Origin of the sequence: Hoylesella buccalis ATCC 35310 (genome assembly GCF_025151385.1) — a bacterium.
Taxonomy (GTDB): Bacteria; Bacteroidota; Bacteroidia; order Bacteroidales; family Bacteroidaceae; genus Prevotella; species Prevotella buccalis.
This window is the reverse complement of the sequence record NZ_CP102287.1, coordinates 1,729,813-1,787,483: the sequence shown is the minus strand read 5'-3', so window position 1 is coordinate 1,787,483 and position 57,671 is coordinate 1,729,813. Positions and strand designations below refer to the sequence as shown.

Annotated in this window: 38 protein-coding genes, 2 tRNA genes, 3 rRNA genes and 4 pseudogenes (2 of these 47 only partly in view); 25 read left to right on the top strand and 22 right to left on the bottom strand. The window is 44.9% G+C overall.

Annotated features, from left to right (window positions below; translation table 11 throughout):
- Window positions 1-213: the final stretch of an acyltransferase gene (locus NQ518_RS07525; protein ID WP_227205915.1), read on the top strand. Its footprint begins 906 nt before the window's first position; only the last 213 of its 1,119 coding nucleotides appear in the window; the start codon falls outside the window, past its left edge; its stop codon occupies window positions 211-213.
- A 422-nt stretch (window positions 214-635) separates the two neighbouring features.
- On the opposite strand, the gene NQ518_RS07520 is transcribed toward NQ518_RS07525, so the two are convergent.
- Entirely contained in the window at window positions 636-1,976 is a 1,341-nt protein-coding gene (locus NQ518_RS07520; RefSeq protein ID WP_227205917.1) for a UDP-N-acetylmuramoyl-tripeptide--D-alanyl-D-alanine ligase, read from the bottom strand.
- A gap of 276 nt (window positions 1,977-2,252) precedes the next feature.
- Between NQ518_RS07520 and NQ518_RS07515 the strand changes: the two genes are divergently transcribed.
- From NQ518_RS07515 to NQ518_RS07500, 4 genes are all read left to right on the top strand, one after another.
- Window positions 2,253-3,554: a hypothetical protein gene (locus tag NQ518_RS07515; RefSeq protein ID WP_374211082.1), complete on the top strand. Its 1,302-nt coding sequence runs from the start codon at window positions 2,253-2,255 to the stop codon at window positions 3,552-3,554.
- Between the two features lie 38 nt (window positions 3,555-3,592).
- The gene (locus NQ518_RS07510) at window positions 3,593-4,786 is read left to right on the top strand and encodes an imelysin family protein (protein WP_227205919.1); all 1,194 of its coding nucleotides are present in this window, start codon (window positions 3,593-3,595) and stop codon (window positions 4,784-4,786) included.
- Between the two features lie 105 nt (window positions 4,787-4,891).
- The gene (locus NQ518_RS07505; protein WP_227205921.1) at window positions 4,892-6,490 is read left to right on the top strand and encodes a di-heme oxidoredictase family protein; all 1,599 of its coding nucleotides are present in this window, start codon (window positions 4,892-4,894) and stop codon (window positions 6,488-6,490) included.
- Window positions 6,490-8,730, top strand: a complete 2,241-nt coding sequence (locus NQ518_RS07500; RefSeq protein WP_227205923.1) for a cytochrome c biogenesis protein CcsA — start codon at window positions 6,490-6,492, stop codon at window positions 8,728-8,730. Before NQ518_RS07505 ends, NQ518_RS07500 begins: the two co-directional genes overlap by 1 nt.
- 322 nt (window positions 8,731-9,052) lie before the next feature.
- Here NQ518_RS07500 and NQ518_RS07495 read toward each other — a convergent pair whose 3' ends face one another.
- Window positions 9,053-11,029 carry a KUP/HAK/KT family potassium transporter gene (locus NQ518_RS07495; protein ID WP_004349028.1) on the bottom strand — a complete coding sequence of 659 codons (1,977 nt, stop codon included), beginning with the start codon at window positions 11,027-11,029 and terminating at the stop codon, window positions 9,053-9,055.
- Between the two features lie 980 nt (window positions 11,030-12,009).
- Between NQ518_RS07495 and hemN the strand changes: the two genes are divergently transcribed.
- Together hemN and hemG are read left to right on the top strand one after the other, a co-directional pair.
- Entirely contained in the window at window positions 12,010-13,380 is a 1,371-nt protein-coding gene (hemN, locus tag NQ518_RS07490; RefSeq protein ID WP_227205926.1) for an oxygen-independent coproporphyrinogen III oxidase, read from the top strand.
- Between the two features lie 56 nt (window positions 13,381-13,436).
- Window positions 13,437-14,843: a protoporphyrinogen oxidase gene (hemG, locus tag NQ518_RS07485; RefSeq protein ID WP_050774845.1), complete on the top strand. Its 1,407-nt coding sequence runs from the start codon at window positions 13,437-13,439 to the stop codon at window positions 14,841-14,843.
- Window positions 14,844-15,429: 586 nt separating this feature from the next.
- Here hemG and NQ518_RS07480 read toward each other — a convergent pair.
- Together NQ518_RS07480 and NQ518_RS07475 are read right to left on the bottom strand one after the other, a co-directional pair.
- A complete protein-coding gene (locus NQ518_RS07480) occupies window positions 15,430-15,840 on the bottom strand; it encodes a hypothetical protein (RefSeq protein ID WP_155813553.1) in 411 nt (136 codons plus the stop codon).
- Between the two features lie 26 nt (window positions 15,841-15,866).
- Window positions 15,867-16,526 carry a hypothetical protein gene (locus tag NQ518_RS07475; protein WP_004348021.1) on the bottom strand — a complete coding sequence of 220 codons (660 nt, stop codon included), beginning with the start codon at window positions 16,524-16,526 and terminating at the stop codon, window positions 15,867-15,869.
- 440 nt (window positions 16,527-16,966) lie between these two features.
- Between NQ518_RS07475 and NQ518_RS07470 the strand changes: the two are divergent.
- A pseudogene (locus tag NQ518_RS07470) lies at window positions 16,967-17,182 on the top strand (IS1380 family transposase); the annotation flags it as partial.
- Here NQ518_RS07470 and NQ518_RS07465 read toward each other — a convergent pair.
- From NQ518_RS07465 to NQ518_RS07455, 3 genes are all read right to left on the bottom strand, one after another.
- Window positions 17,100-17,360 (bottom strand): hypothetical protein, encoded by a 261-nt coding sequence (locus NQ518_RS07465; RefSeq protein ID WP_227205945.1) that lies wholly within the window; start codon window positions 17,358-17,360, stop codon window positions 17,100-17,102. The pseudogene NQ518_RS07470 and the gene NQ518_RS07465 overlap by 83 nt on opposite strands.
- Window positions 17,361-17,365: 5 nt before the next feature.
- Entirely contained in the window at window positions 17,366-18,316 is a 951-nt protein-coding gene (locus NQ518_RS07460) for a hypothetical protein (RefSeq protein ID WP_227205928.1), read from the bottom strand.
- 361 nt (window positions 18,317-18,677) lie between these two features.
- Window positions 18,678-19,742 (bottom strand): hypothetical protein, encoded by a 1,065-nt coding sequence (locus tag NQ518_RS07455; protein WP_227205930.1) that lies wholly within the window; start codon window positions 19,740-19,742, stop codon window positions 18,678-18,680.
- A gap of 412 nt (window positions 19,743-20,154) precedes the next feature.
- Here NQ518_RS07455 and NQ518_RS07450 point away from each other — a divergent pair, with 412 nt between their 5' ends.
- The gene (locus NQ518_RS07450; protein WP_227205932.1) at window positions 20,155-20,490 is read left to right on the top strand and encodes a hypothetical protein; all 336 of its coding nucleotides are present in this window, start codon (window positions 20,155-20,157) and stop codon (window positions 20,488-20,490) included.
- 511 nt (window positions 20,491-21,001) lie between these two features.
- Here the strand turns inward: NQ518_RS07450 and NQ518_RS07445 are convergent.
- The gene (locus tag NQ518_RS07445; protein WP_227205943.1) at window positions 21,002-22,129 is read right to left on the bottom strand and encodes a nucleoside recognition domain-containing protein; all 1,128 of its coding nucleotides are present in this window, start codon (window positions 22,127-22,129) and stop codon (window positions 21,002-21,004) included.
- Between the two features lie 501 nt (window positions 22,130-22,630).
- Here NQ518_RS07445 and NQ518_RS07440 point away from each other — a divergent pair.
- The 3 genes and pseudogenes from NQ518_RS07440 to NQ518_RS13610 all read left to right on the top strand — a co-directional run bounded on the left by NQ518_RS07440 (window position 22,631) and on the right by NQ518_RS13610 (window position 24,441).
- Window positions 22,631-23,236: a hypothetical protein gene (locus NQ518_RS07440; protein WP_227205934.1), complete on the top strand. Its 606-nt coding sequence runs from the start codon at window positions 22,631-22,633 to the stop codon at window positions 23,234-23,236.
- Window positions 23,237-23,722: 486 nt separating this feature from the next.
- The gene (locus NQ518_RS07435) at window positions 23,723-24,124 is read left to right on the top strand and encodes a hypothetical protein (RefSeq protein ID WP_227960238.1); all 402 of its coding nucleotides are present in this window, start codon (window positions 23,723-23,725) and stop codon (window positions 24,122-24,124) included.
- A 137-nt stretch (window positions 24,125-24,261) separates the two neighbouring features.
- Window positions 24,262-24,441: pseudogene (locus tag NQ518_RS13610) on the top strand (hypothetical protein).
- A 2-nt stretch (window positions 24,442-24,443) separates the two neighbouring features.
- On the opposite strand, the gene NQ518_RS07425 reads toward NQ518_RS13610, so the two are convergent.
- The 4 genes from NQ518_RS07425 to NQ518_RS07410 form a co-directional block, all read right to left on the bottom strand.
- Window positions 24,444-25,484: a hypothetical protein gene (locus NQ518_RS07425; RefSeq protein WP_227208610.1), complete on the bottom strand. Its 1,041-nt coding sequence runs from the start codon at window positions 25,482-25,484 to the stop codon at window positions 24,444-24,446.
- A gap of 31 nt (window positions 25,485-25,515) precedes the next feature.
- Entirely contained in the window at window positions 25,516-25,647 is a 132-nt protein-coding gene (locus NQ518_RS07420) for a hypothetical protein (protein WP_260107721.1), read from the bottom strand.
- A gap of 100 nt (window positions 25,648-25,747) precedes the next feature.
- Window positions 25,748-26,209 carry a hypothetical protein gene (locus NQ518_RS07415; RefSeq protein ID WP_227208608.1) on the bottom strand — a complete coding sequence of 154 codons (462 nt, stop codon included), beginning with the start codon at window positions 26,207-26,209 and terminating at the stop codon, window positions 25,748-25,750.
- Window positions 26,191-26,970: a hypothetical protein gene (locus NQ518_RS07410; RefSeq protein WP_227960239.1), complete on the bottom strand. Its 780-nt coding sequence runs from the start codon at window positions 26,968-26,970 to the stop codon at window positions 26,191-26,193. The genes NQ518_RS07415 and NQ518_RS07410 overlap by 19 nt, the downstream gene beginning before the upstream one ends.
- A gap of 309 nt (window positions 26,971-27,279) precedes the next feature.
- Here NQ518_RS07410 and NQ518_RS07405 point away from each other — a divergent pair, with 309 nt between their 5' ends.
- On the top strand, window positions 27,280-28,236 hold the full coding sequence (locus NQ518_RS07405) for an IS256 family transposase, variant Zn-binding type (RefSeq protein WP_227960240.1): 957 nt from the start codon (window positions 27,280-27,282) through the stop codon (window positions 28,234-28,236).
- 348 nt (window positions 28,237-28,584) lie between these two features.
- Window positions 28,585-28,722 (top strand): annotated as a pseudogene (locus tag NQ518_RS07400) (IS1380 family transposase); the annotation flags it as partial.
- A gap of 121 nt (window positions 28,723-28,843) precedes the next feature.
- Here NQ518_RS07400 and NQ518_RS07395 read toward each other — a convergent pair.
- The 3 genes from NQ518_RS07395 to NQ518_RS07385 all read right to left on the bottom strand — a co-directional run bounded on the left by NQ518_RS07395 (window position 28,844) and on the right by NQ518_RS07385 (window position 33,052).
- Window positions 28,844-29,638, bottom strand: a complete 795-nt coding sequence (locus NQ518_RS07395; protein WP_227960241.1) for a uroporphyrinogen-III synthase — start codon at window positions 29,636-29,638, stop codon at window positions 28,844-28,846.
- The gene (locus NQ518_RS07390) at window positions 29,635-30,870 is read right to left on the bottom strand and encodes an MFS transporter (protein WP_227960242.1); all 1,236 of its coding nucleotides are present in this window, start codon (window positions 30,868-30,870) and stop codon (window positions 29,635-29,637) included. The genes NQ518_RS07395 and NQ518_RS07390 overlap by 4 nt, the downstream gene beginning before the upstream one ends.
- Before the next feature lie 97 nt (window positions 30,871-30,967).
- The gene (locus tag NQ518_RS07385) at window positions 30,968-33,052 is read right to left on the bottom strand and encodes a TonB-dependent receptor (RefSeq protein WP_227960243.1); all 2,085 of its coding nucleotides are present in this window, start codon (window positions 33,050-33,052) and stop codon (window positions 30,968-30,970) included.
- Window positions 33,053-33,144: 92 nt separating this feature from the next.
- Here NQ518_RS07385 and NQ518_RS07380 point away from each other — a divergent pair.
- The 11 genes and pseudogenes from NQ518_RS07380 to rrf all read left to right on the top strand — a co-directional run.
- Window positions 33,145-33,759 (top strand): annotated as a pseudogene (locus tag NQ518_RS07380) (cytochrome c biogenesis protein); the annotation flags it as partial.
- Between the two features lie 782 nt (window positions 33,760-34,541).
- A complete protein-coding gene (locus NQ518_RS07375; protein ID WP_227960244.1) occupies window positions 34,542-37,403 on the top strand; it encodes a hybrid sensor histidine kinase/response regulator transcription factor in 2,862 nt (953 codons plus the stop codon).
- A gap of 496 nt (window positions 37,404-37,899) precedes the next feature.
- On the top strand, window positions 37,900-41,160 hold the full coding sequence (locus tag NQ518_RS07370) for a hypothetical protein (RefSeq protein WP_227960245.1): 3,261 nt from the start codon (window positions 37,900-37,902) through the stop codon (window positions 41,158-41,160).
- 17 nt (window positions 41,161-41,177) lie between these two features.
- Complete coding sequence (locus NQ518_RS07365) at window positions 41,178-41,372, top strand: hypothetical protein (protein WP_102696566.1); 195 nt, start codon at window positions 41,178-41,180, stop codon at window positions 41,370-41,372.
- Window positions 41,373-41,599: 227 nt separating this feature from the next.
- The gene (gene folP, locus NQ518_RS07360; protein WP_227960246.1) at window positions 41,600-42,448 is read left to right on the top strand and encodes a dihydropteroate synthase; all 849 of its coding nucleotides are present in this window, start codon (window positions 41,600-41,602) and stop codon (window positions 42,446-42,448) included.
- Between the two features lie 155 nt (window positions 42,449-42,603).
- Window positions 42,604-43,380, top strand: a complete 777-nt coding sequence (cdaA, locus tag NQ518_RS07355; protein WP_227960248.1) for a diadenylate cyclase CdaA — start codon at window positions 42,604-42,606, stop codon at window positions 43,378-43,380.
- A 490-nt stretch (window positions 43,381-43,870) separates the two neighbouring features.
- Window positions 43,871-45,402 (top strand): 16S ribosomal RNA (locus NQ518_RS07350).
- 276 nt (window positions 45,403-45,678) lie between these two features.
- Window positions 45,679-45,752: transfer RNA gene (locus NQ518_RS07345), tRNA-Ile, on the top strand.
- Window positions 45,753-45,909: 157 nt separating this feature from the next.
- Window positions 45,910-45,983: transfer RNA gene (locus tag NQ518_RS07340), tRNA-Ala, on the top strand.
- Window positions 45,984-46,223: 240 nt separating this feature from the next.
- Window positions 46,224-49,126 (top strand): 23S ribosomal RNA (locus NQ518_RS07335).
- 95 nt (window positions 49,127-49,221) lie between these two features.
- A 5S ribosomal RNA gene (gene rrf / locus NQ518_RS07330) occupies window positions 49,222-49,334 on the top strand.
- Together the 16S, 23S and 5S rRNA genes with 2 tRNA genes alongside form the textbook arrangement of a ribosomal RNA operon.
- 279 nt (window positions 49,335-49,613) lie before the next feature.
- Here rrf and NQ518_RS07325 read toward each other — a convergent pair.
- The 7 genes from NQ518_RS07325 to NQ518_RS07295 all read right to left on the bottom strand — a co-directional run.
- Window positions 49,614-50,597 (bottom strand): ISAon1 family transposase, encoded by a 984-nt coding sequence (locus NQ518_RS07325; protein ID WP_419471400.1) that lies wholly within the window; start codon window positions 50,595-50,597, stop codon window positions 49,614-49,616.
- Window position 50,598: 1 nt separating this feature from the next.
- Window positions 50,599-50,943, bottom strand: a complete 345-nt coding sequence (locus NQ518_RS07320) for an ISAon1 family transposase N-terminal region protein (protein WP_227960252.1) — start codon at window positions 50,941-50,943, stop codon at window positions 50,599-50,601.
- Between the two features lie 239 nt (window positions 50,944-51,182).
- Window positions 51,183-52,067 (bottom strand): carbohydrate kinase family protein, encoded by an 885-nt coding sequence (locus NQ518_RS07315; protein ID WP_227208130.1) that lies wholly within the window; start codon window positions 52,065-52,067, stop codon window positions 51,183-51,185.
- A gap of 10 nt (window positions 52,068-52,077) precedes the next feature.
- On the bottom strand, window positions 52,078-53,253 hold the full coding sequence (locus tag NQ518_RS07310; protein ID WP_227208132.1) for an MFS transporter: 1,176 nt from the start codon (window positions 53,251-53,253) through the stop codon (window positions 52,078-52,080).
- Between the two features lie 50 nt (window positions 53,254-53,303).
- On the bottom strand, window positions 53,304-55,004 hold the full coding sequence (locus NQ518_RS07305; protein ID WP_227208134.1) for a DUF4980 domain-containing protein: 1,701 nt from the start codon (window positions 55,002-55,004) through the stop codon (window positions 53,304-53,306).
- Window positions 55,005-55,061: 57 nt separating this feature from the next.
- On the bottom strand, window positions 55,062-57,347 hold the full coding sequence (locus tag NQ518_RS07300) for a LamG-like jellyroll fold domain-containing protein (RefSeq protein ID WP_227208136.1): 2,286 nt from the start codon (window positions 57,345-57,347) through the stop codon (window positions 55,062-55,064).
- Between the two features lie 174 nt (window positions 57,348-57,521).
- A protein-coding gene (locus tag NQ518_RS07295) for a DUF4960 domain-containing protein (protein WP_227960253.1) crosses the window boundary here: on the bottom strand, window positions 57,522-57,671 show its 3' end. The gene runs 1,026 nt beyond the window's last position; only the last 150 of its 1,176 coding nucleotides appear in the window; the start codon falls outside the window, past its right edge — the gene reads right to left on this strand; it ends in the stop codon at window positions 57,522-57,524.

Genomic DNA, 57,671 nt, shown 5'->3' with positions numbered 1-57,671 from the left:
AAGATGTTCGTATGGCAAGGAATGCTGGATGATAGTTTGTTTATGTTCAAAATGTTAACGAGCTGCTTGATCATTTTCACAATATGTATAGGTATCGATTGGTGCAGAAAACAAATATTTGAATTAGTAGGAATAAATCACATCGTACGGTTGACATCTGAAAAGATAGAGAGCGTGATAAAACGTGCCGTTGTTACATTTGCTTCATCATAGTATGAAGACTTTAAACATGTGTGCATTTCTGAATGGTATTGTGTGGCGATGTATGAGTTAACTACGCGAATTGTTTACCATAGGGAAATGGTAAGAAATTCGCCAATTCGTATTTTTTGTTTATTTCGTTGTTGACTTCATCTATCCATGCCCATGAGAGGGCCGTTCCAATAGCATTGACTTTGACTGGCAAACGCAATGGGTTTGGGCGCCAATCTCAATGGGTTTGATGCCCAAAGTCAATGACTTTCCGACTCCGTGCGTGGCAAGGTGAAATGGGACATGATTATCATCACCTTTTTTGTCAAAATAAGTTGAGAGAAAAGAAAAACAAGGACGTGCGGTCGCAACGGTGGGACAGGGAATGTTTCGGAACGGTAAGTCCTTGCACATTCGTGTCCATTCGTTGCAAACGAATGCTTTTACAACAACTCGGGAAGCTGGAACAACTTGATGCCGTTGCTGCCTTTGATGAGGATGTAATAGTCTTGTGGTGGCTCTTGCCGCAGGGCTTCCTTCACGGCCTCTATGTCCTTGAACTTGCCAAGCGACGTGTTTGTGTGGCCAAATTCCTCGCCCACGAGCCACACCTTATCGAAGTTAAGTGTGGAGATGAGGTCAACAATCTTCTGGTGTTCAGCCATACTCACATCTCCCAGCTCGCGCATGTCGCCGAGGATGGCCATTTTTTTCGGCACGTCCATGCGTTGGAAGTTGGTCAGCGCGGCCTCCATGCTCGTTGGGTTGGCGTTGTAGGCATCTACGATGAGCTTGTTGTGGGCCGTTATCTGCAGCTGACTGCGGTTGTTGCTCGGCACATATCCGGCCAAGGCATGGTTAATTTGTTCGTCGGACACGCCGAAATGCAACCCAATGGTGATGGCGGCGAGCATGTTGTCGAGGTTGTAGGCGCCGATGAGCTGTGTCTGCACCTCGTGCCATCGTGTGTCCTCGCAGGACGAGGGGACAGCCGCTGTCTTGCGCCATCTAAACTTCAGGTAGGGCGCACAGCTCACTACCTCGCCTCGGATGCTGATGTCCGAGCGGTCGGTTTGTGCGTATCCCATGGCTTTGACGTTGGGGCAGTGGGTACGGAACATCTCTTTAAGGTACTCGTTGTCTTGGTTGATGAACACGAGGCCCTGCGGTTTGTGCTGCTGCATGTAATCGTAGAGTTCGGCCTTGGTGCGCATCACGCCCTCAAACGAGCCGAAGCCCTGCAGATGTGCACGCCCCACGTTGGTGATGAGGGCGTAGTCGGGTTCAGCCACTGTTACCAGTGATTGGATGTCACCGGGATGACTTGCACCCATTTCCACGACGGCTATCTCATGTTCGGGCTTCAAGCGCAAGAGCGTCTTGGGCACACCAATCTCGTTGTTGAAGTTGCCTTGTGTGTACCACACGTTGAACCGTTCGGCCAGCACCGTTGCCAACAGTTCTTTAGTGGTGGTCTTGCCATTGGTTCCGGTGATGCCAATGATGGGCGTAGCCAGTGTGCGGCGGTGATAGTTGGCCAACTGTTTCAACGTTTGCAGACAGTCTTCTACCAAGATATAGCGCTCGTCTTCTTGTATTTGGTATTCCTTTTGGTCAATCACAGCGTACGCGCATCCCTTTTCTAAGGCACTTTGTGCAAACTCATTTCCATTAAAGGAAGTTCCTTTCAAGGCAAAAAACATACTGCCTTTGGGGCAGTCGCGACTGTCGGTGGTTACCACTGGATGCTTTAAAAACAGTTTGTATAGTTCAGAAATATCCATACCTTCTTTTTTATGAGCGATCAATGATCGTTCTGTTTCAATTGCAAAGGTAATTGAAATCACATTGTTGACAAAATATTTTCTTTCGTCTTAGAAATCTCCTCATCATTTATGAGGATGAAATTAAATGGGGATTGAGCTTCGTGGGGTGATGAGATAATGCAAAATCACTATTTTTGGGTATTGTATAAAGTTCAGATTTAGGATAATTTTGCAATCGCCAAAGAATATTTTATAATACGGCTGAATAATTAGTTAAAATTATATATTGTTAATATGGAAAAGCGAATAGCCTATATTTTTACATTGGTATGCACCCTGTTATGCTTCTCGGGTATGGCAAAAGCACAGGGATGTGCAAAAGATAGTACGAGATGCTGCAAAAAAAGCAGACTGTCATTAGGTGGCTACGGAGAAGCCGTGATGAGCAGAATGTTTTATTCCGACAATATCAACCGCTACAGCAAGGCAGAAAAGTACAAGAATGCTAAAAGCCGTGGACAAGCAGACTTGCCTCACGTTGTGGTGATGTTGGGATACGACTTTGGCAAGGGCTGGACTATGAACTCAGAGATTGAGTTTGAACATGGCGGCACCGAGAGTGCCATGGAAATGGAAGATGAAGAGTTTGGCGAATGGGAAGGCGAGATTGAACGCGGTGGCGAAGTGGCACTGGAACAGTTTTGGATTCAGAAATCGTTCTGTCCCGAATTGAACATACGCGCTGGTCACGATGTGGTTCCCGTTGGATATACCAATGCACATCATCTACCAACCGAGTTTTTCACTGTTTATAGACCAGAAGGAGAAAACCAAATTTTACCCTGCACTTGGCATCAAACGGGCGTTTCGGTTTGGGGACGTTGGAAGTTTCTGCGTTATCAAGCCATGTTCCTGCCAGGTCTGAACTCACTCTTGTTCAGCAAAGACCAGTGGATTAAGAATGGATCGGCAAGTGCTTTTGAATTCACACCAGCCAACAAATATGCCACAGCGGTTCGCCTTGACTTTTATCCGTTGAAAGGACTGCGCATAGGCCTTAGCGGATATTATGGCGAATCGTTCAACAATACCTTGCAGAGCGATGAGCGCGGTAAATATAAAGATGTGAAAGGTGCTGTCACTATTGGAACGATTGACATGAGTTACACAGGTCATGGTTGGCGCATTCTCGGAGGTTTTGATTATGGACATCTGGGTGATGCCGACATTATCTCAACCTACAATCGCTCACAGAGCTCAACCTCTCCATACAAACGTACGCTCGTTGGCAACCGCGCACATGCCGCAAGTATTCAGGCAGGGTACGATGTGTTGCGCTTCTTCCCGTGCATGAGAAGTGAGAAACAACAGCTGTTCGTCTTCGGAGCATACGAGAACTACGATGCCTATCATCCCGTAGCTGGAAACAGCGACTATGAATGGACCGACAGAAACCGCATCGCCTTTGGCTTCAATTACCATCCAACGAAGCAAATTGTTGTGAAAGGAGAATATAGCAACCGCTTCCTGAAAAGCAAGTTTAATAACGAGCCGAGCATTTCGCTGGGTATAGCCTATGCGGGATTTTTCCTATAGTCTTTACAATATAACACTAACAATAAAAAACAAAAAGAATGAAAAAATTATCGAACTTCTGTTTCGTTGCAATTCTCAGTCTGTTTTTCTCAATGTCATTTACGGCATGCTCTGACGACAACGGGGATGATACGAAAAAAGATGAGCTGAAAAAACAGGAAGAACGCGACAAGGCGTACGCTGAAATCGTAGACGCCTTCATCCACAAAACTGTTGTGCCAACTTATGAGAAGATGGCCTTAAAATCGTCTGAATTGGTAAAAGACCTGCGAGAATACCGCAAGAACCAGACTCAGGCAAACCTTGACAAGGCATGTGAAGACTTCCTCGCATCGCGTATGTGGTGGGAACGCAGTGAAGCTTTCTTGTTTGGCGCTGCCTCCGACTTCGGTATCGACCCACACATTGACTCTTGGCCGCTCGACCTTCCTGCACTGGAGAAGTATCTTGCAACGGCAACCAACATTGAAGACCTTGATGGCGACGATTATGACATCGCCGCACGCACAAAACTTGGTCAGGAGTTGTTGGGCTATCATGGAGTGGAGTACATTCTTTTCGAAAACGGAAAACCACGCGAGGCAGGTAAGATAAAAGACGAATATCTCGTGTATGCCATTGCTGTGGCTGGCGATCTCCGCAACAGTTGCTGGCAGCTCCTCACTTCATGGGCTGGAGAGAAATATGCTTCCAAACTGGATGCTGCACAAGTGAAACACATCACAGAAGATGTTGAGCTTGGTATCACCGTTGGTGGAGGAGAACATTCTTACGGAGAGAACATTCTGCTTGCTGGTCAACCAGGTTCACTGTACCGCTCATGGGTTGCCGCTCTACAGGAAATTGTGTCGGGATGCAATAGTATCTGTGACGAGGTTGGCACATCGAAGATTGGATCAGCGCACACCGGCGAGGACGTTTCATACATAGAGTCGCCATACAGCCAAATGTCCATTCATGACTTCCACAACAATATCATCTCTGTCGAGAACGTTTATTATGGTGGTATTGAGGGTAATCGTGGTGCCTCCATCCATAATTATATGGCAAAGCACAACAAGGAAATGGACATGAAAGTGACGGCAGCTATTACGAAAGCACAAACAGCCATCAAGAACATGAAAGCTCCATTTGTGGATAACTATAAAGATGCAAGTTGCAAAGCAGCTATGGATGCTTGCAAGGAACTTGATGAGACGCTCAGTGAACTGAAGACTGAGTTGAAGAAATAACAGCGTGAACACCGGTTATCAAGGTGCGACGTATTCGAGTTTCAGGTGGCTAAACCGCCTGAAACTCATCCGCATTTTTAGTCAACATGTTAAAACAAAAAGATTATGAAACATCACACAATCACCACAAAACAAGTACTTTCGGTAGCTGCCATGGCATTTGTATGTGTGTCGGTCATATCTTGTAAGGACAAAGATATCAACGACAACGGCAGTGGTACTGAGAGTAAGGAATTGGCGGACGAATGGTATGCTGGAGGAAAACTCGGCACAACATTCAATGCCACTGCAAGTGCGTACGAGGATCCCACACCCGCTATCGAAGAGGCAGGACTGGAATATCAGTTCAAAATGGGTGAATACTTCTTTGAACGCCCATACAACTCAAGCACACGTCCTTTCAACGGAAGAGGACCATTATATTCGCGTCCCTCATGTGAAAGCTGTCACTGCGGTTATGGACACGGATGGCGGATTACAAAGTTCGATCCAAAACAATGGGGTAATGCCACAGAGTTGGAAATATTCGGCGATGACGGTGAACTACTGTCCTTCTTCAGTCCCAAGTTCCAGGGCATGCCTCCATTCAAGTCGTATCTCGACCCAGCAAAAGTTCAAATTACATGGAAGGAATATACCGACGACTGGGGGAACGTATTCCCAGACGGAGAGCGATACAGCCTGATATATCCTGACGTGAAAATACCAGAGGATGCCTATTATGTGAAACCGTCACACAACGGAAAACCCGTAAGTGTAAGCGATATTCACATACGACTCAAGAACGCCATTCCTTTCTTTGGCAACGGACTGATAGGAGCCATTGATGCCGACAGTCTGTTGAAGCAGTGGCAGCGCGAAGAAGCGCATGCGAAATTGGATCCATCAAGATTTAAGAACGGACAATGGACTGCCATTGACTCTATTACAATGGAACCTTTCCGCTTCGGTCATTTCCTTGACCTAAGTACATTTACTTGGGATGTGCAGCACTGGGCAAACTTTAATGTAACGAGGCGTGGACACACCACAATTAATGTGACCAAGGAGTATGCGCTAACCGCAAGCAAAGATCCTGATATTCAGAAAGTGTTCTATCAATATTTCCCTGAATGGAAAAAAACGGGCAACCCAGAAAAGGACATATATAACTATTTCACAAGTGACAAGCATCCAATTGAAATGGAAGACAACGATTACCTGAACTATATGGTATGGCTCAGGGGATTGGCTGTTCCTGCGGCACGTAACATGGATTCCCCAATCGTGCAACGCGGCAAGAAGCTCTTCAACGAAATAGGTTGTGCAACGTGTCACCGTCCCATGTGGATTACAGGCAATGACCAGTTCTCCTATCCTGGCGACCTTAACATCAAACCCAACGACCCACGTCTGCCACATTATCCCAAACAAAAGATATGGCCTTACACCGATTTAGTTTCGCATAGGCTGTACATGAAGAACGATGTTCGCAAAGGATGGATACGTACACCGCCATTGTGGGGCAAAGGACTTATGAAAGTATGTACTGGTCACGATGACCGACTGTACGATGCGAGAGCAAGAAATGTCATAGAGGCAATTATGTGGCATGGATGTTCAAAAGAAGGTGGCGTTTCGCATGCACGATGGACAACAGAGAAGTTCCGCAAACTGAACAAGGACGACCGCCATGCGATAGTCAAATTTATTGAATCTATCTAATGAAGAAACGACTAACGAATATTTCTTTCGGGCTGCTGTCATTGACTATTATAGTCTTGGCGGCAGCCTCGTTCATGGATAAGAGGTACGGCACACAACTAACACACAAGTACATCTATGGCTCGTGGGCTTTCGCTGTACTGTGGATGATGCTTGCCATATCGTCCCTGTTTGCCATTCTGCGATACTGGCATGCGGTGATGCGGCATTCGCTCATCTTTCTGCATGTTTCTTTCGCAGTGATACTCTTAGGCGCAGGCCTGACCTTCCTGACGGGTAAACAAGGTGATATATATCTCAACAACGGACAACCAGCAGACTCATTCATTACAAAAGACGGCAAACAACAGCGCCTTCCTTTCAATATGAAACTTTGCAAATTCAACATTGAGTACTATGCGGGTACGGATTCGCCCATGGACTTTGTCAGTCATGTTGCCTTTAGTGACGGAGACGAGCAGCAGGTGTCCATGAACAACATTGCGAAAAAACAATACTATCGTTTTTATCAAAGCGGTTATGACACGGAGAGCGGCTGGGTGCATCTATCCGTTTCATACGATCCGCTGGGCATCACGGTAACATACTGCGGATACGTCATGCTGCTACTGAGCATCATTGCATTCCTTGCAGATCCACGTGGTGGATTCCGAAGGACGATTAGACAGGTTATGAAGAAGGAGAGCGTCAAGGCAAAGGCGGTAGTGCTGGCTTTGCTGCTACTTGTACCCATGAAGATGCTATCCTCCAGTAACATCCCAGTTCCTAAAACATTGCCAGCAGCGTTGGCAGAACGCTTTGGCGACCTCTATGCTTACCACTGTGGGCGCATCTGCCCCATGCAGACAATGGCAAGAGATCTAACTATTAAACTGTATGGCAGTGACAGCTACCGAGGATACACCGCCGAACAGGTACTCGTGGGATGGCTATTATACCCCACAGACTGGGTGGAACAGCCCATGATTAAGGTAAGTGGAGGAAGTGTACGAAAGGCATTGAACGCAAATGGAAGGTATGTCTCATGGATGGACTACACCAGTGATACACAAGGTTTCAAACTTTCATCTCTGATAGAGCAGATGAACAAAGGCTCGCTCAGCAATAGCGAAGCACGGGATGTTGCGGCAGCGTACGAAAAATATAATATCATTGCGTCACTCATGTCAGGACAAGCCGTAAGAATGTTCCCTGTGAAAGAGGCAGGTAGTTTAAGGTGGATGGCACAAGGCGACCAACTTCCAGAAGGACTTGAACAAGATGAGTGGCTCTTCATCAAGCGCTCCACTGACTATGTGATGGAGCTTGCACTTGCACAAGACAACACAGGAGTGGAAAAAGTCCTCCAAAAAATACGCGAATATCAACAAAAAAAAGCAGGAACAGTATTGCCTTCCGACAGCAGGTTCAAGGCTGAAAAGATATATAATTCACTCCAGTTCTCTTTTCCCATGGCAATATTGCTTATCGCGGCAGGCATACTGTTCTATATCATGACCGCAAGAAATCTGTTACGCAATAAGCCACAACAACGCTCTCTCAAGCTATGCGGCGCCATGTTGCTTGCCCTGTCCGCCTGTTTCCTACTTGTGGTGATTGCGCTGAGGGGATATGTGGGAGGACACATGCCCTTGTCAAATGGCTTCGAGACCATGCAATTCATGGCGCTTTGCATGCTTGTCATTGCATTGCCACTTGGCAAACGCATACCGTTCTTTCTCCCTTTCGGACTCATGGCAGCTGGTCTTGCCCTGATGGTGTCCATGCTTGGCGAGCGTAATCCACAAATTACAACGTTGATGCCCGTGCTTGCTTCACCACTGCTCAGCATACACGTCATTTTGGTCATGCTCTCCTATTCCCTCTTTGCGTTCTTGTTTTTCAATGGTGTCACGGCACTCATCATGAACCGAATGGGAAGTAGCACTGCTATCCTCAACCGATTGACTGATATAAGTCGCATCATGTTGTATCCAGCAGTCTTCTTGTTGGCTATAGGAATATTCACTGGTGCCGTGTGGGCGAATGTTTCGTGGGGGCGATACTGGGGATGGGACCCCAAAGAAACATGGGCATTGATTACGATGCTGGTTTATTCCTTGACGTTCCACGAACAGTCATTGCCAGCGTTTCGCCGTCCAATATTCTTGCATGTCTATATCGTATTGGCTTTCTTGACGGTACTGATGACTTATTTTGGTGTGAATTACGTGCTGGGTGGGATGCACAGCTATGCTTAAGGCTGGTTCTATAAATTACCACCGCACATAGTCATTAAATGTTTATGAAATACGTTTTGTTATCTTTTGGCTTCTTTTTATATAAAACAGGCTGCGCCTCAACAATTCAAACATGTTTGATTGCATTCGGCTTGCTCCGTTTTTGGTTCAAAATGTAAGTTCGTTCGGTCGTGTAGCTCGCTACACTCCTTCACTCTCTTGCATTTTGACCTCAAAAATAAGCTCAAAATCTAACAAAGCTAATTTATAGAACCAGCCTTAACAAATTTGTTTATGAACATTCACTCTTCGCGCTTCTTCGTACAACTGCCTTTTAGCCATGTCATTCAGCGTCAGCGTTGTTGTCAATTCGGCGGATGGCACGTTGGCGATGAGGCTTCACCACCAATGGCACATTTTCGATGAATACGTTACTTGTATCAAGCCCTAACGCATGTGTCATGCTTAGTTTTATGTGCGAAATGAGCGAATATAATCCCATGATAATGCGTTCTTTCTGGGAGAAGTGATTGAGAGCTGCATAAATTCGATTAATGATGACAAAGGTAAAATTGGCAGGAATGTGATGCTTCCTGAGCGATGGATAGCTGCTGTCGATTGTAAACTCTTTGCGAGCCACTAACTCCTCTATAATTTGCCGAAAATAAAGATTCACCAAGGGTTGTATGCGAAATCCTAAATTCAAATTGATGCGATAGAGCGTATCAGGGATAAGAGTGGTAAACTCATATTCAAGCGTTGAAGGCTCATCCTGATAATTGATGTGCAATAATATATAGTGGTCGGCTCGAACAGGATGCTTGTTGATGATAGAATATAGAATTTTTTGTTCTATTTCGTAGGTTCCAGAAAGCTTGCTAAGATAGACCATGTTTGTGGTAAACTTAGCAATAGAAGTATCTTTCTTTATATCAGAAATAACGTCATACCAATCTCTTACATCACGTACGTCAACCTGTTGTCCCCGAATAAGGCGCGCATTGTACCATACATACATCACAGAGAACATGACACCAGCCATGAGCATCGTTACCCATCCGCCATGAACAAACTTGAACATGTTGGCAATAAAGAAAATCCCTTCAATCCCTACAAAAAAGACGACAAAGGGCAGAATAAACAAGGGTGACACCCTACACTTATGTAAATAGGCAAAAAGCAGGAAGGTGGTCATGAGCATCGTTATAGTAATGGCTAAGCCGTAGGCAGCCTCCATATTTTCTGAGTTTTGGAAAAACAGAATAACGAGAACGCAAAGCACATAGAGTGCCATATTTACAAAAGGTACATACAGTTGACCTTTAACGTCGGTAGTGTATTTTATCTTCTGTCTGGGCCAAAACTTCAAATTCATTGCCTCACTGAAAATAGTGAACGAACCACTAATAAGAGCTTGACTGGCAATGACGGCAGCAATTGTCGCCATGACAATGCCAAAAAACAGAAAACTGTGGGGCATGATAGCGTAGAAAGGGTTGATACCAGGAACAAGACTATCAGGATGACTGATAATCCACGCACCTTGTCCTAAGTAGTTGAGGATGAGCATCAATTTAACAAACGCCCAACTCACACGTATGTTTTGTGCGCCACAATGACCAAGGTCGGAATAAAGAGCCTCAGCTCCCGTAGTACACAGGAAAACAGCGCCAAGAATGAGGAACCACTTAGGGTCGTGCACTAATAGTTCTATCGCATAATATGGATTGAATGCCTTGAGTATGGGCAGGAAGTCAGCGATGTGACCAATGCCAAGCACCCCCATCATGGCAAACCATACGAACATAAGGGGTCCAAAAAACCGACCAATGGCATTGGTTCCAAACTGTTGTATGGCAAACAACACCGTAATGATGCAAAGACAAATGGGTACAGTAGGCGTACTGGGTTCGTAAACCTTCAATCCCTCAATGGCAGACAGCACCGTAATCGATGGTGTAATAACGCCATCAGCAACCAACGTACTCGCCCCGATGATAGCCAACAGGTAAAGCCATTTTGGACTATGTCGCCTGATAAGCGCATAAAGAGCCAAGATGCCACCTTCGCCTTTGTTGTCGGCACGAAGCGCAATAAGCACGTATTTAACCGTGGTCTGTAACGTCAACGTCCAAATAATACAAGATACAGCACCTATGATATATTGGGCATTGATAACACTACCAGCCGTAACAATTGCCTTCATGACATACAGTGGCGAAGTACCAATGTCGCCAAAAACAATACCTAACGTTACGACAACACCTATGAAACTCAAACCACTATGCGTCACACGCTTGTCATCAGGAGAAAGTACCATATAGAATACGACTTAGTTCTACATCAAAATTTGGCTGCAAATATACTAAAAAAACAGAACCAACAAATTTTTGTCATTTTAATTTTCACGATTTTCACACCTATTACAAGCTTTTGCAAGTTCGGTGGCACGCTGCATCGAAGGCTCATCCATGCTGAATTTACCTTACAATGTGCCTCTCATATTTTGCGTGTAGACAACCACCGGCATAGTTGGTCGTAAAAACGCTAAAAATGAGCCGTGTTCATAATTTATTGTTATTGAATATATTACGCAAAATTATTCTCTTTTTATTCCTGTTTTTACCACTTCTTGTCGGCAAAAGCATTGAGATAAGCATCGAATATGCATGCTTTGATGTTGCTATAGCATGTGAATAACCCCTCTAAAAGGTGTTTCCAAGTGCGTTAAGTCAATGTTCCAGCTTTAAAATCCGTCTTTTTTGTTAAAATCAACCCATTTTTGTAGAGTGCTTGCCTATTGATTTTTTCTATTTCGAAGATTTTAGATGATTGTTTTATGGTAAAATTACAGAACAAAAAAACAACGGATTCCTTCACATAGGATGCTTTCATTGAAGGGTAATTGTTGTTACAAAAAATGAAAGCCAATAAAGTAAACCAGACTAAGCACGCACCATTCATTGATCCACAAACAAGGTAATTGGTTTCGTTAGAATTAGATTTGTTATTGAAAAAAGCCATCGTTCAATAACGAACGTCCTGCTGTCCGCACGTAAGATACAAATATCCTCATAAGATAGGATACATGATATTCACAGAAAAATTGTAACTTTGCATGCAGACAGATGAATACTACTCACACTGCGCATGTCATTCTTTTTCGCCTTTGCTCAAGCCATGTAGCCATGCTGGCAGAGGTGGAAGTTCTAATGCCAAAGTTTCCGTGTGCCGGAAGGCCTGTGCGGACATGGTGCTTTTGGAAATGAAGCGAGGCGTAAGTGATAATCTTTTCTCACGATGAATCAGCAATTACTAAACAAATACAATATTCCCGTGCCGCGATACACCAGCTATCCACCGGCCAACTATTTCCACGAATTTACAGAACGCGAATATCTTGCTGCCGTCGACGCGTCCAATCATCAAACGCGCCAGCCGCTGGTGTCGTTCTATCTGCACATTCCGTTTTGCAGGCATCTGTGTCATTACTGCGGCTGCAACTCTTACCCCATGGCGGACGATGTGGTGATAGGCCACTATGTGGACGCTTTGCATCGGGAAATCGACTTGGTGGCTGCACGGATTGACACGGCTACACGGCAGATCTCACAGATACACTATGGCGGCGGAAGTCCCACGGCACTGTCCATCCATTACCTGCAGGAGCTGAACGAGCACCTGTTGTCACTGATGCCGGCCATAGAGAATCCCGAGATAGCCATCGAATGCCATCCCGGCTATCTCACGGCCAGCAACTGGGAGGAATTAGGCAGATGTGGCTTTACGCGCTACAGCTTAGGCGTACAGGACTTCGACCTGCGCGTGCTGAAGGCCGTTAACCGCAGGCCGCCCTTGATGCCTATAAGCGAAATCATGGACATGTTGCGCGCCCAGGGTGCGACCATCAACATGGATTTGCTGTTCGGGCTGCCACTTCAAACACCCGAGTCGTTCGCGCAGGCCGCCCAGCAAGCGGCAGCCCTGCATCCCGATCGCGTGGTGACGTTCAGCTATGGACATGTGCCATGGGTGCATAAAAGGCAATTGGTACTCGAGAAGCTGGGCTTGCCCAAGGATGCCGACAAGCAGGAGATGTACCGGAAAGCCGCGGATGTCTTTCATGCCGCCGGCTATCGCAGCATTGGCATGGATCATTTTGTGCTGCCTACCGACGAACTGAGTATCGCATTGGACACCAGGCAGCTGCACCGCAACTTCCAAGGATATTGCACGCGCCGCACCACAGGGCAGGTCTATGCCTTCGGCGTAACGGCCATCAGTCAGCTGGAAACGGCCTATGCGCAAAACGGGCGTGACATCCAAGCCTATATAGACACTATACGACAGGGCAAGTTGTACACCCGGCGTGGCTACCAACTCACGAGGCAGGAGCAAATCGTGCGCGAGGTCATTGCGCAGATGATGTGCAACTACCATCTTTCCTGGTCTGAGATAGCTGGGCGTATCGGCATCACGCCGGCCGAGGTGAAGGCCGCCACCAACTACGACGAGGCTAAGTTGCGCGAAATGGAGGCCGACGGACTGATACTGCTTAGCGATGATGTTGTGGCCATGACCAGCATAGGCTCGCCATTCGTACGGAATGTAGTGGCCACTCTCGACCCGCTGATGCAACACACCGACAAGAAATTTTCAAAGCCAGTATAGGCTAAAATATAGAAAAGATGATGCCATTAGAAGATATTCAAGGGCAACAAGGTACCATGGCTGTGGCCGACCAACCGTCTGCCTTGTCCACGGAAACACCAGAACCCGTTGACGTTTGCGTGATTGGCGCCGGAATCACCGGCCTCACCACAGCCTTCCACCTGATAAAAAAAGGACGTAGCGTGCGTGTGGTGGAGAAGGCCAGCCGCATTGGAGGACAAATCCACACGCACCAGGTAGGCGATTTTGTGATGGAGAGCGGCCCCAACACAGGGGCAATCTCCTATCCGGAGATTGTCGAACTGTTCAACGCGCTGGACGGTGACTGCCAGTTGGAGACGGCGCGCGCATCTTCCAAGCGCCGTTTGATATGGAAGGGCGACCGCTTCCGAGAGCTGCCGTCCGGACTGATTGGCGGACTGCGCACGCCCTTGTTCACCTGGCACGACAAGTTTCGCATCCTGGGTGAGCCGTTCCGTGCCAAAGGAACCAATCCTGATGAATCGGTTGGCGAGCTGGCTGCGCGACGATTAGGGAGGTCGTATCTTGATTATGCCGTGGATCCTTTCGTGTCGGGTGTCTATGCGGGCAACCCCATGACGCTCGTTACCCGTTATGCCTTGCCTAAGCTGTACAATCTGGAGCAAACGTACGGGGGATTCATCCGTGGTGCCATGGCCAAGGCCAGGGAGCCTAAGAGTGACCGCGACCGACTGGCTACCAAGCAGGTGTTCTCGGCTAAAGGCGGTCTGGAGCATCTGGTACAGGCCTTGGGCGCGGCCATTGGGCCGGAGCATATCACTACCGGGGCCAATGGCGTACAAGTTTTTCCTGATGCTAATGGGTATGAGGTGAGATATACTACGGCAGACGGCATGGAACATCGCATTGCTTGCCGCAAGGTGGTGACCACATGTGGCGCTTATGCCTTGCCCGCCCTCCTGCCATTCGTGGATGAAAGGCTCATGAAAGATGTCAACAACCTGTTCTACGCACCCATCGTGCAGGTAGGCGTGGGCATCAGGAACACCGGCGGAAGGCAGTATCAAGCGTTTGGCGGTCTGGTTCCTTCGTGTGAACGGCAGCAAGTGTTGGGCATCCTCTTCCCATCGGCTTGCTTTGAGGAGCGCGCGCCAGAGCACGGGGCAGTGTTCTCATTCTTCTTAGGAGGAGTGAGACACCAGGAGTTTATAAGTAAGACTGATGATGAGTTGACAGACATTGTCGATGATGCCTTGCACCGGATGCTACAATTGCCAAAGCATATTCAACCCGACGCGCTTCGTATATTCCGCCACCATCGGGCCATTCCTCAATACGAGGTGACCAGTGGGGCGCGCTTCGCGGCAATTGACAAAGTGGAGCAACGCTACCCTGGCCTTGTCCTGGCAGGAAACCTCAAGGGAGGCATCGGCATGGCAGACCGCATTCGGCAGGCTGTGGCCGTTGCCAAAAACATATAATCCTAAAGTGAATATGAGAAGGGTTACACTGAAGACATATCTTAATCCTTAATTCCGCAACACTATTATAAAATAAACTTTTTAAGTACCTGAGCAACAAAAAGTTGCTCGGGATTTTGCCATGTCAGAATTTTCACTTATCTTAGTGTTGCAAAAAAACAAGAGAATCCGACGATAGACATGGTGAAGATACAAATTAAATCTGAGAGACTCACTCCTTTTGGGGGATTATTTTCAATCATGGAGCAATTTGACTCCACACGTCAATCTTCATCGTACCGCCGTGATCGTTGCCGGCACCATTGTGACTGTTCCTCAGACGTTTGTTGTATTCCTTCTCTATCCTGTCCTAGGGAAGGTGGTCGGCCAGCTTGACCCAACGGTTGGATTTGCTCAATCCCGAAAGTGACTCCTGAAGTTCAAACAGGTCGTGACTGCGATATTGTGAGTAGTATTTCATCTCGATTCTTGAATCGTTTTAACATCCAAAGGTGGTCATTTTAGGCGAATTGACTAAACTTTACACAACATAAATAGTTAATTGTCAGATAGTTATAGTTAATTAGCAGACCCTAAATAGTCTCACTTACTTTTTATTGATCAGTCTGATATACTTAATTCCCGTTTTATCTAACTTCTCAACATCTTCTTCAGAATAGATACCCGTATAGACACCATCCTTTTGATAAAAAGCGATTACAGCCCGTTGCATAGAGGGTGGAAGTTCTGAATCAGGATTGAAGAACATGAAAGAATAGCCTTGTTGTTCAAGTTCGAGAAGTCTTTCTATTGGCGTACTATTATAGAAATTATGTAAAGGTCTAAGTCCTCTGCCTTGCATAGTAAATGACCCAACAGGCCATTCTTTTGTGTGTCCAGCTGCATCTATGTATTGATTTTTAGATGCGAGTCGTTTAGTTTCTTTTATCTGTGCATCTCTTTTGAGAGCAATGTAAATGAGCAGAATGATTACTGCTGCTATGATTATATAGACCATTATATGTTTTGTTTTATAAAAGGGAGTTACCAAATTTCATCGTCATCATATTCATACATTGGAAAAGATGCGCATATATATGTCGAATTATTTCTCATAGACTTATTGCATCTTTCTTTCAGTGCCGTAAACTCTTCGGGATTAAGTGAGTATTTCGTTATGCCTTGTGTGATATTTTTATAGTCTTTGCTCACTAAATCATCAGAGAAATAATGAAAATGTTCTTCTTCTGCCCTGTATAATATGTTGCTGAACAGCAGGATTTGTTCAAAGAGATTTTCTTGGGCATAGTTCGGCATAATATGACAAATACCTGCCAATATGCAGGCCGTAATAAATTGCCCATGCCTTAGCATGATAACAAGTCCAAGCTGACAGCCCCCTAAAAGGTCTCTATATTGTGGAGTAGATGCATCGGCATCAGCGTTTTTCAAGTAGTTTTCCATCAGATGGTAGTAGATGAATTTAACGATAGAGATTTTGTCGTCTGTGTTAAGGTCTGTGATGATGAAAAAAATGTAGTAGAAAGCCTTTGCCATTAGATAATGATGTTCAGCATAAGTGAACGAAGCCCTTTCTTTTTTGAATCTGTCAAGAAGTTCTTTCGCTTTTTGATAAGTTTTACCTTCATCACCAGAGTTGTAGGTTGCAATCAACTCTTGAGCCATGTTTTCAGTTATATTCATACCTTTGCTCCCTGCCTGTCCAGTCCCTCTCGGCCTTTAATTGTTTAGATATGAGAAGCGTGGAACTGACTAAGTCCACGTCTAAGTCGGAGGTCGTAGGAAAAACCTTATCCAAAGAATGGAGATAGCAGCCCCACGCCTATGCGTGAGAACCACTATGCTGTCTCTCTGGATTAAGTCTTGAATTTCCTACGTTCCCGACTTCGAGATGAGCATAACGCTTCTTATTTTCAAAATGTCTTGTGTCTCCGAAGAAACACGATGCAAATTTAAGATTTTTATTAGTATCTATCTTATTTCTGACTTAATTTTTTTGTTCATCATTGATATTTTCTGTACGACCTTAATTCCGCAACACGATTATAAATTAAACTTTTATCAGTACAGCGAAATCATCCGTTCTCTCATGAGTATCTACTTCTGTGGCGGTTATTGGCGATTTGATAGTCGGTATAATCCGTAACTTTTACAAGGCCATTATTCAAAGACTTGACGTAAAGAAGTTCGGACTCAATGCAACAAGTCGCATAATAGCGTTTGTCTTCAGGTTTATCTCTGTACCAGCCAAGTGGATCAGGACATCAAGGCGGTATGTGCTGAATATCTATACCTGTAATAATGCTTGCGCAGATGTTTTCCAAACTGATCTTGGATAATGCCTACAACTGCTCTTGTGGAAGAATTCACATGAAATGACTCATCCCACTTATATGGATTGTTTTCTTCTGTTGAAATGGTTTGAAGACTGACCTCTTGATTAGAGCATGAAAAAACAAGAGTTAATGCAAGCATCATGGTTGAAGCCTGCAGAATAACAACTAAAAAGCGTTTCATAAATATTATTTTATGTTTATCGTATTCCTTAACGTACAAATTGCGCCATTCTTCATACTATATATATTAAAATATAGAGGCCGAATGGGTTGTTGGTTAAAAATATTAAGTATATCTTGCTTTGTTAAGTTTGAACGTTGTTGAACAATAGGTCTACACTGATTGTCAAATGTGATAATCAGTGCATTGCGTACAATACCATTGTTTTCTATTGAAACAGCTGTATTTATTCGTTCATCATCGTTATGGTTTTCTATCGCTGCTATGACATAACATATTTTCCCCAGAGTTATCGAATTAATACAGCCATAATGATTTTTCTCAACAGGATATACTGACAGTATGTTCTCTGTTTCATCAGCAAGGGAAAAATGTGCCATTACTTGATTCAAGCTATATACAATAAAGGATTGATATCGAAGCTGTATACTGTTGTTTTGTAGCCATAAGGAGTCTAATGAGATGCATTCTTTCCCTCCATATGCCAAACGAATCTCTTTCAGTGTATTAAAGCGATTTTGAGAAAAGGTGAATTGTTCATTTTGCTCAATATCATTCTCTTTTAATGACCTTATAATCCTCTGTGTTTCTAACAGATTTGGAGTATAATTATACTCATAAAATTCTGCTCCATATGACAGCATGGTCGAAACCTTATTATATTGAGGGTTTGGCAAAGAAGTTATATGTCGTGCTGAAGTGTTCTCTAAATCAACAACATTTCCAAGAAAACATTGTACGTAGTTTTCTTCAACAATAGGAATATCGTAAAGGTCAAAATTATACTGACTATGTTTTATAGTATCATTTTGAGAGATTGTACTGTCATTCTCATTGTGGATTATTTGCTTATTTGGTAATGGTTCATCATTGCCACAAGCAAACAACATCATTGGTGTAAATATGTAGCAAAATGCATATTGTGCACCCTTCTTTATATAAGGGTATCTCTGCATAGTTTGGTATGTTTTGTTAGTGCAAAGGTGGCATTTTATCAATTGCTATACAAGCATTTTCAACGCCACATAATACAACGCTATATTAATTGATTTATATCAATTATAACAGTAGTAAACCTATGTTGTTCAGCAAGTCTAAACTGCTATGGTCGTTACCATAGGTGTCATAAATTAAATCTAAGGTTCTACATGCTCAATCAATGTCGACCCAAATAGAACATTTTCATAGAATAACGCAATAAGGACGTTCAAGGGCTTAGTTGCGGATTTGGGGTTACGTTAAAGTAGCTCATGCCATGGTAAAATGTATCCATGGCAAGGCCTACTTTTTATTTGTAGAGTAAGAGAGAAGAAACTATTATTCAACCTGTGTCATATGACTTTCCATTATTTGCACTAATTGTGGTGCTAATGGAGTGACTATTGTACTATCATCCCATTCAGAAAAAGGCTCGTTTGATTTTGATTTCCTAACTTTTTTGTACTGCCTCATTTCGTCTTTTGAGATATACTTGTGTTCCAAAACATATAGTTCATCAAAAACTTCAATCATCTTTTCTTTGGGTTCCTTCTTGTGACTAAAAAACAACTTTCTATAGTTCTTTCGGTTTATCAAATCCATATAAGATTGATATTCAGACTTATATATATAATTTTCTGTCTGATAAAAGTTCTCAAGCCGTGTAGTATAGCCAAATAGTGTTTTAGGCTTCTTTTCTTTAGTAGTAAGAACATCATATTCAACTCGCAATACCCCTTGAACTGTATCTAACCTTATTACACCTCCAACCATTTCGTTTAAGAATAATCGGCAATCTATACTATCTGCATTATATCTCCATCCTTCTTTTTTTAATGATTCTATCAATGTGAGACCGTCCAAATATGGAGTATAAATATATTTATCAACAAGAGTATTTGTTCTTTTCTTATCCTTTTCAATCAATTCGTTGTTTTGGAAAGTACGGATCTTTTGAACAAATCTCTCCGTATCTTTATGTTTTACATTGATAAAAAAATCCAAGAAGCCGTCTCTGAAATATTTCATGCAAGAATCATTCAGTTGATAGCTTCGAAAGTAAGTCTTAAGATAAATGTAATCTGTATTCTTTGCTGTAACTGTCACCTCTTTCAATTGATAGTCAATAGGGGAAAGAAAAACAGATTTGCCTTTCTTAAATTGTGAGGATTTCACATTCTCTGGATTATAGGCAATATGCTGTATAGTAACAATCTCATCACTCAAGTTTTTAGGTAAATTACCGTCAATATCTGTCGTTCCAACGACAGCCCCTTTGTTATTTAAAATCTGCGCATAGGATATTGGCTGATTTGTTGTTTTATCCAACAATACAGCCTGACCTAAGACATTCAGATTTACAATGAATAATAAGGGTAAAATAATGCAAATTTTTACTTTCATACTAACAAAAGAACTTATTGTCATCCAAAACTATAATACCTTAATTCCGCAACACTATTATAAATTAAACTTTTTAAGTACCTGAGCAACAAAAAGTTGCTCAGGATTTTGCCATGTCAGATTTTTCACTTATCTTAGTGTTGCAAAAAAAAGCAAGAGAATCCGACGAAAGACATAGCGAAGATACAAATTAAATCTGAGAGACTCACTCCTTTTGTGGGGGTATTTTCAATCATGGAGCAATTTGACTCCACAGGTGGAATACCTTTTATTAACATAATAGTTTTTGATAAATTGTATTATTAAGAAATACATTGTAAATTTGTATGGTAAATAACATGAAGTGAATCTCGGTATACTAATTTGTTACTACCTCTCTAAAATGGATTAACAATTGCAAAATAGAAAGCATATGAAGAAGAGTATTATTGTAGCGTCCTTTTTGTTTTTTTTCTCGTCAATTAGTGCACAAGAAAAAATAATTTTACAGGATTCTCTGAACATTCCTGTAATCTTGGTCGATGGAGTAGAAGTCCAAAGTTTGGATAGCGTATGTAAAGAAGATATTATGGATGTTAAAATCATAAAGGATAAAAATATCATAAAGTATTTTTATCCTCGTGTTGGCGGTATAATGTGCATAACAACCAAATCGAAGAAGTTTCTTACACCGATAATACAAGGATATAAAAAAAACATTGAAGTTTGTGATAAGAAAAAAAAGAAAGGCGAAATTAATATTAGGTAGTCTATATGGATTCAATGTCAATATTAAGGTAGATGTTTTATAGTACTATATATAGTATTTGTTTTATGTTATGTTTAATATATGTTGCATGAAAAAGCAATTTACTGGGCGTATGATAGATAATATTAGTATAGGTATTAGGAGAAAGTGTGTGTTTCTCTTTCTTGTCATTTTGGGCGAATTGACCGATTTTTATGCAATATAAATCGTTAATTTTCAGAAAGTTAAAGTTAATTAGCAGACCCTAAATATAATCAATTAAAGACAAAATAGAAAAGAAATTAAGGAAGAAGATATAAAAATGTCAGTATATCTTCAACTTTTCTATCACAAATGATGTTAATGCAGGGATTGAGAAGGAGAGGACGAAGATGTTCATAATATTCTTGGAATTAAATAAGATTAATAATTTTGGGTGCGTGACCATGCATGAATAAGCGCAACTTATCGCCATACTACCATTAACTCATACTTTCAATAAAAGGATAGCTTGGATACAAATAAAAAAGCCTTATATGAAAAGCGCAGCATATAACAGATATCCCCAATGCGCAGCAAGCGCAGCTGCAAGTCCTCCGATAGTATGAGAAACAATGGCCTTAGAGGTAAGTTCCCGATACCCAATGGTATCAAGCATTGCTGTATGTGTACTAAGGAAACCGCTCCAACACATTCCAATACCTGTGAATACAGCTATGGCATTGCCATCCAGCCATCCTTGTGACATAAAGTTGGGCACTAAGCTCAATGCAGCACCAACTGCTCCGAGCGCAGTGATAGGGAAGGCGATTTGGTGTGGGTCTGAAAACCCAAAGAGCGGATTGAGTAACCAATCTAATTTGTTAGCAATGGCTGGTAAAATGGCAACTCCCTCATAAGCTTTGCCTGTGAAATTGCCTTCTGCGCTGGCTCCAAAGGTAAGTATCATCACTAACGTAGAAATAATAAGCACACCGGGAATGATGGAAACACCAACGTCGACGCCCGATTTTCCTCCGTCTAATAGAGAATTGAGTATGCGCAGAAACACCGATGTTTCTTCACGGTGTAACTGACGAATGGGTTGCTGGCGAAACTTCTCTCCATCCAAAGCTTCTTCGGAACGATATTGTGGATAACCTTTCAGTACAAAGTGTTGCATGAGCCTTGTAGAGACTACGCATCCAATGCAGGCTCCTATAAAACCAATGAGGGGTTCCACGAAATAACCGTTGCCTAACATGAAGACGATGACAATGAGCCCCATGCCAAACGCTGTGCCGAAATTGGTGAGCGAAATATACTGAAACTTCTTGAAGTAGCTACCAAAATGCTTATCTTGTGCCAAAGTGATAATGGCAGGATTGTCGGAGAGAAACGTTAATACCGCTCCAAGTGAAGCCACTCCGGGCAGTCTGAACACGGGTTTCATCAATGGTCGCAAGGCTCGTTCTATTAAGTCCACAACTCCAAATTCAACAAATAGCTTCCCTAAGGCACCTGTCAACACACAGATGCCCATGAGATAAAAGCAGGTATTGAGCAACAAGTCGTGAGCCGTGTGCATAATGGTGTTGAGCATGTGAGCCACTCCCATAATGCTTGCTATTCCGCCAAACAGCCCAGTGATGATAAGCAGACATATAATCCCCTTTGGCATTCTTCTCTTTTTCTTATCATTGCTCCTGTCTGTTGTTTGCTGTTGGGACAATTCATCCTGTGTAGAGACAGTTTCTCTCTTGACCTCTGTATTATTCACTTTGTTTGTCATTAAGGTTCGTAATCGTGTGTATCTTTTACTCTCATTATTGAAAGATATCTGTAAACGCCACCATTCTATGAGGTTGGAGCCGTGGCGTTTTCAGGTATTGCTTCCATATAATGGTTTTATATTTGTGATTTCATTTGTATTTTGCTGACAAATTTAAGATTTTTATTAGTATCTATCTTATTTCTGACTTAATTTTTTTTGTTCATCATTGATATTTTCTGTACGACCTTAATTCCGCAACACGATTATAAATCGAAAGACCGAGAGAAAAATTAAACTTTTCTACACCAAAACGAGAGTTCTTCAAACACGTTTTGTAATTTTGCACATGCTGGTTGACTCTACGCATTTGCATATTGCCACAACAATCCTGTTAATTATATTAATGGAATGTTTGATACTCAGGATGAGGCTTTAAATTACGCAAACGGCCATTATGTTGGACTTTCAAATGTACATTATGCCAAAGATAAAAAAGAATGGTTCGTGGCGTTTGGTTTAAACGGTATGGGGTATTCAAGTGGTGGAACATTAGAAAGACGTTTCCATGAAAAAGCATCAGAGAGCCGCTGGTGGAAAGCTATAAGCAATGCCAATACAGATATAAGTACTGGAGTGGGATTCGCAGGATGGGGATTAACTAAACCTCTTGAAAGAAGTAATGCTTACGCATTTAGAGACGGAATAGGACAATATATAAACTCTGCTAAGCCAACATTTAGATTAAGAAATGTCGATATCGATTTCAGTCTACGAGGTGCTAATAAAATTGCAACAGGGATAAAGTTCTTGGGTAGTGTTACTGGTGTAGTTTCATTTGTTATGACCGCTGATGAAATATCTGATGGTCAAAAGAATCTTATTGGTAAGGGTGGTCTATATTTAATCATGATAGGAGTTGGCTTTATTCCTGGTTATGGTTGGGCTATATCAAGTGCCTATTTTCTTGGAAAAAGTGCATTGGAGTATAAAGATTTAGATTTTTGGAATAAATAATATAAAAGATGATAGATTTTTATTATATCGTACATTATGTAATATATCGCTTTTACCGAAGGCATAATGAAACCTGTGACACATCGATTATGTATGCTTTCACAATTCTTGGTGGGTTATCATTAGGATTTATAGATTTAATTGATCATTTTGTGTGTTTATTCCTTAACATACCGGGGCACTTTAATAAAGTTTCAATCTTGGCATATGCTATCTTATGGACGATATTCGAATACATAGTATTATTCCGAAATGGGAGATATAGAGAACTTTTTAATGAATACGAAAGGCAAAGTAATACACCAGAAATGAAGTCAAAATGTAAAAAAGCAAAGATATTTAACTTTAGCTTGCTTGTTCTCGATATATTATTACTTATAATAGCAGATTACTTAAATCATTACCAATAACAGATGCCTATTTCTTTGGGAAAAGCATGTAGGAATATAATGACTTAGATTTTTGGAACAAATAACATTTAAAAATATGATAGATTTTTATTATATCACACACTACATAGTGTATCGCTATTACAGAAGGCATAAAGAGAGCTATACTATGTCGATGTTATATGCTTGCGGTTTGCATATGATTTTATCATTTACATTAATAGGAAATATTGATTATTTCGTGTGTTTATTACTTGGAACTCCACTTCGTGTTGACAAACTTGTTGCTTGGGGATATATTGTCTTCTGGGTGATTTTTGAATACATGATATTCTTTCGAAATGGTATATATAGAGAGATTTTTGATGAATACAACAAGCAAAGCAATACTCAAGAAATGAAATCGAAATGTAAGAAAGCAAAAATATTCAACTTTAGCTTACTTGCTATCAACTTATTATTGCTTATAATAGCAGATTATTTAAATCATCACAAATAACAAGTGTCTGTTTCTTTGGGAAAAGCATGTAGGAATATAATGATTTTGGCGTAATAGACATTTGGTAGGCCGAAAAGCTCCAGATGTCCATTATTTATTACCTATGTGGTATTTGAAAACTTATGAATAAACAACTTATGGGAATGATATTGTGTATTGCCTCAAGTCACATTGTGGGGTAAGGGGATATTGTAGGCAGAAGTGGGTGCTTCAAGTTCAAATTATCTGCAAATTCAGTAACGAAAGGACGTGTAAACGCAATAAGGACGTTCAAGGGCTTAGTTGCTGATTTGAGGATAAATACTTTTTCTGCATGAGTTTATTCCTCTTCCAATTCGAATACATGAATGTCGCTATGATTCACTTCTGTCTCCACTTCCACGTAAAGGTCGCCTTTGTAAACGCCCATGCTTTTTATATAGTTGCAATCTCCACGAGTGAAGTCGATGTCGTATTCTTGGATCATTTCATGTGTCCGCAAATCAATAATGCCGACTCCCATTCTGTCTGAATATTCTGAGTTGTCGGAATGATAAGCATAAAAGAGATAGTCTTTATAAACCATAGTTGTGAAGACTTCTTTATTATAGTTTTCAAATTTATGAATATATACCTTACCCGTCTCAGTATCAATCTCTGCGTATTGATTATGGTTTTTGGATGGTCCAACCGTTGAATAATGTGACCAAAAACTCACAAGTCTATTTTTTCCATATTTTTTATAATTTCCACTTGTAGAATTTTCCCATAAGACTTTACCTGACGGAATCTCTACACAAATAATCTTATCTTTTTTGTCAGATGATAATTCTGTGCACCATTCTATGACTATCTTATCTTCAAAAGGAATAACTAAGTCTATATGAGCTTCTGTATATTCTTTCTCCCACATTACTTTTCCTGTCTCCAAGTCGATTAGCTGGCATGTATTTGCATATTCTCTTTTCCCTTTCCATGCAAGTGCATATTGCTTGAATAAGGAAAAAGATTCAAAAGGAGATTCCAATTCCCATATATTATTGTCATTACGAATACATGTATACTCTCTCAATTTCTTTTCCTTGTTGTAATTAGCTAATATATATCCATTAGGTGTAACACCTTCCACCCATCCTTTTCCATGAGTGATATAGGGAAGTAATTCCTTTGTTTGAGAGTCGAATTTATATACGGTATGTTTTAAATTATTCACATACAAAGTATCGTTCAAAGTATGTTGCTCGAAACGAGCTACATAATGATAGCTTTTATTATTTATAAAAGTATTATTACTGATTTGATACATCAAACTGTTATCTTTGGCCGTTTGTATTAAAAAGCCCCCTTTTATTATATTCTTGACTTCTTTTATCTTCATCATCTTTTTATTTTACCTTAATTCCGCAATACTATTATAAATTAAACTTTTTAAGTACCTGAGCAACAAAAAGTTGCTCAGGATTTTGCCATGTCAGAATTTTATTTAGATTTACGCCTGTGGGTTTTTCTGCTAATTCTAAATTAACAAATTTATTTCCTTCCAAATCACTTTTTATATTGAAAGAACTGTATTCTGAATGTTTTTAGTTATAGAATGTTTCTCAATATATATCTACTCCCAAATCTTTTACAGATAAGTCTGCACTAGAAAATATCATATAAGAAGGAGTTTTTTGTAAAATGTTGCAGAAAGTATTCCACATATTTTTTGCTATTATCATAAACAATACAGCCACTATCTCCACTTTTTAAAATAGTTTTTTGATTAGTATATGTAGCGGAAACACCTCGTTTGATGTTATAATTTAATGTTCCTACTACGCTATTACATGATATAGTATATTGCAATTCGGTGGTTGTGATTTTACCTGTGACTGCTTTTCGAGTTGTATTACCTTCTGCTGTTACAGTTTTTCCTGTTAAGGAAGAATGGGAAACGAAAGAGGATGATAAAACGTTTTTTGTCCATTGAGTAACATTTGTAGGGTAAAATAACCTTTCATTTATTTCAACGAAAGCAGCATCTACAGAAGAACCTTTAACCACTTTTTTAACTGTTCCACATGTTTTAGAATTAAAAACTACACTTAAGTTTGTTGCTGGCAAAACATGTGCTGCTGTAACAAATCCTTTTTTCCATTTAATTTTGCTCTAAACCCTACAGATCCGCTAGCCTGTAATGTTTTGGTACAGGTATAACCGCTCCCCATGTGTATATTAGTTAACGCATTCGCCGCTCGTGTATAGAATGCTATACTGTCTGGCTGTACAGTATTAAGAGCTTCTATTTCATCCATTTGTTCAAAAATGATCATTGGCGAACTAGAAACGTCTTGCTTAAATAAAGATATTTTTTCTTGGCAGAGTTCTTTTAGATAAACAATGACATGGTTTTCCATTTGATTTATACCTACTGCAGTCCAGCCTAATTTATCTCTTAGAGGTTTTTTATTGAAATAGATTTCTCCTAAATCGTCATTAAGTTTATTTAACTCGTTCAGTGAGAAACTACATTTTTTATAGAGTATAAAAGATGATATTCCGATTCTTTTTTGAACATCTTTTATGCCTTGTTTATCATTGTTTTTTATTAAAACAACTAATTTGCTACCATTGAAATAGGAACCCCCAAAATAATTTGGAGTTACTATTCCATCGGAAGACTTGTTTAAGGCTCTCGTTTGTCTATTGGAATAAGATGCGTACAATCGTGTACTCAAATCTGTAACAATATCTTCTGTTTTAGAAGACATGTTCGAAACTTCTGTTGTTGGGAGCAAATTTTTTGTGGAATTCTCGTCTGATGAACAACTGAAAAAACAACAAAAAAAGATAAGCATACAATTTAAAACAATGTATCTTCTCATAATTAGGGGTTTATGTTAATTGGTATAATTTTTAATTTAATTTACGAGCCAAATATAAAAGAATCTTGTCAAAATAACAAATATTTAGTTGTTTTCTATAATTATATTTTGACCTATAGCTCATTTTGCAGGCTGAAAAGTGTCATGCCATTCGATATATACACATGTTTCGCCCATTCAAGATACCTTCAGCACTAAATTGACGATTCAAATTGCTCAATAGCTCATTTTGCAGGCTGAGACATAGGTATCTTTCCGATGTACACTAACTTTATGGGCATTTAAGTTGCCTCAAAATTCAAAGTTAGTATGTTCAAAATGAGATGTCGTGTGTGTGGCAGTACGCATACGAAAAAGAATGGTGTTCGCAAAGGTGTACAACTGTATAAATGTCAGGATTGCGGCTATCAGTTTCGCTCCGGTTTCCAAGTGAGCGATGATGAATTGTGGACTGCTTATCAACAACAGAAGCAGACGATCAACGAACTATCGGTACGCTTCAGGATAAGCCTCTCTACGGTCAAGCGTAGGTTGCATGACATCAAGTGTGAGTGGGTGCAACCTCCACTAAACGGAAGTGGTTTTGTCCATCTGGACGTAACGTATTGGGGTCGAAACTTCGGTGTGCTGCTCGCATTGGATACGGAGAACGGAAAGCCTCTCTATCTGTCCTTTGTAAAGAGCGAGACGGTGAAGGACTATGAAGATGCGGTCGTCAGTATTGAGAAGCGTGGATATGTCATACGCGGTCTAATCATTGACGGGAAAAAGAGCCTCTTCAAGTCTTTCTCCGAGTATCATGTACAGATGTGCCAGTTCCACATGAAGCAGATTGTCAGAAGGTATCTTACGCAGAATCCGAGAATGCTGGCCAGCCGGGATTTAAAGGCTCTTGTGGACAGGCTGCATCGAATCCACGAGGCTGATTTCAGGAGCGAATATCAAGCATGGAAGGAAAAGTGGAAGGGTACGATAGAACACCGCAGCCTGCACAAGGACGGCAGGCTGCATTATACGCACCGACGGTTGAGGTCAGCCATGAACAGCCTTGATTTCTACTCGCCTTATCTCTTTACCTGCCAGCGGGAGGAATGCTGGGGAATGCCCAATACTAACAACAAGATTGAGGGAACATTCACTGACCTGAAGAAAAACTTGAACAATCATAGCGGACTTACACAAGAGAACCGCAAAAGGTTCATCAATGGGTTTTTCTTGGCATTGATAGAAACTCAAAGTATGAAAAAGCAGGAACCACACCCATAGTGGATCCTGCTCATACTTGTCGTTTTATACAATCCTATTCCTCATGGAGTTGCTCCCCAGCAGAGCCCCATTATGCTTCAGACTGCATGGCAAAGGTATATAAACTCTTTGAATATTCTGAATAAAGCCAGCCTGCAATTTGAGCTATTGAACACCTAACTCAAAAAATTAGCCTGCAAAATGAGCTATACGCCTATATTTTTGCTTTGTAGTTAACCTTGATTCCGCAACACTATTATAAATTAAACATTTTAAGTACCTGAGCAACAAAAAGTTGCTCAGGATTTTGCCATGTCAGAATTTTCACTTATCTTAGTGTTGCAAACAAAAGAGAATCCAACGATAGGCATGGTGAAGATACAAATTAAATCTGAGAGACTCACTCCTTTTGGGGGATTATTTTCAATCATGGAGCAATTTGACTCCACACATTATCATCTGTAATCGACTCAACCCTCGGTCTAAGGTGTAGATCGTTCGGTTATGGAATTGCTGGCAAGGACGGAGTCTACGATATACGATGTGTTGATGGCCTTTTTGGAGGGGGAGTGGAAATCGTTGCATCCTCAAGGAAGTACGTTGTGGCAATTGTAGGCCTCATTGCTGATTATCGCCAATGCTTAACGAGGCTGGCTGTGAAGTCATCAAAAGAGTTGAACTCGGCGGGTACCCAGTCCACTTTCAACCCGATGCGCTTGGCTTGCATGGCGGTGTATGGCCCCATGCAGGCGATGGCCACATCATTGAGAATACAACAGGCATCGGTGCCATACACTTCCTTCAGTCCATCGTTGAATGCCATTACCTCACTTCCGCTGGTAAAGGCTACGCAGTCAATGCGCTTGTCGATGATGAGGTCGTAGGCTTGCTTCCTTGCGGAAAGCTCTGTTGCCATGTTGACGTAGGCATCAACACGGTGGGCCTGTACGCCCAGTTCGCTCAGCTTTGCCATGAAGTCGGGAACGGTTCGAGGCTCTTCCATGCCAACAAACGCAGGCGCGAGGGCTGCCAGGCGGCATCCTTCGTTGAGGCCACGCTCTTTCAGCGCATGGGCGATGCCTATGGGACTTGGCTCTTTTGAGATGAACGGAGGCGTTACACCCAGCACGTCGTGTAGATATTCGTTGTCTTTTCCAATGGCTAAGAACTGCGTCTTGCCCAGTTGTTCTGCACAGTCACAGTAGTTGTGCATGGCGTCAATGGCCTTTCGGCTGAGGCACACCACGAAATCAAACATGCCCAAGTCAGCGCATAGCTTCTGCATCTCATCGTTCGCCGTGTCGAAAGTCGATTCTACCATGGCGATGTTGGTCACCTCTACTTCTTCTTTGTATTTTTCAAAGGCCGTTAGCAGTCTTTGCGTATAGTGACGTGGAGCTGTAATCAGGATGTTTTTCTTCATAAGTCATGTGGTTTTGTGATATGTTTTTGAGAACGTCGGGCGCGGCAGAAGAAGTAAGTTACATAGCAGAGTGAGAGTGTGGCAATGGCTGTTTCTATGCAGAAAAGACCATTGTAGCCCAATCGGTCTGCAATTCTTCCGCTGGCTATGGTCATGAGCAGTCCGCTGATGTGCGTGATAACTATCTGTATGGTGAAGTCGGTTCCCTCGAGTCCTTTCCTCACACAGAACATGGCCGACGTGTATACCACCACTGTCCCCATGCCATAGCAGGCCCAAAGAAGTATGATGCCCCCGACGAGCCATGGTTTCGTGGGTGTGGACCACGACATGAGGGTGAAGTAAACGGTTGCCAGCAGGATACAGACGGCAAAGACCACTTTCACCTTCTCCGCCCCCCAGCGCCTAATCAGCATGCTGGCAGGATAGGCAACGAGCATGGCGGCAGAGATGCCCACGATGCCGTTGAGCGCGCCTATCTCCTTCATGTTGTAGCCAAGGTCTACCATATAGGGCCTTACAACCGACAGTAGTCCCATGATGCTGGCATAGTAGAGGAGCAAGAACCCTATCTGTGGGTAGACGGTTCGATTGGTGAAAAACCAGATGATGTCATTCCATTTGGCCCTATGGGTCGGCTCCTTGGCATGCAGCAGTTGCAGCTTCTTGTTCATGAGCAAGGGTACAAGTGCCAACAGCACAAAGCCGCTCAGGCAAATGGTCACAACATTCCAGCCATAGTGGTGCAACACCATGAGCAGTACGCCGCTGCCCAGCAGACTTCCACCAAAGCTGCCCATCGACTGCATGCTGTTAACAAAGCTCTTCTGCTCTTTCCTCGTAGAGAGTATGGCCAGTGCGTCGGTGGCGATGTCTTGTGTAGCAGAGGCGATGAGCGACAGGAATACCAGGATGATAATGAGCTGGATGTTGGTTTCCAGCCTTAGTATTCCCGCACCCAATATCAGCACGGCATACACTATTTCTGACGATACAATCCAGCGTTTGTAGTCTTTCACCGTCATGCATTGCCGGTCTACGATGGGCGACCACAGGAATTTCAGTATCCACGGCAGCTTGATGAGTTGCAGAAGGCTGATGGTTGTCAGCGAGAAGGCCTGTTGGCGCATCATCACCTGCAACGCTGTGGAGAAAAAGCTCATGGGCACCGCCTGTGCGATGTACAGACTGAAGAAAGTTCCTAACAGTTGGGCGTTGTTCTTGTTGGGCATATACGTTGTGTTGGTTGGAAAGAATTGGTCATGCAAGCCCAGCGGTGAGTCGCGACCATGGCCACGATGTCCCCGCCTTGTTGGGCTATCGACTTGTTTATTTGAGCGTGTACACCAATGAGGTGCCAATGCAGAAAGGCTTGCCAGCCTGTGCCATCTTCTGGGAAGACACAAAATAGTAGGCCATGTACTGGGTTGCGGTGGTGTTCTTACTCCATACCTCCCAGGTGAAATGTCCTTTGGTGGCAGCCACTTTCAGGTTGAGCAGCGCATAGAAAGGCTGGTACTTCTCATTGTCCTCGCGCCAGTAAATTTTGCCCACGCCCGTGAGGTTGGCATTCAGCATCAACTTGTCAATAATCCCCACATGATACATCGAGTAGTTGGCATTGACTGACAGGGTGTGCCGCGGCACCATGGGAAGCATGTTACCTGTATAGTTTGATTTCTTTCCTGTGTTGGCTGCCAGGAAGCGTGCATAGGTGTATCCATAGTTGGCGTGCAGGAAAAGGTTTGCCATGGGTTGTCCGCCCACAGCTATCTCAAACCCTTTGCTGTCCGAGTGCCCGATGTTGCGTATCACGGCACCTACCGCAGGGATGATGACCGACAGTTGCTGGTCTTTCCAGTCAATGTAAAAGGCACTGGCCTCCAGCGACAGACGGCTGTCAAGGAAGCTGAGCTTCGCTCCAACCTCGTAGTTCCAGGTGTATTCCGGGTCGAACGAGCGGTCGTTGCTGCTTTCCTTCGCTGCATTGAATCCACCGGGCTTGTAGCCTCGCGCCACGGTGGCATACACCATCCTGTCGGGTGTGAACTGCTGCTTCAGGGTGAAACGGGGCGTCACCTGGCTCGAGTGCATCTTGCTGTCGTAGCTGTCGGCCAGCTTGGTAGCGTTGGCACCGTTCTTACCCGTGGGTGTCCAATAGGTCTCATTCTTCACCTTCGATGTTTCATAGTCGTAGCGAATGCCCACCGAGGCAGACAGTCCCTTGTACAGGTCGAATTGTGATACATGGTAGGCAGCCAGTCCGTAAACCGGTATCTCGTTGTTGTTTTCCTTCACGCCGGCGGCACGCATCGGGTTTCTTGGGGTATAGTAGTCGATGGTGGTCGAGAAGTTCTTGTGTTGCGTAAACGCGAATATGCCCGTTATCCAGTGGAACCATGTGTCGTTCCTCGATCGGAGCGTAAGCTCCTGGCTGAACATGTTCTGCCTAAGAGGCATGTTGGCGAAAAACATTTTTCGTTCCGTGAAGTCCTGGTCGATAGACACCTTGTCGTTGCTGTGCTGGAAAGAGGTTTGGCTGTTCAAGCTCAGCCTGCTTCCGTCATAGCGCCAGTTCATGCCGGTTGTCAGCACGAACCGTCTGTACCCCGAAGGTGCATCGTAGCTGATGTCTTTCAGTTCGTCTTTCTTGGCATCGTATACGGCGTATGGAAAGCCCCCTTGGTCGATGTAGTCCAGGCTCAGTGAGTATCGCATAGTCCATCTTTGCGATGGCTTCCATGCCGTTCCTATTCTAAAAGTCCCGTTATCCATCGGGTCGGCCTTTTTGTTCAGGTAGGTGTTCGTGAAGTAGCCGTCATTATGGTGGTAGCTGCCAGCCACCGAAATGCCAAGGTTGCCCGATAGTTTCAGGTATGCCGATGCCATGGCCTGAATGTCGTTGTACGCCCCGTAGCTTACCTTTGCCATAGCGTTCTGATAGTCCAAGGGCGACAGGGTATAGATGTTGATGAGCCCCGCCGTGGAGTTCCGCCCAAAGAGCGTGCCCTGCGGACCACGCAACACCTCCACCTTGCTGATGCCAAACAAGTCCATGTCCAGCACCGAGCGGTCGAAAAAGGGCATGCCGTCCACATACACGCCGACCGACGGTGTGCTGGTCTTTGAGCCGATGCCCCTAATATAAATAGGTGAGTATTGTCGAGACCCATAGTCGGGCATGTAGAAGTTGGCCAGTCTGCCACTCAGTTCCCGCACACCGTCCAACTGGTTGTTGTTGATGTACAGGTTTCCCACCGATGACTGCGAGACAGGCGAGAGTGATGCCCTGTCTTGTTTGAATCCCACGATGGAAACTTCTTCCAGTTCGTTGCCTATCTTGATGGTGTCGGTTTCTTCCGCCACAGCGTTGATTGCCAGCAGAGTGCCAAATAAAATCGTGTAGAGTCTCATGTGCAATGTAATTGTAAATACTTATTAAGACGCTGCAAAATTATTTAAAAATTTTCTCACCTACAATCCTGATTTATAAGGATTATTGACATATGCCCTTGTCGAATGGCTTCGAGACCATGCAGTTCATGGCACTTTGCATGCTTGTCATCGCATTGCCACTTGGCAAACGCATACCGTTCTTTCTCCCATTCGGACTCATGGCAGCTGGTCTTGCCCTCATGGTGTCCATGCTTGGCGAGCGAAATCCTCAAATCAAAACGTTGATGCCCGTGCTTGCATCACCACTGCTCAGCATACACGTCATTTTGGTCATGCTCTCCTATTCCCTCTTTGCGTTCTTGTTTTTCAATGGTGTCACGGCACTCATCATGAACCGAATGGGAAGTAGCACTACTATCCTCAACCGATTGACTGATATAAGTCGCATCATGTTGTATCCAGCCGTATTCTTGTTGGCTGCAGGAATATTCACTGGTGCCGTGTGGGCGAATGTTTCATGGGGGCGATACTGGGGATGGGACCCCAAAGAAACATGGGCATTGATTACCATGCTGGTTTATTCCTTGACGTTCCACGAACAGTCATTGCCAGCGTTTCGCCGTCCAATATTCTTGCATGTCTATATCGTACTGGCTTTCTTGACGGTACTGATGACTTATTGTGGTGTCATTTACGTGCTGGGTGGGATGCACAGCTATGCTTGATAAATGCAACCAACAGGTTTTATATGGTGTTTTGTATGGCGAGGCATCATGTGTCACTCGAGTTGGGTGATACTCGTTTTTGCCACAGTTCTTTCATCTAAATACGGTGTGTGGTGTAAATAAAAACAACCTTGCTGTCTTATATAATCAAGGTGTTGACCGAATGAAGCAACCATTTACGACAATCTGTGAAAAGATTGCAGAATGGTTGCCAAGGTTGCTTGTTGTGTTAATAAAACTTTTGATTGTTAAATAAGTTCGTTTTCTTTTACAAAATAAAATCGCAAAATAGATAAAATTGGATGATGGTTTCGGTGTTTTAAAACCTTGAAATTATCATCTTGCGCCATATTCCCATGCTATTAGTTGGCTATTATCATGCTTTTGCCCCCCAACCTGTATGACTTTGCATCCCAATTTACATGAGATAGAAGCACTTTTTCGCATATAAAAATGATTTTTTGCCCCAAACACTTCACTTTTTAATTGTGTTTTAGATTCGAAAATAGTATAACTCACTAATAATCAGGTTGATAATAAAACTTCGTTATTTTGGGCTTATTTTCAATACCGAACAAGTTGGTTGAAAAAACGGCCGGCATTTGTGTTAAAAAACCGTTGTGGCCAAAGACATTTTACAATAGAACGTTCCGTTTGAGGTTAAATACGAGAAGAACATTTCATAAATAAAACATTCTTGTTTTTGTAGGCATAATTATTAAAGATTCTTTGTGATTTCGTGTATTTATTTATATTTTTGCAAGAGAAATCCTGATTATACAATGAATCGAAACAAAAGCTTTGGCACCTATCGCAAGGTTAATATCAAGCAGTTGCTTACTTCTTTCTGCATGTTCTTATTAACCATGTCAATGTTGATTGGCTGTTCTCGAAGTGAGGAGAAAGACAAAGCAACTTTTGAGAAAGAACAATTAGAGAAAGAGCTAAAGGCTTTGGGGAGTATTGATTCATTGCAACGTCGGCTTGAGCAATACCGTAAGGAACACAATCGGGGTGCTATGATGCTTTGTTATCGGTTCTTAGGAACCGCTTATCGTGATTCAAGCAAGTTTGATCAAGCCTTGACAGCTCATCAAAAAGAGTATGAGCTTGCCAGGGAACAGGCTGATACGCTGGAGGCAATTGTAGCTCTCAATCAGACGGGGACTGATTATAGACGGATAGGTGCACTGGAAGAGGCTTCGTCAGCACATTATCAGGCGTTAAACTTATGTGATCAATATAGCGATCATACAAGTTTCACATTCCAAAAAAACAGAGTGGTTTCGTTAAATGGTATTGGAAATGTGCATCTCACACTTGACAATGTTGAGGCTGCTGAGAATGCTTTCAGGATGGCCTTGGATGGGGAGAAAAAGTTAGGAAGTGCCTTAGGACAAGCCATTAATTATGCTAATTTGGGTTCTCTGTTGGAATCGCAGGAGAAAATAGATTCGGCACGGTGGTACTACAAAAGATCAATGCAGCTGAATCAAAAAGCAGGTTCGCGCTTGGGAGTTGCGTTGTGCTGGCTGCATTTAGGAAGATTGGAAGAGAAGGCTGGTCAATGGGATAAGGCGATTGCCAAATATCAGCATGCTGAAGCAATATTGAGGAGCGTTGGTGACCAGTGGCATTGGATGGAATCAGTCATTTCACTCATTAGGGCAAATATAGACAAAGGTGATTTGGCTATGGCATCACATTACATGAAAGAGGCAGAGCCTGTAGCCCAACAATTGGGTGCGTGGGAGGATTTGGAAGCCTTGTATCATGAAAAGTCCAAGATGTGTTTCAAACGGGGCGACAACAAACAGGCTTTCATTCATTATAAAAAAAGCCAAGCATATCGTGACAGTTTGATCAGTGAAAAGAAAATACAGCACATTCAGAACATCCGTATCAAGTATGAACGTGAAAGCAGAGAGCAACAAATGCAAACTATGAAGCGTGACATTGAGCAAGAGCGACGAATCAAGAGAGTGTTTCTGTTGAGTGGTCTTTGCATTATCTTGCTTTGTGCAGTCATTATTGTATTTTTGTGGTATGTGATACGCATCAGGTCTAAAAACCATAAAATGCAAGTACAGATACAACGAGCCAAAGACCATTTCTTCATGAATATTACGCATGAGTTCCGTACGCCGTTGACGATTATTTTAGGTTTTGGCAGACAGATGACTGATGGAGCACTGACGACAAAGGAGGAACTGAAAAAAGCTGGTGGTATGATATTGAGGCAGGGTAATGGACTCCTCGACTTGGTTAACCAATTGTTGGATATAGCGAAGCAAAGGTCGGTTGTGAATCAACCGCTGTATCGACATGGGGATGCGGTAACTTATATAAGAATGCTGGCAGAGTGTCATCAAATATTGGCGCAAGATAAAAACATCGAATTTCTGTTCACTGCTAAGCAATCGTCTGTGATGATGGACTTTATACCCAGCTATCTCACCAAGATTGTGCGTAACTTACTGTCAAATGCGATTAAGTTTACGCCACCACATGGAATGGTGAGAGCAAGTGTGGAGGTAGAAAAAGATAAGCTGAAACTGGTGGTGAGAGATAATGGACAAGGAATTCCATCGGACGATATACCTTATATATTTGACCTGTTTTACCAATCACAAAATCCGTCGGCAGATGTTGGCTCGGGCGTGGGCTTGGCATTGACGAAGCAACTTGTGGAGGCAATGAATGGAACAATTGATGTAGAAAGTGAAATGGGAGTGGGTACAACCTTTACGGTGAGCTTGCCCTTAAAAGCCACCCGTCAGGACGCTGTTATCAAGCCTATTGAGGTGTACGAACAAGAGAAACCTAACTACAATCAAGAGTCTGAAGAATCTATCGAAGAACCAGAAACAACTCATGAGAACGCTGTGTCGGTGTTGGTGGTGGAAGACAATGCCGATGTGGCAAGATATATCGGCATGCAGATAGGGCATGAATATCAATTGTATTTTGCCCATGACGGTGTGGAAGGACTGGAGAAAGCTTTAAGTTTGATGCCAGATTTGATTCTCACCGATTTGCTCATGCCACGAAAAGATGGGTTAGAAATGTGCCGTGAAATCAAAATGTCTGAGGTGTTGAATCATATTCCGGTGATTATGATTACAGCGCGCAGTACCGATGCTGATAAATTAAAGGGATTAGAGGCTGGAGCCGATGCCTATCTTGTGAAGCCGTTTAGTGCCGACGAATTAAAATTGCGAATTAGAAACTTGATCAGGCAAAGGGAGGTAATGCGAGAAAAATATGCACTCTCGTCAAATGTTCATGTCAACAACATGACTGCCCTGAATAAGTTGGATCAGGAGTTCTTACACAAATTCATTGATTATGTATATGTTCATATGAACAACGGAACGGTAAGCGTGGAGTCGGTAGCAGCCGACTTGTGCATGACACCTAAGCAATTAAGGTCAAAAACAGTAGCTATCACCGGTGAAAATCCAAGTACTTATATTCAAAAGATTAGATTGGAGAAAGCGCAACGCATGTTAAAAGTGGAGCCAGATATGAGTATCGGAGAGATTGCATTGAAATGTGGATTTGAAGATTTTGCTTATTTCTCACGAGTATTCAAGAAAAAATATGGCGTGATGCCGTCACAATATCGTCGATTGCCATCTTAAGGCTGGTTCTATAAATTACCACCGCATATAGTCATTAAATATTTATGAAATACGTTTTGTTATCTTTTGGCTTATTTTTAGTTCAAAATGTAAGTTCGTTCAGTCGTGTAGCTCGCTACACTCCTTCACTCTCTTGCATTTTGACCTCAAAAATAAGCTCAAAATCTAACAAAGTTAATTTATAGAACCAGCCTTAAAAAAATGGCAAGTTGTTCGTGATTTTTTATGAAAGCGTATCTTTTTGAAAGGTACGCTTTTTAAGTCTTTAGGACTTTTAGTTCGTTGAAAACAAGCAAGTTGCGTTTTTCTTTTGGAGGAAAAGTCCTAAATGTTATCAAGCATTATGTTAGATAACTCCTATATTAAGGCAGAATAGTCCTAACCACCTGTTCCCATACTGTTTAATTTTGCCTTGTGAAAAGTGCTTGATACATTTTTTAAAACGTAATATTCACACTCAGGACGACAAATGGAGTCCTGGTAAAAGACAAACAGTATGAGGAAAATTTTAGCTTTATTCATTGGTATATGGATATGCCAATTGAATGTTACTCAAGCAGTAGCACAGAATGTGACGATTAGCCCTACAACGGGTAAATTGGTCGCTGGTCTCACCTATGAAGGTGAGTTGGGTTTTGAGAGGGGTTGGAGCTCGCTGTGGAGGCATGAGCAGTTGCCGCTGACTCTTACCGTTTCCGATAGGGGCGACATCTCAGAGAGTGGCGTGCTGACAGATCCAGCAGGTGATATCATTTTGGATACGTCACAAGATAAGTACGTTGTTGTTTCTGGCCAACCGTTGACGACAGAGTTGCACATGTGTATCTCCCTGCCGAAAGGTTATCGGTTTACGGGTTACCGCATGGTGCTGTTGAATAATGTAAATGGCAAGACCATCAGCAACTTGGAGTTGGCTAAAATCAACAAGCAGCTTTATGAAACGGGTAGCGACTTTGATTTCAGTCAGTACAAGGCCACCACGGGAAACATGCCAGGAACCAATGATACGGAAGAGTACGTCATAGAGCGCACCAGCAAGAATGAAACGGATATGGGCAACAACCTTTATTTCTTGCTGCATCATACTGATGCGGAGTTCTATGGTGTTACCTTGAAGTCGTGCGAACTCTATTTCACAGCCGAAGGTGCTTTCGATGCCAAGGTGATACCAGGCACGCCAGCCGACATCGTCAGTCAGGGCGTGAACGTGGTAGGCTCTCCATTCAATACAGGCAAGTTGGATTTGGGGGAGATAAAACCTCATACCAAGAATGGAAGAACCTATTATAGCTACGATTACAGGGATGTGGAGGAGCTTACGGCCAGCAACTGGCTCTATCAGGAGGATGCCGTGACAGGAGGAAGGCTGCCCACAACCGCAGGAACAGGAAGTATCCAAGCCTTGCAGAATGGTGGACAGCTGTACTATGCGTTGGGCAATAACACCTATTATATAGAGTCGCCAACCGCTACTGTCACACAGAATGGCATTGCGGTGCCTTTGGGCTATCGCATCACTGGTGCCAAGATTAAGTATCATTACGGAACGGCGGCTCCAGCAGGAAACATAAGCCTTAACGGCGAAAATATTGCTAACCCAGCCTTCACGCCATCGCCTTACACGCTGACGGTGTACGGTACAAACAAGGGTGAGGCCACAGAGACACGAACCGTAAGCAGTGGAGCTGACGGAACGGTGGAGCTGACAGACCTGAACAATGACGCCATTAAGTTCTCTATTGAAGGACTTGCCGAGAACACCAAGGCGTTGCTTACTTTCGAGCTAACCCTTGAGGCACTCAACCCGTTCATCAACAACATTGACATCATCTGCCACTCTATGGTTGAGAATGGTCCTACACTGATGCAACAGTTCACGAGTAACGACTTCCAGGTGTCTGGTGGCAAGTTTGTCTTCTATGTGCCGCAAGATTTCTTTGGAGGCGGGGAGCAGAAGTGCCGCTTCACATTCGAGAACCTGTACAGCAAATACGGTGACGAGACCTATCAGCAGACAGACCCACGCCATGCCCGCTACTTCTTCGTGAAGTCAAAATACTACAACGATACCGACGGGCAACAGTATAGTACCACCGGCAACGAGTCTGCGTCTGACAAGATTGCTACATCCATGTGCGGAAATCAGGCATTCAAATACAGTAACATCGATGAGCTGAGCAACACAAACATCTCGGGCAGCGCAACGCAGCTGCAGGAATATCCTTACTCGGAGGCTCTCTATTTAGAACAGGGAGGAAGCTTTGCCGATGACATCGTAATCAAGGTGGGTGAAGGAAAGCCCTGCTACTTGTTTACCGCCGATGAAACTCGATGGAACGTTGCGCCGACCACAGCCATGGAACACCGTTACTACGCTTATTATCTCATGGATCTGAAGCTGGAAACAAAGGACTATGTGGCTAAGTGTGTGCTGACCAAGCTTTACGACAAGACTTGCTATAACCGTGACGGCAATGATACCGGACTGCCTATGTATGGTGGCGAATTCAAGGCGCTGGATGTGGAAACAGGTGAAGAAATTCCTACGGGCAATGCTTACCTGACCGTGCCGATGATGAAGCAGGCTTTGATAGATGAGCTTTATGGCAATCCAGCAAAGGGTATTGCGGGTGTTGAAGCCACGGGCATGCAAGTTCTCTATTTGGACTATACCAACCTATACTCCGTGCATATCCCAGAAGCCAGCGAGATGAATGAGATGAAGTCGTTGCTCAATCCCAACTGTCTCATCTACTTCCCTGAGCGTACCTGCTACCAAATGGATAACTATGTACAGAAGACGCAGAGCGGAGATTATCGAGCATGCAAGAACATCGTGATAACCGACCGTCAGCCTTTCTACGCACCGTACAAGATAACCGTCCCGGCAGAGAACTACGCAAGTTATACGCGTGAGATTACCATTCCAGCCAATGGCAAGGTAGCCTACGCAACGGTGGTTCTGCCGTTTACCTTGGAGGTTACAGATGGGGTTCATACTAACGAGGATGGGCTGTGCTCGTTCAAGGTGAGCAAGATGACACCAGAAAACTGTTTGGCATTGGAAGATGGAGAGTACGCATCTGCGCTGAGCTATCGCGGTAAGGCAAAGTTCGACCTGATTACAGGAACACACACAGAAGCCAACGTGCCATACATGGTAGAGGTGACAACGGCTCCTACGGATGAGAATATCTCGTTCATAGCCAAACAGAAGGGTTCTGACATCATGGCAACGAAGGGAAGTGCGATGAATGCTACGGATTACACATTCAGTGGAGAAACAGCAACAGGCAAGATAGGTGCTACGACTTATAACTTCCACAACTACGGTTCGTATGCTGGAAAGAAAATTGACAGGACTGCAAAGAAAGTGTTCTATTTTGCGAAGAACATGTATTTGAGCTCCACCAATCTACGGCCAGAATTCCCGTATGTTTATGTATATCCATTCCGCGCATTTTACGAGTATAGCTTTGCGGGTGCACCTGCCAAGCTGTTCTCCTTCTGGGCAACTCTTGACGAAGAGTTTGGTACGCCAACCGGCATTACTGACACTAATGCAGTACCCGATTTGGCTATTGTTCCAGGAGAGGGAAGTCTAACGGCTTCGGCAAGAGAGGCCACCGTGGTGAAAGTTTATGGCAGCAATGGCGTGATGGTATGGTCAGTAAGTCTTGATAGAGGAGAAACCCAGACCGTGACTCTGCCAGGTGGACTTTATGTAGTGAATGGAAAGAAAATCATCGTAAAATAGTTAGGGAGGAAGTCGTTATGAAGAAGCAATATATAGCACCGGAAATTATATCCGTCAACACTTGTTATGGGCAGTTGATGCAAGGAAGTTATAATGACCACGCAGACAGCAAGCAATTTGAATTTAAAGTAGAGGATGAGCAGCTTGAGGATTTAACAGATAGCAGATATCGTAAATACAAGCTTTGGGATCCAGAAGATTTCGACTACTAAACTTTCCTCATTACGATGTGTATTTAGTTTAGGTGATCCGGGCAGGGCGATGAGTTTTGTCCGGATCTGTTTTGTGCTACATCTTTTTCGAGTATGATGACAGAAACATAAAAACAGGATGGTTTGCTTTGACTTTTCCTCTATTTGTCTTACCTTTGCAAAGAAGGCCGTGATAACGCTCGCCGCACCGTAAATGGCGTGCGTCGGCAGCTAAGAAGATAATTTTTATGGAAGACATGGATGCGAAGAAAGATTACACGATCAACGTCCGCGGCAGGTTGGTTGACCTATCGAGACCGCTGGTGATGGGGATTCTGAATGTTACGCCCGACTCCTTTTACCAAGGGAGCAGAAAGCAGACGGAAATAGAGATTGCCCAGCGCACCAACCAGATTATAGAAGAAGGTGGAGAAATGATTGATGTGGGTGCGTTCTCCACACGTCCCGGTGCTTTTGAGGTGACCGAGGAAGAGGAGATGGATAGGCTTCGCCGTGCTTTGGCCATCGTCAGGCGTGAGCAGCCAGAGGCTATTGTATCGGTTGATACCTATCGGCCACATGTGGCTCGCCATTGTGTCGAAGAGTGGGGCGCTGACATCATCAATGACGTATCCGAAGGTGGACTTACGGGCATTGTCAACACACCGATACACGAGGAAGGGAGCATGTTCGAGACCGTTGCACGGCTTCAGGTGCCGTATATCCTCATGTCGGTGAAATCGAATCTGCATGACATGTTGATTGCTTTCGCCAGGGAGACGCAGGAGTTGTATGCCCTGGGCGCGAAAGACATCATCCTGGACCCTGGGTTTGGCTTCGGAAAAACGCTTGACGAGAACTACAAAATCTATCAACACATGGAGCGTCTGCAGGTGCTTGACTTGCCGTTGCTGGTGGGTATATCTCGCAAAAGCATGATATTCAAGTTGCTGGGCGGTGATCCTACAACATCTCTAAATGGCACGACGGTACTTAACACCATCGCGTTACAGAAGGGAGCTTCCATTCTGCGCGTGCACGATGTGCGAGAGGCTGTGGAGGCCTGTAAGATTTACGAGAGAATGCACGGGGTGTGATGAGCAACGGCCTTACCCCAACAGCCTCACTCCCAACAGCCTCACCCCCAACCCCTCCCCAAAGGGGAGGGGAGTAATTAGCTTTTTGGGTCGCGGAACTATCAACTCGTAAACTTGTAAACTTGTCAACTTGTCAACTAAAAAAAACTCACAAAATGATTCCATTCGAAATAGGTACGAAAGATATCATTGATATCCTGTTAGTGGCATTGATGCTCTACTACGTATATAGGCTAATGAAGGAAAGCCGTTCGCTCAATGTCTTTATCGGAATATTGATATTTATCTTCATCTGGCTGTTTGTCAGTCAAATATTAGAGATGCGCCTGCTGGGTTCTATTATGAACAAGCTGGTAAGCGTCGGAGTTATCGGCTTGATTATCCTGTTTCAGGAAGAGATTCGTCGTTTCTTGTATGAATTGGGTGCACACCAGCGCTTCCAGGCTTTTTCCAGGCTTTTCACCAATAGCGATAAACAAGGCGAGGAGGATAAGGAAACCATTGTGCCTATTGTGCTGTCGTGCATGAGTATGGCTAAGGGCCATGTGGGGGCACTGATTGTCATTGAACGAGGAATGCCCTTGAACGATATCGTGGAAACGGGCGATGTCATCGATGCCAAGGTAAATCAACGACTGATAGAAAATATCTTTTTCAAGAACTCGCCTTTGCATGATGGTGCCATGATTATTTCTAAAAAGCGCATCAAAGCTGCCGGCTGTATCTTGCCAGTGTCGCACGACTTGAGTATACCAAAAGAGTTGGGATTGCGCCATCGGGCTGCTGCCGGGGTTACGCAAAACACGGATGCCATTGCCGTGGTTGTTTCTGAAGAAACAGGTCGCATCAGCGTGGCCATGAAGGGGGGATTTCGGTTGAGATTGTCGGCAGAAGAATTGGAGAGCTTGTTGGCCAAGGAAATGGAGGCTTGATCCTCGTTAGGATTTCTTAGCTGGTTTGGAACGAAGGATGGGGGAGGAGGAGAAAGTCTGCGTAGCGAGTTTACTGGAACAGGATCTCATATATAATAAGGTGAAGACTTCCGTGATACCCCCTTTAAATATAAACAAACGTTAAATCTCCATCTTTTTTCAAACTTTTTTGATCATTTGTTTGGAGGGTATCACTTTTCGTATTACCTTTGCACTCGCTTTCGCACTAAAAGTTGCGTTAGCGACACAAAGAAGCGATCTTTGAAAAGATTTACATAAAGACAGAAGTAGTACAAGAAGCGTGGGTGTTTTTATAGCACTCATGGGTGAACATTTACGAACCGTTCAATTCTTACTAGAAACGAACAAAGGTGAGAATACTTTTAAATTCTGGAGTTTCGTTCTGAACAGAGAAAACGAAGTTGGTATGATATGCGTGTTCTGGCTTGAGCCTTATACATGATATTATCATCCATTTCAACTATATTTTACAATGTAGAGTTTGATCCTGGCTCAGGATGAACGCTAGCTACAGGCTTAACACATGCAAGTCGCAGGGTAACGTGAGGGAAGCTTGCTTCCCTTGACGACGACTGGCGCACGGGTGAGTAACGCGTATCCAACCTTCCCATGACCACGGGATAACCCGTTGAAAGACGGACTAATACCGTATGACGTCGTTTGCTGACATCAAATAACGATTAAAGGTTTAGCGGTGATGGATGGGGATGCGTCTGATTAGCTTGTTGGCGGGGTAACGGCCCACCAAGGCGACGATCAGTAGGGGTTCTGAGAGGAAGGTCCCCCACATTGGAACTGAGACACGGTCCAAACTCCTACGGGAGGCAGCAGTGAGGAATATTGGTCAATGGGCGAGAGCCTGAACCAGCCAAGTAGCGTGCAGGATGACGGCCCTATGGGTTGTAAACTGCTTTTATGCGGGGATAAAGTGCGCGACGTGTCGTGCATTGCAGGTACCGCATGAATAAGGACCGGCTAATTCCGTGCCAGCAGCCGCGGTAATACGGAAGGTCCGGGCGTTATCCGGATTTATTGGGTTTAAAGGGAGCGTAGGCCGCCAGGTAAGCGTGTTGTGAAATGTACCGGCTCAACCGGTGAATTGCAGCGCGAACTGTCTGGCTTGAGTGCACGGTAAGCAGGCGGAATTCATGGTGTAGCGGTGAAATGCTTAGATATCATGAAGAACTCCGATTGCGAAGGCAGCTTGCTGCAGTGCGACTGACGCTGATGCTCGAAGGTGCGGGTATCAAACAGGATTAGATACCCTGGTAGTCCGCACGGTAAACGATGGATGCCCGCTGTCCGCCCTTTTGTGGCGGGTGGCCAAGCGAAAGCGTTAAGCATCCCACCTGGGGAGTACGCCGGCAACGGTGAAACTCAAAGGAATTGACGGGGGCCCGCACAAGCGGAGGAACATGTGGTTTAATTCGATGATACGCGAGGAACCTTACCCGGGCTTGAACTGCCAGTGAACGATACAGAGATGTTGAGGCCCTTCGGGGCGCTGGTGGAGGTGCTGCATGGTTGTCGTCAGCTCGTGCCGTGAGGTGTCGGCTTAAGTGCCATAACGAGCGCAACCCCTTTTTTCAGTTGCCATCAGGTAATGCTGGGCACTCTGGAGATACTGCCACCGCAAGGTGTGAGGAAGGTGGGGATGACGTCAAATCAGCACGGCCCTTACGTCCGGGGCTACACACGTGTTACAATGGGGCATACAGAGTGTTGGCTTAACGCAAGTTTGGTCTAATCTTCAAAGTGTCTCCCAGTTCGGACTGGGGTCTGCAACCCGACCCCACGAAGCTGGATTCGCTAGTAATCGCGCATCAGCCATGGCGCGGTGAATACGTTCCCGGGCCTTGTACACACCGCCCGTCAAGCCATGAAAGCCGGGGGTGCCTGAAGTCCGTAACCGTCAAGGAGCGGCCTAGGGCAAAACTGGTGATTGGGGCTAAGTCGTAACAAGGTAGCCGTACCGGAAGGTGCGGCTGGAACACCTCCTTTCTGGAGACGAAACGATGAGTGCGATTCATAATTAAGAATTCATAATTCATAATTTATGATTAAATCAACTAAACTTAAGAGGTTGAGGGATTGCACGAAGGATTTATAAGGTGAAATTTCTTATCAAGGTTTGTAAGGAACCTGCCTGGAGTTACCACATGGTGACCCAAGGTATTTCTTGTACTGCTACATCTGTTTTTTAATATAAGAGAGAAAAAGGAAGCCGGGCGAAGAAGAGTACGCGGCCCTGCGACTTGAATGAACACCGGGAACCACAGTCCTATAGCTCAGTTGGTTAGAGCGCCACACTGATAATGTGGAGGTCGGCAGTTCAAGTCTGCCTGGGACTACAGTCTTTAATTCATAATTCTCAATTCATAATTCATAATTAAGAATGATGCAATGTGATGATATGGATTAACCTCTGCCTCTGAAAAAACAATTCAATCAATTGTTGATTCATTAATGGTTATGAATTATGAATTAACAATTATGAATTAAAAACCTGGGGGATTAGCTCAGCTGGCTAGAGCACCTGCTTTGCAAGCAGGGGGTCAACGGTTCGAATCCGTTATTCTCCACTCACGGGAACAGTATTTGAGGAACAAAAAACTTCACTAGCAGTAAAGTTCAAAGTTCAAATCTCAAAGTTCAAAGTTTCCGACCGATCTTTGACATATTGACACAAGCGAAACTGTAAAGTAGAACACAAGTCGTAAGACTTGATAATCAAAGCAATACAGCTGAAAGTATGAGTGACCAACCGGCCACTTTCGACGTGAGCTTCACGCTCATGACGATAGAAGGCTCGGTTGTGGCGAAAGAAAGTAGACAAGGGCGCATGGCGGATGCCTTGGCTCATGGAGGCGATGAAGGACGTGATAAGCTGCGATAAGCTTCGGGTAGGTGCAAATAACCTTTGATCCGGAGATTTCCGAATGGGACAACCCAGCTGCCACAAGGCAGTTATCACTGTCAATCAGTGAGGCGAACGGAGGGAACTGAAACATCTTAGTACCTCCAGGAAGAGAAAATAAATGAATGATTCCCCCAGTAGTGGCGAGCGAACGGGGAAGAGCCCAAACCGTCGCCGTAGCAATGCGGCGCCGGGGTTGTAGGACCGTGTCATTGTACCTGGAATGTGAGTGGAACGTTAATGGAAATTGCGGCCAGAGCGGGTGACAGCCCCTTACACGAAGCATTCCCGGGCATAATGGTATCCTGAGTAACGCGGAGCACGAGAAATTCTGCGCGAATCTGCCGGGACCATCCGGTAAGGCTAAATACTCCCATGAGACCGATAGTGAACCAGTACCGTGAGGGAAAGGTGAAAAGCACCTCGACGAGAGGAGTGAAACAGATCCTGAAACCATGCGCCTACAAGCGGTCGGAGCTGCCTTTGGCAGTGACGGCGTGCCTTTTGCATAATGAACCTACGAGTTACCATCTCTGGCGAGGTTAAGTGGTATGACCCACGCAACCGCAGTGAAAGCGAGGCTGAACAGGCCATCTAGTCAGAGGGGGTAGACGCGAAACCAAGTGATCTACACATGTCCAGGGTGAAGTTCCGGTAACACGGAATGGAGGCCCGCACCAATAAGCGTTGAAAAGCTTCTGGATGAGGTGTGTGTAGGAGTGAAAGGCCAATCAAACTTGGAGATAGCTCGTACTCCCCGAAAGGCATTTAGGTGCCGCGTGGGGTGATCTGCATGAGAGGTAGAGCGACCGATAGGTCAAGAGGGCTTCACCGCCTATCGCGACCTGACGAACTCCGAATGCTCATGCACTGCAGCCCTGCAAGGGGGCGGGTGCTAAGGTCCGTCCCCGAGAGAAGAATCCAGACCGCCATCTAAGGTCCCGAAGTTCTGCCTGAGTTAGTCTAACGAAGTCCGGTCCCCGTGACAGCTAGGATGTTGGCTTGGAAGCAGCCATTCATTCAAAGAGTGCGTAACAGCTCACTAGTCGAGGGTCCGGGCGTGGATAATAATCGGGTATAAGGCAGGCACCGAAGGTGCGGGATAGTAATGTATATTAAAAGTATCGGTAGGGGAGCATTCCATGTGCGTCGAATGTTGGGGGACGACCCTGGCTGGAGCGCATGGAAAAGCAAATGTAGGTATAAGTAACGATAAGGAGGGTGAGATTCCCTCCCGCCGCAAGACCAAGGTTTCCCGGGCAATGCCAATCAGCCCGGGGTCAGTCGGGTCCTAAGCCTCAGCCGAACGGCGAGGGCGATGGCAGACACGGTTAATATTCCGTGACTGCTGCATGATGCGATTGCGGAGACGGAGAAGTGACACCGCCGCGGGCTGACGGAACAGCCCGTTGAAGAGATTAGGCGCAGATCATGGCAGGCAAATCCACCATGAGAGCTGAATCTTGATAGTATGCCCGTCCCCTCGGGGAAGGGCAATAGTGCGGGTAATCATGCTCCCTAGAAAATCCGCTAAGCTCCAGTCATGCAGCACCCGTACCGCAAACGGACACACGTAGTCGGGTTGAACATACTAAGGCGTTGAGAGATTCATGGTTAAGGAACTAGGCAAATTAACCCCGTAACTTCGGGAAAAGGGGTCCTCGTCATATTGACGAGGCGCAGAGAATAGGTCCAGGCAACTGTTTAACAAAAACACAGGGCTGTGCTAACACGAAAGTTGATGTATACAGTCTGACACCTGCCCGGTGCCGGAAGGTTAAGAGGAGAGGTCATACCTTAGGTAGAAGCCTTGAATTGAAGCCCCGGTAAACGGCGGCCGTAACTATAACGGTCCTAAGGTAGCGAAATTCCTTGTCGGGTAAGTTCCGACCTGCACGAATGGTGTAATGATCCGGACACTGTCTCAATCATGATCTCAGTGAAATTGTAGTATCGGTGAAGATGCCGATTACCCGCGATGGGACGAAAAGACCCCGTGAACCTTTACTATAGCTTAGCATTGACCTCGGTCATCCGATGTGTAGGATAGGCCGGAGGCTTTGAAGTTGCCGCGCCAGCGGTGATGGAGCCATCCTTGAAATACGGCCCTTTGGCTGTCTGAGGTCTAACGCGCGGTTAGTGCGGACACTGCTTGGTGGGTAGTTTGACTGGGGTGGTCGCCTCCAAAAGCGTAACGGAGGCTTCCAAAGGTGCCCTCAGGTCGATTGGTAACCGACCTTTTAGAGTGCAATGGCATAAGGGCGCTTGACTGGGAGGCAGACATGCCGAGCAGGCAGGAAACTGGGGCATAGTGATCCGGTGCAAGTGTATGGAAACTGCATCGCTCAAAGGATAAAAGGTACTCCGGGGATAACAGGCTGATCCCCCCAAGAGCTCATATCGACGGGGTGGTTTGGCACCTCGATGTCGGCTCGTCACATCCTGGGGCTGGAGAAGGTCCCAAGGGTTGGGCTGTTCGCCCATTAAAGTGGCACGCGAGCTGGGTTCAGAACGTCGTGAGACAGTTCGGTCTCTATCTATCGTGGGCGCGGGAGTTTTGCGTGGTGCCGTCACTAGTACGAGAGGACCGTGATGGACAGACCTCCGGTTTACCAGTTGTGCCGCCAGGCGCACCGCTGGGTAGCTGAGTCTGGTTAGGATAAGCGCTGAAAGCATCTAAGTGCGAAGCCATCCGCAAGATTAGAACTCCACATAAGGGTCGTCGTAGACTACGACGTTGATAGGGTGCAGGTGTAAAGCCAGCGATGGCAAAGCCGAGCACTACTAATTGCCCAATAACTTTCTTTCCGCAAGGCCCATTCTTTCAGCTGGGCGCTTTGAGTTTTACCGTCGTGATTTGTTCATGACCTTAGATTCGCTTGTATCGATACGTCATCCCCTTATCAGGTGGTTATGGCGGCAGGGTTCCACCTCTTCCCATTCCGAACAGAGAAGTTAAGCCTGCTTGCGCCGATGGTACTGCAATGCAATGCGGGAGAGTAGGTAGCCGCCTTTTTTCAAACAGAAGCCTTCAAGACTAAATTGTCTTGGAGGCTTTTTTGATATTAGGCGAATTGGCCCAATTGGGCCTAATTAGGGGTCAGTCGTAAAACCCAGTTGCAACCCTCTCCCCTCATGCACATAATTTCATAGGTATTTGTTATCTTTGCATCATGAAGACCGAGCAATTGTTGCGTTGTATCTTTCCAGAGATACTCGCAGATTATTTTGATGTGATAGATATCCAAGAGAGTATTTCGGGTCAGTCGTAAAACCCAGTTGCAACCCTCTCCCCTCATGCACATAATTTCATAAGCCTGTAAAGGAAGAAAGGAATATCCGTTACTCCCCTGAACTGTGCCCTGAAGGCTTTGACTTTTGCGTTGAAGGATTCAGCATTGGCATTTGTGGCTCTGTTGACAAAGAAATTGAGTATGGTATCATAATGGTTCTTAAAGGTGTCAATCACCGTATAGAAGTTGTCCACCCCCAATTTCTCCACCTTATTAAACCACCTTGCCAGTTTCAATCTTGCCGCATCCTTGATGCTTCTGGCATTATAAATGTCGGTAAGTTCCATAGCCAAGTCATAGGCTTTTTTGAGTTCCGGGTAGTTTTCAAAGATTATTTCAGCCCTTAGCCTTTGCGATTCTGTCCACTTGGACTTGTGTTTAGTCAGTATAAACTTCGCTCTGGCAAGTAGTTGCTTGCGGGTATCACCGTTGCTGTACCTGAATGGTCTATAGGCCTCGCCTCGCTCCTTGGCTTCCTTCATCTCCTCATTTTCTCTGTCCCTTGCCATCCACCGGTAGGCTATGCGCATGTCGTCCAAAGCGTCATAGTAAAGCTTCTGCACATGAAACCTGTCACTGGTGATGAGTGCCTTGGGGAACACCGTGCGCGCAATGATCATCATAGAGGAAGACAAGTCGAGCGTTATCTCCTTGACAGTCTTTCTTTTGGAAAGGTCAATCTTTTCCAGAACACGGATCACATCTTCGGCTTTTGTTCCCCTGACCACAGCTACCAGCGTACCCTTGCCACCTTTGCCAGCCTTGTTGGTCAGAAATGTATAGACCTCACCGCTGCTCAGACAAGTCTCATCGATACTCAGGCTCTCTCCCAGGTTCTCATCAAACAGCAGCCAGTCTCCCGCATGCGACAACTGCTCCCACTGGCGATAATCGCTGAAATGCTCCTTGTATTGTGTGGAAAGTTGCTTGCCGTCTACGCCATAGTGAGAGCCGATACCTGTAATGCTCTCCGCAGTAGACTCAATTCTATTCTTTTAAAAAAGAAACGAACTCAGGGGATAGTTTGCTGCCCTCAGCCGTCAAGTCATCGTAAGAATAACTGAATATCTCACCCGTGGAACTGTCACGCCATTTTCGACGGCGGACATGAAGGTAAACGGGCTTGCCACGAAGGGGAAAGTCATGGACAACCCGTTCGGCGGTAAAGCCGTAACTGCTTACTGTGCCGGACTTGCGGTCTGCCTCTTCCATAAAGTTACGCTCATCCAACCAGAAGTCTATCTGGGAAATACTCTCTTGGATATCTATCACATCAAAATAATCTGCGAGTATCTCTGGAAAGATACAACGCAACAATTGCTCGGTCTTCATGATGCAAAGATAACAAATACCTATGAAATTATGTGCATGAGGGGAGAGGGTTGCAACTGGGTTTTACGACTGACCCCTAATTAGGCTTATTAGGCTAATGATACTAAGCATCCAATATTAGCTGCTTTTGCATGTTCTTCTTGCTTACCTTGTACGGTGGTGTGAGAGGTCGGTAAACACGAAAGTAGGAGATAAACACCTATGATTAGTGTTTACCTCCTACTCGATTAGGGTCTTGTCTAACTTTTGATTTGTGCCGTGAATTTCTCCGGAAGTCGAGGCATGGCACCTTTTTGTGTGCACACGTAAGCACTCACTTTCACTGCCAGTTCGTGTGCTTCTCTGATGGGTTTGCCCGACAGGATGGCGGCCGTGAAAGCGCCTGTAAACGAGTCGCCTGCTCCAACGGTGTCAGCAACCTCCACCTTGGGTGTTTCCTGGAAGCTCTTCAAACCTTTCGCAAACACATAGCTGCCATTCGTTCCGCAGGTCAGTACGAGCATGTCGAGGTTGTATTTGCCGAGAATTAGCCAGCATTTGTTCTCAATGTCGAGACCCGGATAGCCAAAAAGACGACCGATGGAAACGAGTTCTTCATCATTAATTTTCAAGATGTTGCATCGCTTGAGCGACTCTTGGATAACCTCTTTGGTGTAGAAGTTGCCACGCAGGTTGATGTCGAAAATCTTCAGACAGTCTTTCGGTGTGGCGTCGAGAAACTTCGCAATGGTCTCTCTCGACTGCTCACTGCGCTGGGCCAATGAACCGAAACAAACGGCGCTGCAATTGTGGGCAGCCGCTTCCACCTCAGGCGTGAAAGGAATGTAATCCCATGCCACACCAGTCCGGATGTCGTAGGTGGGTACCCCGTCGGCATCGAGTTCTACCCCTACCGTTCCCGTAGGATAGTCCACACGGGGCATGATGTGTTTCAAACCCTTTTCGTCCAGTTCTTTTACAGTTTGGTCGCCTAAGTCGTCTTTGCCCAAAGCGCTCACAGCCACAGCCGAATGGCCAAACTGACTGGCATGATAGGCAAAATTGGCAGGGGCACCGCCGAGTTTGGCTCCTTCCGGAAGCACATCCCATAAAGCCTCTCCGAGGCCTACAATATAACGTTCCATATCTTTGTTTTTAGTGTTTCACTTGAGTTATATAGGTAAACAGATAAGCCACACCGACAGCCATGACGCCTACTGCGCCAATCTGACCGATGGCATCGCTGGCAAATCCCATGAGCAACGGGAACACCGTACCACCGAACAGCCCCATAATCATCAGACCACTCACGGCATTTTTCTTTTCGGGCACCGAAAGAAGTGCCTGCGAGAACACGATGGAGAAGATGTTGGAGTTGCCATATCCCACTAAGGCGATGGCTGTATAGAGTATTGGTTTGGATGTTCCGACAAGCAGTCCGAGCATAGACAAAGTCATCATCGCGACGCTGATGATAAAGAATGTGCGACTCTTCATAACCCGTAAAAAATAACTTCCTGTGAGACAGCCGATGGTGCGGAAAATGAAATATAGACTCGTGGCAAAGGCGGCCTCGTTCAGTGTCATGCCCAACCGCTCCATCAAAATCTTCGGAGCCGTGGTGTTGGCGCCCACATCAATGCCCACATGACAGATGATGGCGACAAAGCTCAACAGCACAGCCGGTGTGCCGAGCAGTCCGAAGGCTTTCGAAAAATGGCTTGCCACGGTGTCGTTCTCATCGGCATCGAGTGTGTCGGTTTCCTCCTCGATGGGCGTCGAGGCCAACAGCAGCGAGGCTATCACGCCGACAATCATATAGATGGGGAAAAGCACACGCCAACCCAAGCCGAAGGCCGGAATGGTGGCCAATGCTCCCCACATAGCGATATAGGGTGCCATGAGCGATGCGATGGCTTTCACAAATTGGCCGAAGGTGAGCGTCGCAGCAAGGTTTCCCTTGATGACGGTAGACACTAACGGATTGAGCGAAGTCTGCATCAATGCGTTTCCAATTCCCAAAAGGGAGAAGGAGATGAGCATGACATAGAAGTTTTCACTGAAAATGGGTAACAACAGCGAGAGGTTGGTGACTACAAGCGACAGCAAGACAGTTTTTTTGCGTCCGATTTTGTTCATCAAAACCCCAGTGGGAACAGAGAAAATGAGAAACCAGAAGAATACCAGCGAAGGCAGGATGTTGGCAACCGAGTCGCTCAGCGCAAGGTCTTCTTTCACATAGTTGGACGCAATGCCTACTAAGTCGACGAAGCCCATGGCGAAAAAACAGAGCATGACCGGTATCAAAGCGAGTTTATTTGTTTTGCTCATGACGTTGTTTTAAAATTTAAGATTGATTTAGGATTTACTGCGAAGCCTTATTATTTCAGATTGTAAATACGGGCCTTGCCACCCTTGACAGTAAGCTGCGTATAGGGTGAGGAGGGGAAGACTATGTTAGACATGGCCATTTTCCCATCGGCATCGAACACCTCGATACTGCTTTTGTCTATGAAGATTTGAAGTGTGTTTATTTTTCCGTAGGTCGGGGCTTTGGTCACCGTTGCAAAATTGCTCGAAAAACTTGTGTCGCCGCTCTTGGTGCGATCCATCTCAAATGTTTCGTTCTTGGCATTATAAGTCATGGTGACCGTTTCTCCCTGACCATTGGACAGCGTGATAACAGTGTTGGCACGCAGCCGGACATCGACGCGACAGGCGTCGCTGAGCCGCTTAACGGGTTTCGATGCAAACGCACTCATGACCTCCGGACTCGGTTTGACGCTGCAATAAGTCTTTCCCTGATAGCTGAACAGACCGAGATCGCGCGGCAAACCGTTGGCCGAGCGATATTGCCTGGTGGGCACATCGTTGGCATACTGCCAGTTGCTCATCCAAGACATGGCCACATGACGTCCGTCGGGAGCATTGCTGAAAGTGACGGTGGCATAGTGGTCCTTGCCCCAATCCATCCATTTGGTCACCTCTGGAGCATCCTCACACATGAACTTGCGACCGTCGAAAGTACCGACAAAATACTGAGTGGCCGAGCCACCGAAAGGTCCGCCAGGGTTGATGTTGCAGATGAGCAGCCATCGGTTGCCCATTTTCAGCAGGTCGGGGCATTCCCAAACCCCATCGTGGTTGCCGTAACCCTCGCCGAAATCGCTTTCAAACGTCCAGTCCTTCAGGTTTGACGAAGAATAGATTTTCATGTGCTGCCCTTCGGCCAAAATCATGTTCCATTTGCCTATTTCCTCATTCCAGAACATCTTTGGGTCGCGGAAGTCGGGCGTATTTGACACAATCACTGGATTGCCCGCATATTTCGTAAACGTCTGTCCGTTGTCGGTGCTGTAGGCCAAGCTCTGTGTCTGGCTCTGTCCTGCAGAAGTATACATAGCCACAACGGCACCACTGCCAAATCCAGCCGTGTTGTTCTTGTCTACAACAGCCGATCCGCTGAACACCGTTCCCAAGGCGTCTGGCATCACAGCATCGCCCTCGAAGGTCCAGTTCATCAAGTCGCGCGAGGTGGAATGGCCCCATGTCATGTTCTCCCACTGCGATCCGTAGGGATTGTGCTGAAAGTAGAGATGCCAAATACCGTCCTTATAAAACATCCCGTTGGGGTCGTTCATCCAGCCGTAAAGAGGCGTGTGGTGATAGACAGGACGGAATTTCTCACGATTCTGCGTATCAAACGTATCAGCATACTTCATTGCCTTCCAACAGATAAATTCCTTGGTGGCCGTATGTCTGGCCTGTTCGTTAGTATTACCGCGTGAAATGGTGATGTCGAGCAAGATTTCTTTCCCGGCAAACTCATCGAGGTGAAGAGGAACAAAGTAATCAATCTTGTTCATGGCCAACTTGCAATTAAATTCCTTCACCACCTTTTGGTCCTGAAGAATCCGCACATGGTCGTTCTCGCGGCTTTCTTCTACGGGTAATAACAGGTATTTTGAGGTGGTAGATACGCGCTGCATCACGTGTTTATCGCTAAGGAAATGGGTGGTTTGTGCGTGCAGGAAACTCAGCGCAAACATCGCCGAAATAGTTAGAATGAAAAGTCGTTTCATATTGTTTTATAGCTGTTTAAGTTGTATTTTACTGGTGTTGAAGAAGTCAACCTTTTTTTATGGCTTCAAGTATTTCTTTCCTTGATGAATATAGACACCTCGTCCGGTATGACACGATGTTCTAATGCCTCCGAGAGTATACCAATGTTTGTCGGTTTGGGCGTCAGTCACGACCGAACTGATACCCGTTGGCGTCATATTCGCCGTGAGCCGCTTAAGCGTAGTAGGGCCATCGGAGAACACTTCCACGTCATTGGCCGCTGCGTCTGTGGCAAACACTCGCAGACTGAACGCGTAGGTGTCATTGACAAACACGTCGAGAATGGAGTGGTCAAAGAATATATCGAGCTTCAGCGTTTCACCAACGGCGGGTCGTTTGGGCAGACTGCTCACATATTTACCATTGAACACGCCCGCATCGTTGATCTTTCGGTCGATGCCCGTGAGGTCAACGGTCAGTTCGTTACTGATCGGCGTATAGAATATTTTGGCCATGCGGTTGCCCGATTTCAGAAAGTTCAGACCGAAAATCGACGCGCCTACCGTAAACTCTCCCGTCACCTGCCACAGCCTTCCACTCACTCCGTCGAGCCGTTGCGCTCCGTCGAGTTGCAGATTGGTGAGGGTGGTAGCGGGCGTGCCGCCGTTGAAGTTTACCGCCGGTTTCTGTATAAGGGTGCCGTCATCGGCCAGAGTCACTTCGCGGGGCAAACTGTAGGTGTGTGCCCAGCCCAATTTGTAATTGTCGACAGCCCCCAATTTGTCGGGCACAATACCCATGAGTAGGGTCTTGCCGTCCTTTTGGGTGATACTCGGCGAAAGTAGTCCGAATCCGTCCTTGCTCATCCCGTCAAGCTCTAGCTGGCGAGGCGTCATGTTGTCGGGGTTGAATGTGCCGTCAGAACCAATGGTTCCAACCCAATAAAGCGTCACGGTGCCCTTGCCGGTGCCTAACGGCGTAACGGTTACAAGCCACTTGTCACCCATCGGGGTCACGGTGGGCATTTCCCAGAATGTGCCTGCTGTTGTGGCATTGCTGCCTTGGAAAAAGATACGGCCGTCGTTGGTCCAAATACCATCTGCATATTTGTGGAGTGTCATGGCACCCACACCGTTTTTCGAGGTTCCCACCACGATGTAGCGATTGCCTTCTATTTCAAACGGATAGGGGTCGCGGAAATCGTCGCTCAAGCCCGAAGGACGCCCGTCAATAATGACGCTCTGTTTGGTCCATGAGAGGAGATTGTTGTCGTTGGGCGTAGCCTCAACAATGCGTGCACGACCGTTGTCCACACCCGTATAGATAATATGAGGGCGCCCATCTACCGTCATTACGGCTCCACTCCAACACCCCTTGATATCGTAAGGTTCGCCGGGCATGAGCGCAATCGGCTCTTCCTGCCAGTGGAGCAAGTCTTCCGAAACAATATGCCCCCAGTGTAGGCGGGCCATATAGGGACCGTTGGCATTCTTTTGAAAGAAAGTATGAAAACTTCCGTTGTGCCATATAAGTCCGTGGCTCTCATTGGTCCAATTAGCAGCGGGCATGCCATGAAGTTGGGGACGATAGATGTTGTTTGCAAATCGGCTCTCAGGAATCGAAAGATCAGGGGTCTGTGTGATGCCGGCGAGTTGAGAGCCCGAAAGCACGCTGTTATAGACGGTGAAATCATCGATAAGACCGTTGAATGTGTTGATATTGAAAGGTCCGTGCGCTTTCAGTTCGGCAGCAGACTTTCCGATGTATAACGTTTCGTCGCCTGCCGACAGCGGGAAAGCCATATTCACCATTCCTACCTGAGTGCCGTTGTTGTAAAGATAGAGCCGACGCCCGTTGCGAATAGCCACAAGGTGGCTCCAGACACTGCAGGACAATTTGTCGGTAGCCGCACAGATGGTTTCCCATCCACCCGCGTAACAGCGAAAACGATAGTCGCCCTGCGAACTCAGTTCAAAGGCAAAACCTGTTTGAGCTGCGTCGTCGATGTTGCCGACGATGGTAGCGTAAGTCGGAACTGTCTCTGCCTCGTTCACATTCATCATGGGATAGGTTTCAGGAGCACACCAAAGCGACATGGAGAAAGTCGAGGCGTCTATCCGTGTTGGAACAATTTCAGTGGTAGCATAAGTTGAATAGCCATCAGTACGGAAGGCTTTACCTTGTGCACCATCCACAAATTCTAATGGCCTTACGCCATAAGCCGTCGCGGCGTCACGTCCGTCGTTGCCCACGTGAATAACCTGGCCATGAACAATCGCAACTCCGAAGAGCAGCATGGCAGTAAAAATATGGTATTTCAGTTGTAGTGTCATCGTTTGTATATTGTGTATTTCGTTCATCATATCTGCATATTTAGAACTTCATACGGTTTTCTCTATTGTGTTATCGTCAGGTCATCCGATAGTAGATTCACTGGGATAACGGGAGTTTGCTGAAAATCTTATCCTCGTTTCACAAAATCATGTTTGTTTCCAGGGATGAGGGATTTCATCAAACTCCCGTATGTGCTCATCGATCTATTTGCTCAGATAATCGATACAGTTCTTGGTGAGCCGTTCCATGTTGGTCTGATAACTATTGACCGTATCGTTTGCATCCCATTCGTATGCACTCAGTCCGATGGCAAGAATGCGCCCCGGCATCTCAGGCATAGGATTGAAATCAAT

Excerpts from the sequence above, each read along its gene's own strand:
- NQ518_RS07520 (WP_227205917.1), bottom strand. The coding sequence starts at position 1,976 with ATGGATATTTCTGAACTATACAAACTGTTTTTAAAGCATCCAGTGGTA.
- NQ518_RS07515 (WP_374211082.1), top strand. The coding sequence starts at position 2,253 with ATGGAAAAGCGAATAGCCTATATTTTTACATTGGTATGCACCCTGTTA.
- NQ518_RS07510 (WP_227205919.1), top strand. The coding sequence starts at position 3,593 with ATGAAAAAATTATCGAACTTCTGTTTCGTTGCAATTCTCAGTCTGTTT.
- NQ518_RS07505 (WP_227205921.1), top strand. The coding sequence starts at position 4,892 with ATGAAACATCACACAATCACCACAAAACAAGTACTTTCGGTAGCTGCC.
- NQ518_RS07500 (WP_227205923.1), top strand. The coding sequence starts at position 6,490 with ATGAAGAAACGACTAACGAATATTTCTTTCGGGCTGCTGTCATTGACT.
- NQ518_RS07495 (WP_004349028.1), bottom strand. The coding sequence starts at position 11,029 with ATGGTACTTTCTCCTGATGACAAGCGTGTGACGCATAGTGGTTTGAGT.
- hemN (WP_227205926.1), top strand. The coding sequence starts at position 12,010 with ATGAATCAGCAATTACTAAACAAATACAATATTCCCGTGCCGCGATAC.
- hemG (WP_050774845.1), top strand. The coding sequence starts at position 13,437 with ATGGCTGTGGCCGACCAACCGTCTGCCTTGTCCACGGAAACACCAGAA.
- NQ518_RS07480 (WP_155813553.1), bottom strand. The coding sequence starts at position 15,840 with ATGGTCTATATAATCATAGCAGCAGTAATCATTCTGCTCATTTACATT.
- NQ518_RS07475 (WP_004348021.1), bottom strand. The coding sequence starts at position 16,526 with ATGAATATAACTGAAAACATGGCTCAAGAGTTGATTGCAACCTACAAC.
- NQ518_RS07465 (WP_227205945.1), bottom strand. The coding sequence starts at position 17,360 with ATGAAACGCTTTTTAGTTGTTATTCTGCAGGCTTCAACCATGATGCTT.
- NQ518_RS07460 (WP_227205928.1), bottom strand. The coding sequence starts at position 18,316 with ATGCAGAGATACCCTTATATAAAGAAGGGTGCACAATATGCATTTTGC.
- NQ518_RS07455 (WP_227205930.1), bottom strand. The coding sequence starts at position 19,742 with ATGAAAGTAAAAATTTGCATTATTTTACCCTTATTATTCATTGTAAAT.
- NQ518_RS07450 (WP_227205932.1), top strand. The coding sequence starts at position 20,155 with ATGAAGAAGAGTATTATTGTAGCGTCCTTTTTGTTTTTTTTCTCGTCA.
- NQ518_RS07445 (WP_227205943.1), bottom strand. The coding sequence starts at position 22,129 with ATGCCAAAGGGGATTATATGTCTGCTTATCATCACTGGGCTGTTTGGC.
- NQ518_RS07440 (WP_227205934.1), top strand. The coding sequence starts at position 22,631 with ATGTTTGATACTCAGGATGAGGCTTTAAATTACGCAAACGGCCATTAT.
- NQ518_RS07435 (WP_227960238.1), top strand. The coding sequence starts at position 23,723 with ATGATAGATTTTTATTATATCACACACTACATAGTGTATCGCTATTAC.
- NQ518_RS07425 (WP_227208610.1), bottom strand. The coding sequence starts at position 25,484 with ATGATGAAGATAAAAGAAGTCAAGAATATAATAAAAGGGGGCTTTTTA.
- NQ518_RS07410 (WP_227960239.1), bottom strand. The coding sequence starts at position 26,970 with ATGAGAAGATACATTGTTTTAAATTGTATGCTTATCTTTTTTTGTTGT.
- NQ518_RS07405 (WP_227960240.1), top strand. The coding sequence starts at position 27,280 with ATGTTCAAAATGAGATGTCGTGTGTGTGGCAGTACGCATACGAAAAAG.
- NQ518_RS07395 (WP_227960241.1), bottom strand. The coding sequence starts at position 29,638 with ATGAAGAAAAACATCCTGATTACAGCTCCACGTCACTATACGCAAAGA.
- NQ518_RS07390 (WP_227960242.1), bottom strand. The coding sequence starts at position 30,870 with ATGCCCAACAAGAACAACGCCCAACTGTTAGGAACTTTCTTCAGTCTG.
- NQ518_RS07385 (WP_227960243.1), bottom strand. The coding sequence starts at position 33,052 with ATGAGACTCTACACGATTTTATTTGGCACTCTGCTGGCAATCAACGCT.
- NQ518_RS07375 (WP_227960244.1), top strand. The coding sequence starts at position 34,542 with ATGAATCGAAACAAAAGCTTTGGCACCTATCGCAAGGTTAATATCAAG.
- NQ518_RS07370 (WP_227960245.1), top strand. The coding sequence starts at position 37,900 with ATGAGGAAAATTTTAGCTTTATTCATTGGTATATGGATATGCCAATTG.
- NQ518_RS07365 (WP_102696566.1), top strand. The coding sequence starts at position 41,178 with ATGAAGAAGCAATATATAGCACCGGAAATTATATCCGTCAACACTTGT.
- folP (WP_227960246.1), top strand. The coding sequence starts at position 41,600 with ATGGAAGACATGGATGCGAAGAAAGATTACACGATCAACGTCCGCGGC.
- cdaA (WP_227960248.1), top strand. The coding sequence starts at position 42,604 with ATGATTCCATTCGAAATAGGTACGAAAGATATCATTGATATCCTGTTA.
- NQ518_RS07320 (WP_227960252.1), bottom strand. The coding sequence starts at position 50,943 with ATGAAGACCGAGCAATTGTTGCGTTGTATCTTTCCAGAGATACTCGCA.
- NQ518_RS07315 (WP_227208130.1), bottom strand. The coding sequence starts at position 52,067 with ATGGAACGTTATATTGTAGGCCTCGGAGAGGCTTTATGGGATGTGCTT.
- NQ518_RS07310 (WP_227208132.1), bottom strand. The coding sequence starts at position 53,253 with ATGAGCAAAACAAATAAACTCGCTTTGATACCGGTCATGCTCTGTTTT.
- NQ518_RS07305 (WP_227208134.1), bottom strand. The coding sequence starts at position 55,004 with ATGAAACGACTTTTCATTCTAACTATTTCGGCGATGTTTGCGCTGAGT.
- NQ518_RS07300 (WP_227208136.1), bottom strand. The coding sequence starts at position 57,347 with ATGATGAACGAAATACACAATATACAAACGATGACACTACAACTGAAA.